This is a genomic window from Microbulbifer mixtoriginis (SeqCode), from assembly GCF_052467235.1.
This window is the reverse complement of sequence record NZ_CP174305.1, coordinates 4350747-4408417: the sequence shown is the minus strand read 5'-3', so window position 1 is coordinate 4408417 and position 57671 is coordinate 4350747. Positions and strand designations below refer to the sequence as shown.

Below are 57671 nucleotides of genomic sequence, written 5' to 3'. Positions count from 1 at the left end.
TGCCTGAAGACCAGCGCCAACTTCTCAACCACTATGTTCAAGGGGTAAATTTTGGCCTGCAGTATCTGAACGCTAAACCCTGGGAGTATTTGCTTCTGGGGCAAGAGCCCAGGCCATGGAACGCAGCAGACAGCCTGCTGACAACCTTTAGCATGTACTTAACATTGCAAAGTGAAGAGGGCAAGTTTGAGCGGCGCGATACCGCCTTAGCGGATCTGTTACCCCAAGATCTCTATGCTTTCTTCTTTCCCGCCGGGGGCATTTGGGATGCCCCTCTAATTGGCGAAGCGGAATCTCTCGATAGTATTCCAGAAACGCCTATTTCCTCATTACTGGATAAAAACGATCCCATTGCCTATCAAGCCATGCAGAGTGATGACAAAGTTTACGGCAGTAACAATTGGGTTGTTGGGGGAGCTTTAACAGAACATGGTAGTGCCATACTCGCGAATGACATGCACCTGGGACTTACTGTACCCAATATCTGGTTTCGTGCGGGCTGGAATATTCCTGGAACTGAAAGAAGTATCCGCGGTGTGACCTTGCCAGGAGGCCCAATTGTGGTAGCAGGTAGCAACGGCGCAGTTGCCTGGGGCTTTACCAATACCGGAGCAGATTGGGGTGACCTTATTCCACTGGAATTAAACTCTGATGCCACCCAGTATCTGACTCCAGACGGCTGGCGAGATCTCGCTATCGAACAGGAAACCATAAAAGTAAAAGGTGCCGAAGATGAAACGGTAATGATACAAAAAACCATCTGGGGACCTGTTATCGGTAAAGACCACCGGGGAACCCCCCTCGCCTATCGCTGGGTTGCCCACGATATTTCCGGTGGCAATATGAACTTGCTACGGATGGAATTTATTACCTCCGCCAGCGAGGCATTAGAGCTGGGCCCGGACATCGGCATCCCCCACCAAAATTTTGTTGTAGGCGATAAAGAAGGCAATATTGGCTGGACAATCGCTGGGCCCATTCCCAAGCGTATAGGCTTTGATGGCAGCCGTTCAGTAAGTTGGGCTGAGGGCACAACATATTGGGACGGCTACCTTACTGTGGTGGAACAGCCACGAATTTACAACCCAGACAACCACCGCCTTTGGAGCGCAAATGCCCGCACCCTGAGCGGCGACTGGCTTAAGATCATGGGCGACCATGGCTATGCTCTCGGTGCCCGCCAGCAGCAGATTCGCGACAGCCTACTTGCCCACCAACAATTTGATGAACAAGCACTATTAGATATACAGCTGGATGATCGCGCTATTTTTCTTCAGCGATGGCAGCAACACCTCTCAGAACTTCTACATGACCGGGAAGGCTATGACGAAGCCTACAAACTCGTTCGAGATTGGGGCGGACGCGCCAGCGCTGACTCGGCTGGATACCGAATTGTGCGCAACTATCGCTTAAAGTTTATGGAGCTTAGTACCGCCCCTATTCTTACATTTATGCGAAAAACCCAACCGAACTTTTCCTTCGGTCAATTAAAACGCCAATTTGAGTATCCGATCTGGACTCTTGCTCAAGAAGAACCTCAACATTTACTTAACCCCGACTTTGAATCCTGGACAGCCCTGAAGCTATCTGCACTTAACCAAGTACTAGATAAGATGTCGACGGGCGGGCTCCCGCTATTAGAGCAAACCTGGGGTGAACAAAACACGGCTTCCATTCGACACCCATTGGCAAGAGCAGTCTCGGCCATAGATTGGTTTACCGCCATGCCCAAGGACCAATTGTCAGGAGACACCCACATGCCCCGCTTCCAATCACCAACCCATGGTGCCTCCGAGCGAATGGTTATCTCCCCTGGGCGCGAAGAGCAGAGTATTTTTCATATGGCTACAGGGCAAAGTAGTCACCCGTTATCCCCGTTTTTTGACAAAGGCCATGAAGATTGGGTCGAGGGAAACCCCTCCTCTTTTATTGAGGGAGAGAGCCGCTATCAGCTCAGGCTGCAATAACTACCGTAACTTTACTGAAAATACTGATAAAAAATTTATTCAGGCCTATCCCCACCCACACTCGCTGCGGCACAAGCCTGTGCCGCTAATGCTCATGACAGGATTTTTAGATTAACCATTGGAAACAGATATCAGGCAGTCTCATCCAGAATAGCGAATGACAGGAAGGTGGTAAAAAAAGCTAGGCCAACCACTAAAGGTAAAAGTGGAAAGCACAGCATAACCAGAGAAACGCCTATCCATAGCCAGCGTACCAACGCCTTCTTTTGGCGATATTGGTATTTATAGCGGCGGGAGTCGTGACTTAATAGGCCAATTTGTGGAAACTCGGGCTGTTGCGGAAGAAAGAATCGCACAAAATTAGTGCAATAAAAGCAAATTATCGTCAGCAGCATGACACAAATACCTGACGGAAAGACCTTCTCAGTATAGGTCTTACCTAGGTAGTTTCAGGCCTGCACAATAATAATTAGCCTGCCAAAGCCCATTTAGTGCTCGCTGGATTGGTACCAGCTGAGTTTTTTATGCAACCCCACCACACCACCAATAATGGTGAGCGTAGGCGCCCGTACAGCCTTTTCTTGGGCAAGAGCGGGAAGCGTATTGAGATCACCGATGATCACCCTTTGTGCCTTGGTAGTGCCTTTTTCAATCAGCGCCGCCGGCGTGGCTGTCGGTAGGCCATGCTGAACCAGCTCTGTACATATTGTTTGCAGGCCCGTTAATCCCATATAAAAAACCAGGGTTTGGCTACCGGAAGCCAGCTCATTCCATGGCAGATCGAGACTACCTTCTTTTAGATGGCCCGTAATAAAACGTACCGACTGCGCATGATCGCGATGAGTCAGCGGAATCCCCGCATAGCTGGCACACCCCGCTGCAGCGGTTATTCCCGGTACCACCTGAAAAGGAATTGAGGCGTCGGCCAGTTTGTCGATCTCCTCTCCACCACGCCCAAAAATAAAGGGATCACCACCTTTCAGGCGCAGAACTTTCTTTCCCTGCTTGGCCAGATCAACCAGTAACTGGTTGATATCATCCTGGGGTACGGCATGAAATGCCTTTTTTTTGCCGACATAAATACGCTCGGCATCTCTTCGGACTAAGTCCATAACTTCTGGAGAAACCAGGCGGTCGTACAGCACCACATCCGCTTGCTGCATTAGTCGCAACGCGCGGAAAGTTAATAAATCGGGATCTCCGGGGCCACCCCCAACCAAATAAACTTCTCCAAGCGGGTTGGGGCTCCCCTGCCAATCTTGCAACGCGTCCAAGAATTCCCTCTCTGCATCTGCCAGCTGACCCGCTTCCACCCGACGGGCAACAGGCCCAGCAAAGACCCATTCCCAAAAATTCTTACGCCGCGCCTCCGGCAACGCCTGCTTCACCTGTGAGCGCATACGCGAAGCGAAATCAACCAGTGATGCGAGCCCAGGGGAAAGCAATGCCTCAAGCTGGGCGCGAATGCGGCGGGCGAGAGCTGGGGCCACACCACCACTACTGATCCCGATGGATAGATCGCCACGTTCGACAATTGCAGGGAAAGTAAAAGTGCACAATTCCGGAGCATCCACTGCATTTACCGGCAAGCGGCGCCTCTGCGCATCCCTGGATACACAGCCATTGACCTCAGAGCTGCTCGTTGCCGCAATCACCAAATCGGCTAGATCCAAATGCTCAACAGAATATGTTACCCGATGCCACTCTCCATCAGAGTCAACCACAATCCGGTGTAATTCTTCCGTGATATCCGGGGATACCACCAGAATCCGAGCCCCTGCCTTTTGCAGCAAGCGGGCCTTTCGTGTGGCAATGGAGCCTCCGCCAACGATTAAGCTGGGGCGATTTTTTACATCGAATGCAAGAGGGAGATAACGCACTGATTAATCCATCAAACAAGCAGTCGGGTAGTATTTTACCCAGAAAAGAAAAAAGGCGAACATAACGTTCGCCCTTTTAAGTCACTGCGCTCAGGCAGCGGAGATTACTTCCTGACCACGCATATAGGGGCGCAGCGCTTCAGGGACCTCGATACTGCCATCCTCGCGTTGGTAGTTTTCCAGCACTGCAATCAAGGTGCGCCCTACTGCCAAGCCGGAGCCATTCAGTGTGTGTAACAATTCCGGCTTGCCGGTTTCCGGGTTGCGCCAACGCGCCTTCATACGGCGAGCCTGGAAGTCACCCACCAGGGAGCAGGAAGAGATTTCGCGGTACTTGTCCTGAGAGGGAATCCAGACTTCGATATCGTAAGTCTTGCGCGCAGCGAAACCAATATCACCACCACACAACACTACAGTGCGGTAAGGCAGGTTCAGCTTTTGCAGGATCGCCTCAGCATTTTTGGTAAGGGTCTCCAGCGCTTCCTCGGACTGGTCCGGGCGCGCCGCCCACACCAATTCCACTTTTTCAAATTGGTGCTGGCGAATCATGCCGCGAGTGTCGCGGCCGTGTGAACCGGCCTCAGAACGGAAGCAGGTTGTATGCGCGACCAGCTTGTGCGGCAAAGAATCGCTGTCCTCGACAATATGATCACGATACATATTAGTGAGAGGCACTTCTGCTGTCGGAATCAGATAGAAGCCACGCTCATCGGTCAGCTTAAACAAATCCTCCTCGAACTTTGGCAGCTGCGAGGTTCCATACAGGGAGTCACCATTGACGATCACCGGCACGTTAGTTTCTTTATAACCATGCTCCTCAATGTGCGTATCGAGCATGAATTGGGCGAGAGCACGGTGTAAACGCGCTACTTCACCGGACATCACAGCAAAGCGCGATCCAGTAAGTTTTACCGCCATCTCAAAATCGAGACCGCCGAGCTGGGAGCCGAGATCTACATGATCTTTGATCTCAAAATCGAAGCTACGGGGTTGGCCCCAGCGACGTACTTCCACATTGTCATCTTCGCTCTCGCCTTCGGGCACCGAAGCATCCGGCAGGTTGGGAATTGCGGACAGAATCGAATCCAACTCTTCCTGCAACTCAGACAGCGCCTGCTTGGCATTTTGTAACTCGCCCCCGAGGGACTCGACTTCTTTGAGCAGCGGAGCAATATCTTCTCCGGCGGCCTTAGCTCGCCCGATATTTTTCGACTTGCTATTGCGCTCGTTTTGCAAACTCTCGGTGCGCACCTGCAGCTCTTTACGGCGCTCCTCGAGGGCTTCCAGTTTGGCAGTATCCAGTTCCACACCGCGTTTTTTCAGGGCCGCGGCCACTTGGTCCATATCCGTGCGAATCAGTTTGGGATCGAGCATCGTTTCCAGTTCGCCTGTAATCAGGCTCCTACAACAGAATTAAAATAAATATTGGTTAAAAATAACGCGTCGCTAAGGCGACTGCGGCTCCCGTGGCCGCCAGACAGCAAATGAGACTGCCGACAATATAGCCAAGGGCCATCAAAGGTTGGCCATTGTGCCACAGTATCAAGCTCTCTAGGGAGAAAGTGGAAAAGGTGGTCAGTGCACCGAACATTCCTGTCATGATTAGCAGGCGCCACTCCTCTCCGAGCATTGCTCTATGGGTGATCAAAATGTAGGCGATGCCAATCAAAAATGATCCAAGCACATTCACGATCAATGTACCCAGCGGGAACTTCCCACTGAATACCGGATAGCTCCAGACGCTTATCTGGTGACGAAGTATTGCCCCCAAGGCACCACCTATGGCGATGGCCAGCCACTGCATGGTCTTTTACCTTAAATCCTTATGGTTTCTTCTTATAACGTTGCTGCTCACTCTCACTGTTAAGCCTGCGCAACACTTGCAACTTTTCGGAAATTTTTAACTCCAGCCCACGGGGAACCGGCTGGTAATACTCTCTGTCCGCAATTTCTTCTGGGAAGTAGTTTTCCCCCGCGGCGAAAGCATCTGGCTCATCGTGGGCATAGCGGTACTCGGCCCCATGCGACAAACTTTTCGCCAACTTCGTGGGGGCATTGCGCAAATGCACCGGCACCTCGTAGCTGGGATCACGGCGCACATCCGCCACTGCACGCTTATAAGCGCTATAAACTGCGTTACTTTTCGCCGCGACAGCAAGATAGGTAATTGCCTGCGCAATGGCCAGCTCTCCTTCGGGACTACCGAGACGCTCCTGTACATCCCAGGCATTAAGAGCCAATTGCAATGCTCGCGGGTCGGCATTGCCAATATCTTCACTGGCCATTCGCACTACCCGGCGGGCAACATATAAGGGATCACAACCACCATCGAGCATGCGCACAAACCAATAAAGCGCGGCATCGGGGTCTGAACCCCGTACCGATTTATGCATGGCGGAAATTTGGTCATAAAAATAATCACCGCCCTTGTCAAATCGACGCACGTCGGCGCTGAGCACTTCACTGAGCACATCCTCATCGACCAGCAACCTACCGCCCTCTTCCCTGGCCAAATCGCAGGCGACTTCCAGCAGGTTCAGGGCACTGCGCGCATCCCCATCGGCCGCGCGGGCAATCTTAGCCAAAACCTCTTCCGGGATATGAACATTGCGCTCGCGCAGTTGATCATCCGCCTGCTGCGCATACCCAAGCAGCCCGATAAGATCTTCTTCGGGAATACTGCGCAGTAGATACACACGGCAGCGGGATAAGAGGGCGTTGTTCAGCTCAAAAGCCGGGTTTTCGGTTGTAGCACCAACAAAAGTCACCGTGCCCTCTTCTACATAGGGCAAGAAGGCATCCTGCTGCGCCTTATTAAAACGATGTACTTCGTCGACAAAAAGAATGGTATTGCGGCCTGACTGCATGCGCTGTTGCTCGGCCTCTGCTACTGCCTGCCGAATATCCTTCACCCCCGCCAACACCGCTGAGAGAGTAGCAAAGCGCGCATCACACTCCTCGGCTAACAGCCGGGCAAATGTGGTTTTACCGACGCCCGGTGGTCCCCACAGAATCATTGAGTGTAACTGGCCGCGCTCAACCGCTTCCCGCAACGGCTTTCCCTTCCCCAATAAATGCGATTGGCCCACATAGTGGGCCAGAGAATTAGGCCGCATTCTTGCGGCCAGCGGCTGATGCCGTTGCGGGATTTGAAACAGGTCACTCATCTTTGATTATGTCTGTACCAGCGGGCGGCTTGAAATTAAAGATGGACTCGGAAAGTTTCGGGTTTGCTTTCAAACTGTTGAAAACAATCTCCGTGCTCTGCCCCATGCTGTCGCGCACTTTCATAGCAGATGGCAGACCATTTTTAGCAAAGCGGATTTCCATAGACTTGAACGGCGCCTTTGGATTTTTTGGCGTCAGCTGATAAATACCGTCCTTTAAAGCCACATCGAATGATTTACGAATATCCTCAACCTTACCGCCGAGTAGTAAAGCTGGGGTCTCTTTCATACGCTCATCCACCGGACGTATAGTGACCTGCTCAAGATCCGGATCATAGAGCCAAAGGGTTTTATTATTCGTTACCAATAACTGGGCGTATGGCTCGCCGGTTTTCCAGCGCAACTTGCCTGGCCGCTGTACTGAAAAACTACCATTGCTTTTTTGAGATACCTTACCGCGCTCATCAATCAGCGTTTGCTTAAAGTTTCCGGAAAGGGAAGACAACGGTTGCAGGAGTTTGCCGAGCTCTTCTGTAGCATCGGCCCAGACTGCACTGCTCGCAACGGTCAATACCAGCAGGAAGTTGCGCAGAATATTCTTCATCATCGATTTCCAGTATGTTGATTTCCCTAAAGATTAGTCAGCGGGAAGTGAACCGCAGCTTAACTTTGGATGGCGCCGCCCCTCTTTATTTAGGCTGGAGGCGGAGCCAGTACCTCACGGTTGCCATTATGCCCCGCCGGTGAAACGACTCCGGCAGCCTCCATGGCATCGATAATTCGCGCGGCGCGATTGTAGCCGATGCGAAGCTGGCGCTGAACTGAAGAGATGGACGCTTTGCGTGATTTCGTGACAAAGGCAACCGCTTCATCGTAAAGAGCATCAGCCTCAGGGTCATCTTCATCACCGCCCTCAGACTGCAGGCCAGGCACTGGAATGCTGTTGTTGCTGTCATCAACAATGCCGTCGATATATTCGGGTTCTCCGCGCCGTGTCCAGTCCGCGACAACTTTATGCACTTCATGATCGTCCACAAAGGCGCCATGAACCCGCACTGGTACCCCACTGCCCGGAGGGAGGTAGAGCATATCGCCGTGACCGAGCAGCTGCTCGGCACCGCCCTGGTCTAGGATTGTGCGGGAGTCCACCTTGGAAGAAACCTGGAAGCCAATACGGGTAGGCACATTGGCCTTGATCAATCCGGTAATCACATCCACTGAGGGTCGTTGAGTAGCTAACAGCAAATGAATCCCCGCAGCACGGGCTTTCTGTGCGATACGGGCAATCAGCTGCTCCACCTTCTTGCCAACGATCATCATCATGTCGGCAAATTCATCAATAACAACCACGATTGCGGGCAGTGCCTTAAGTGCAGGAGCGGTTTGCTCTTCAGCCGGAACGCTGGAAGCAGGATCCGGTTCCCACAGTGGATCTAAAATCGGCTCACCAGCTTCCTCTGCCTCTTTTATCTTGCGATTAAAGCCCGCTAGATTGCGCACTCCCATCGCCGCCATCAATTTATAACGACGCTCCATCTCGCCCACACACCAACGCAAACCGTTGGCCGCATCATTCATATCGGTGATCACCGGAGTGAGCAAGTGGGGAATACCCTCGTACACCGATAGCTCCAACATCTTTGGATCCACCAAGATCAGGCGAACCTCATCCGGAGTAGACTTGTACAAAAGACTGAGCAACATCACATTGATGCCCACAGACTTACCAGATCCAGTGGTACCGGCAACCAGGAGGTGGGGCATCTTGGCGAGATCGGCCACTACCGGTTGGCCGGAAATATCGTGCCCAAGTGCCAATGTCAGGGGGGATTTGGCATTCTCATAGACATCGGCGGACAGCACTTCACTAAGACGTACCATCTGTCGATTTTCATTGGGAATCTCAATACCCACCACCGATTTCCCCGGGATCACCTCCACTACGCGGACACTGATAACCGCCAAAGATCGGGCCAGGTCTTTGGCCAAGTTTGAAATCTTACTCACCTTTACACCCGGCGCCGGTTGGATCTCAAAGCGGGTTACCACAGGACCGGGCAATACCGATACAACTTCGGCTACCACACCAAAATCTTTAAGCTTCAGCTCCAATAAGCGCGACAGGGCTTCGAGGGATTCCCGGGAAAAGCCCGGTTTCTTATTTTGATCGGAAGGATCAAGCAAGCCTAAAGGTGGCAATGTTCCTGTAACAGGCCCGCCCTTGAATAATTCGCCTTGCTTTTCTTTAGACGCACGGGGGCTCTGCTTGGGCTTTACTGGAGCCGCTTCAATCTTGGGGGGAATTCGCTTGGCGGTGCGCTGTTTCTCTTCTTCCACTGCAGCTTTGCGCACGACTATGGCTTCCCGCGCCACGCGCTGTTCTGTGCGCTTCAGGCGCCATTGCTTGTAGTAACTGCTCAACCAGGCGATAAGCCCTAACACATTACGACCAATGGACTCGGCCAACTTGAGCCAGGAAAGGCCAGTGAATATCGTCACACCAATGGCAAAAATCGCCAACAATAAAATGGTCCCACCAACATAACCAAGACTTCCCTGAAGAGAACTTGATAGCGCGTCTCCAATGATTCCGCCGTTGGTGAAAGGCAGAGGATCGTCAGCGGGAGAAAAACATAGTGTGGCCAAAGCGGCACCACTAATTAACAGAAGGAACAGACCAAAGACTCTCAGCGCAAACAGGGGAGCATGGAAACGTGCATTGCGGTCGCGTAAGATTTTATAAGCACGCAAGCCAATCAACAGGGGAAACAGATAGGCCATCCAACCCAATAGAGAAAGGCAGACATCGGCGAGCCAGGCGCCTGCAGGACCAATGGCATTGTGAATTTTGCCTAGCTGCCCGGTATGGGACCAACCTGGATCTTGGGAATCGTAACTGAGCAGGCTGATAGCCATTAATAGTGCCCCTGCCAGCAGGCAGATTAACGCCCCCTCTCGGACCAAACGGGCGACGAGTGAATCCGGCAATGCACCGCTCTTTTCAGAATTTTCTCCGGTTGCGCTTTCGGCCTTCAATGGCTTACCTCAATATTCTTTGCTGTTGCTTTCTGGTACTTGTAACAAACGGAAATCGCTACTTGAGCGATTTCCTCTGTGGCCTAATTATCTTTGATTTATGCTGGTTTGTATGTGCGATATATACAAGCCGGGATCTTAAGGGAGATATCCTCTCCAGTATCCCGCCAACACAGCGAATCTCTTATCTCTTGGGGCACTCTGTCGCGGGCAAAGTTGTTCAGTATTTCTAGTTTGCTGGAGTCTCCACCCAGCTCGGCCCCCAGGCTTGCTCGGGTGCTGTAAGTGAATTCAGCCTGAAATATTTCCTCACACCCTCTGAACCCAGCACTTTTAAACAGCCAGGATATCTGGTCCTGCCTGGGGAAGTAGCGGTTGAATGCTTGAGATTCGCAACCAGCCAACATGCTGGTTTTTCGTACGATATCTGTAAACACATCCTGTATCACACCGGAGGCCGGCAGCAATTGCCAAATAATAAAACGCCCCCCTCGCTTCAGGACCCGAAAGACATTCCTCATTACCAGCGGTTGGTCCAACTGGGGCACTTCGTGCAGCCCCATTTTGAGTACCACCGCATCAAAAGATTCCTTTTCATAAGGCAATGCCCTGGCATCACCCACAGTAACATCGACAACCCTTTCACGCACTTTTGAGTTGATACGCTTGAGCTGGGAGTGGTGGGTATCGCACATACTGAGGGCGAGCCCCATTGACTTTTTATCACCATACTCCAACAGCAACTGGCTGACCGCGCCACTACCGCTCATTAAATCCAGTACTTTATTTCCCTCTCTGAGATCCAGCGCTTCGAGTAGCTTTGCTTTCGACTCGGGTGAAGCCACGAAGGCATCTAAAGCATCATGGGAAAGGACATTGTACCCATCCGCCACAATATCGCATCTGACCTGCAGCTTCAGGGATGCGAACAACTCCACTAAATCTGGAGGGCCATGCAAACTGGCAATATGGCTACCATCAGGCCCTAAATCGACAGAAAGCCTCAAGGAGAAAGTGTCATCCAGGATTTCCGACACAAATACCTGTGCTTCATTACTGAGACTGAAGGTAAATGTGGGGTGGCCAATCAAATTGCTGCCCAGATTCAACGGTACTATTTTTCTGCCCTGCCTCATGGCTTCGCCCTTTGGCCGTTGTTATGCATCCCAAATTTGGCTAACTACCAAAAGGATGAAAACACCTCCTCCGAGCCCTCTTGTGACCAAATACAAATACTTTATAAGTCGTACCGAGCGGACTTCACATCAAATAAATCGCAATTTATTCAATAAAAACAATGAATTATTCTCAATTATTGATGTCGTTTCTGGATAGTGAGAGCGGGGTCGACTCGCTGCAGCGATCTAAATAGCACTTTCCAATGGCATAAATTGAGGCAAACTATTTCGTCGAATTGTCACTATCGCCTATTATATCGGCCAATCTAATAGCTTTGGCTGATCAAAATATGGCCGGCTAGGTGGACTCCCAGTTCTCTGGGTAAACTTTGCACACAGACAGGTTTAAAGAGAGTTTCATGAGCAACAACCATCATCGACTGATTATTCTCGGTTCTGGCCCCGCAGGCTACACAGCAGCCATCTACGCAGCCCGCGCAAACTTGAATCCCGTTGTTATTACCGGTATGCAACAGGGTGGGCAGTTGACCACCACTACAGAAGTTGAAAACTGGCCCGGTGGCATCCCCGAGCTGCAGGGCCCCGACCTGATGGTGCAAATGCAACAACACGCCGAGCGCTTCGACACCCAGATTATTTTTGATCACATCGAGTCTGTAGATCTGAACAATCGCCCATTCACTTTGAAGGGCAATGAAACCTATACCTGCGACGCCCTAGTCATCGCCACTGGTGCCTCAGCTCAATACCTGGGCCTACCGTCTGAAGAAGCCTTCCAGGGTCGTGGTGTCAGTGCCTGTGCGACCTGTGACGGTTTCTTCTATCGCGATCAAAAAGTAGCCGTTGTGGGCGGTGGTAATACCGCAGTAGAAGAGGCCCTATACCTGTCCAATATCGCCAGTGAAGTTACCCTGATCCACCGCCGTGACGAGCTTCGCGCCGAGAAAATCCTTCAGGATCGCCTGATGGAGAAGGTGGAAAACGGCAATATCAAACTTTGCTTTCACCACACCCTCGACGAGGTTCTTGGTGATGACAACGGAGTAACCGGCCTGCGCGTTCGCAGCACCCAGGACGACTCCACCAAGGAATTGGAGGCCGCCGGTGTATTTATCGCGATTGGCCACAAGCCCAATACCGGCATCTTTAAAGATCAGCTTGAAATGAATAACGGCTATATCATCGTGCAAAGTGGCCTGGAGGGTAACGCCACTCAGACATCTGTGCCCGGCGTGTTTGCAGCTGGCGATGTATCTGATCACATCTACCGCCAGGCGGTCACCTCCGCTGGCACCGGCTGTATGGCAGCCCTGGACGCCGAGCGTTTCCTCGACGCCTAACAACTGCTTCTCACCCGGGTAGCCTCAAGGCTACCCGGGCCTCCTCAGACCCAGGACAGGAAACAGTTTGTGGCAAGGAATACCCAAAGCCGCCTAATGTGGCTCGACCACAATCATATAGATTTCCCTTCTACCCAGACTGCTCTAGACGATCCCAATGGACTCCTCGCAGCTGGTGGAGATCTCTCCCCGGAATGGTTGTTGGCCGCCTATCGCCGAGGTATCTTCCCATGGTTTTCCGAAGACCAGCCTATCCTCTGGTGGAGCCCCTCACCGCGCTGTGTAGTAATACCCAGCGACTTCCATATTGGCCGCAGTCTGCGTAAAACCCTGCGCAGAGGTATATTCTCAGTCACATTTGACCAAGCCTTCGAACAAGTAATCGAGGGTTGCCGCCTCCCCAGGAGTTCTGAAGATGGCACCTGGATTACCGATGAGATGACCGAGGCCTATATCGACATGCACCATCTGGGCCATGCCCACTCCGTTGAGGTATGGCGTGAGGGTCGGCTGGTCGGTGGACTTTACGGTCTTTCAATCGGCCGTATTTTTTTTGGGGAATCCATGTTTCACAGGGAGACAGATGCTTCCAAAGTCGCTTTTGTCCACCTCGTTCGCCAATTAGAATTGTGGGGCTGCCCACTGATCGACTGCCAGGTAAGCAACCCCCACCTGAGTAGTCTTGGGGCCGTTGAAATGTGTCGTAGGGACTTCGAACACCTGCTGGAGGACGGCCTTATACAGCCCGCCTTTCCGCAGCCTTGGAAACTTTCGTGGACTTATGGGTAAATATTCTCAACTCGACTCGGTCCGACTTTTGGCAACCCTGCCCCACCCATGTGGCTATCTGCCAGATAGGGAGGCTACAACGGTATTTGTGGACCCGCAGACAGAGGTAGACCAACGCCTTTACAATCGCCTCTCAGAGCTGGGCTTTCGCCGCAGCGGGGCCTATCTCTACCGACCTCAATGCGCAACATGCAGGGCCTGTGTGCCCGCCCGTGTACCAGTGGGCCTTTTTGTACCGGATCGCAACCAGCGCCGCTGCTGGAAACGCAATAAGGACCTGGATATCTTTCATATCGAATCCATCGACACCGATGAGCATTACGAGCTGTACGCACGCTACATTGAGCAGCGTCATGCCGATGGGGAAATGTACCCTCCGAGCCGCGAACAGTATCGCAGCTTCCTAAGCCCGGCCTGGGGAGCTACTCGCTATATTGAGCTGCGTGCACGTGGGCGCCTAGTCGCAGTGGCGGTCACCGACCTGCTTACTGCAGGCCTGTCGGCCATCTATACTTTCTTCGACCCGGATGAGGACAAGCGCAGTCTGGGCAGTTACTGCATTCTCTACCAAATTGAATGGGCCAGAAGGTTAGGGCTTCCCAATCTGTATTTGGGCTATTGGATAGAGAAATGCCATAAGATGGCCTACAAAAGCCAGTTCCAACCCATTGAAATGCTCACAGAGAACCGCTGGAGCCTGAAATCTCTATAATTCCTACGCACGCGCCCTTTGCTCTATTCTGCCTTTTCGTGCAAAATGCTCGCCCGTCAAGCCGCGGCTAGGCAAGATTGCCTCCGGGGTAAAGGTCTGATCAAGTTATTTGAAGGTTGCTGCCGCATGGCAAAAGACGATTATATTGAAATGGAAGGCGAGGTGATCGACACCCTGCCAAATACCACTTTCCGCGTAAAGCTGGAAAACGGACACGTGGTCATTGCGCACATCTCTGGAAAGATGCGTAAAAACTACATTCGCATCCTCACCGGCGATAAGGTCAAAGTGGAACTCACCCCCTACGACCTGAGCAAAGGTCGCATCACCTACCGCGCCCGCTAATTCGCTCGTCAGGCAAAGAGCTTAAAGTGACTTGCCCTGGACACAAAAAAGCCACCTTGCGGTGGCTTTTTTGATGTATTTTTTTGTAGAGCTAGGCAGGAACCGCCGTTTTTATGGAGAGTTCATCATTCTCTATGACGACCACCACACGGCCCCCTTCCTCTGCCAACTCGCCAAACAAGACTGACTCAGCCAATGGCTTGCGCAGCTTGTCTCTTATCAAACGCGACATCGGACGAGCCCCCATTTTTTCATCGTAACCGCGAATAGCCAGCCACTCGCGAGCCTCATCATCTACGATCAGAGTCACACGGGAGTCATCTAGCTGCGCTTGCAACTCGACAATAAACTTATCCACTACAGTTTTAACCACATCCAATGGCAGAGAGCCAAACTGGATAATACTGTCGAGGCGGTTGCGGAATTCTGGGGTAAACATCTTTTTGATTTCCTCCATACCATCGGAGGAGTGATCCTGGCTGGAGAAGCCGATAGACCGACGACTCATCAGCTCAGCGCCCGCATTAGTGGTCATAATTAATATGACATTGCGGAAGTCCGCTTTGCGGCCGTTATTATCTGTCAGAGTTCCGTGATCCATCACCTGGAGAAGCAGGTTGAAGACTTCTGGGTGAGCTTTCTCAATCTCATCGAGCAGTACCACACTATGTGGATGCTTAGTCACAGAATCAGTCAGCAAGCCGCCCTGATCAAAACCCACATATCCCGGTGGCGCACCGATCAAACGGGAAACCGTATGTCGCTCCATATACTCAGACATATCGAAGCGGATTAGCTCAATCCCCATCACCTTGGCCAGCTGACGACAGAGCTCAGTCTTACCAACGCCTGTGGGGCCAGAGAATAGGAAGGATCCTATGGGCTTCTCCTCAGCACCCAACCCAGCACGGCTGAGCTTGATCGCCGTACTGAGCGCCTCAATTGCACGATCCTGGCCAAATACCACCATCTTGAGGTTGTCATCAAGCTTGGACAACTGCTCTTTATCAGAAGCGGAGACACTCTTGGCCGGGATACGGGCCATCTTGGCAATTACCGACTCGATTTCACTGATACCAATCACCTCAGTGCGCTCTTCAACCGGCAACAGCGACTGGAAAGCTCCGGCCTCATCAATTACATCTATCGCCTTGTCAGGCAGGAAGCGCTCGGTGATATGGCGGCTGGAAAGCTGAGCCGCGGCATCGAGGGCGGCGTCAGTGAAACGAACTTTATGATGGTCTTCGAAACAACTCCGAAGCCCCTGTAATATTTGCACAGTCTCCTCTACCGATGGCTCACTGACATCGATCTTTTGAAAACGACGGGAAAGCGCACGATCTTTCTCGAAAATGCCGCGATATTCGGTAAAGGTGGTGGAGCCAATGCAGCGGAGCTGACCGCTGGACAGCAGCGGTTTCAACAGGTTGGAGGCGTCCATAACGCCGCCGGATGCTGCGCCGGCTCCAATAATGGTGTGAATTTCATCAATAAACAGGACTGCATGCTCGCGCTTCTTCAGCTCTGCCAGCAGCGCTTTAAAACGTTTCTCAAAATCCCCACGGTACTTGGTACCAGCGAGCAGAGAACCGAGGTCGAGGGAGTAAATAGTGCTCTCTTTTAGTGGCTCAGGGATATCCTCATCCACTATTCGTCGGGCCAACCCCTCCGCGATTGCGGTTTTACCGACTCCGGACTCTCCAACCAACAAGGGGTTGTTTTTGCGACGCCGCGCAAGAACCTGGGTGACTCTCTCTACTTCGGGGCCTCGCCCTACCAAGGGATCAATTCGCCCCAGGATAGCCTCTTGGTTCAGGTTGGTCGCGTAACTCTCCAGGGGGTCAGAACCTCCAGGCTCAGAGCCTGTACTGATCTCCTCTTCCACCTGCTCTTGGGTGGTATCTGAACCGTGGTGGTGATTGTGATTGTTGCCGCTGGAACCGACCCTGGAAATTCCGTGGGTGATGTAATTGACGACATCGATACGCGCAACACTCTGCTGCTTCAGATAATAAACGGCTTGGCTTTCCTGCTCACAGAAAATAGCCACAAGCACATTAGCACCGGTAACCTCTTTTTTCCCCGATGACTGAACATGGAAAACAGCCCTCTGCAACACCCTCTGGAAACCCAATGTGGGTTGAGTTTCGCGATCGGTGTCCGCCTCTGGGATTAACGGCGTGGTAGAGTCCACAAACTCCAATAGTTCGCGGCGCAGTGCGCTCAGGTCGGCCCCGCAGGCATGCAACACGTCAGCAGCCGACTCATTATCCAGAAGCGCCAGTAACAGGTGCTCCACAGTCATGAATTCGTGCCGCTTCGCTCGTGCACCCTTGAACGCCAGATTGAGCGTTACCTCTAAGTCCTTGCTGAGCATTTAAACCTCAAACCCTAATCGCCAATGTTCCCCGCCGACTCCGCTGGTAGGCGTGCACCCTTTGCCGGCGTCTAACTCCTGGCTGATTCCCTTCAGGTGACGGGACCCTTGTGCTAAAGCAGCTTTAATTTCAATCAATCGTCTTTACTCTCGTCCGCCTCAATCTCACACAATAGTGGATGCTCATTCTCCTGGGCGAACTGATTAACCTGAGCGGCCTTTGTCTCCGCTATATCCCGAGTATAGACACCGCACACTGCTTTTCCCCGCGTGTGTACTTGCAACATCAACTGTGTGGCGCGCTCACGGTTAACCCCAAAAAACAACTCCAGAGTCTCTACGACAAAGTCCATGGGGGTGTAGTCATCGTTCAACATGATGACCTTGTACATAGGCGGGCGCTTGAGCCGTGGCGGCGCCTCCTCCAATGCGAGCCCACCCTCGGAACCCTCACCGTCGAAATAGTCTTCTCCAGAATCACTGGAGCCTAGTTTAATGACCTGCAAAATACTCATAACAATTATCAATGTGTTCTATCGAGCCTTGATAGTGCAGCATGCTCAACCATCAATGACCTGCCATTGTAACCTTATTTGACCAACGACACAGGGAGATCACAGCCTCAAGCGCGGTTTCTTGACATTCCTATAGCAGTTGACTACAAGAGGTAGTGCCTGCTCATTCACAGCCGTTAGTCGCAGATAGGATCGCAGCCGATTAATCCGCAGGTCAAATAAATATAAAAACTCTGTAAGGTGGCCGGCTGGCCACTCAGGCAATTAGAGGGAGTTCGATATGCCTACTGGTACCGTGAAGTGGTTCAACAACGCTAAGGGATATGGGTTTATTCTTGCAGATGAAGGAGGGGAGGATCTGTTTGCGCACTATTCCGCTATTCAGATGGAAGGCTACCGAACCCTAAAGGCCGGCCAACAGGTCACCTTTGATATCGTCAGAGGTGACAAAGGCTATCACGCCGCCAATATTTCCACCGCAGTGGCGGCAGAGACCGCACCTAGCCCCCAAAGCCCCAAAGTGGCCGCTATTGCAGATCCCAACCACTCTGAAACAGAGCGGGAAAAAGAGGCAGAGATGCTCGACTAACCCTGCAAGCCCGCACAAGCTGCCCCCACCAACAAAAAAGCCCCTTGCTGCAAAGCAAAGGGCTTTTTCCAGCTAGGGCCAGGTTGATTAAAAAAACCTAGCCCCAAATCAGCCAATTAGGCCATGTGCTTGATCACTTCGTCACCAAACGCAGAACAGGACTTCAGCTCAGCACCGTCCATCAGACGCTCGAAATCGTAGGTTACGGTTTTGGCTTCGATAGCACCTTCCATACCCTTGATTACCAGGTCAGCAGCTTCGTTCCAGCCCAGGTGACGCAGCATCATCTCAGCGGAAAGAATCAGAGAGCCCGGGTTAACCTTGTCCTGGCCAGCGTACTTAGGTGCAGTACCGTGGGTTGCTTCGAACAGGGCAACGTCGTCGGACAGGTTTGCGCCCGGAGCGATACCGATACCACCAACCTGTGCAGCCAGTGCGTCAGACAGGTAGTCACCGTTTAGGTTCAAGGTAGCAATTACGTCGTACTCAGCCGGACGCAGCAGGATCTGCTGCAGCATAGCGTCAGCAATTACGTCCTTAACAACGATTTCCTTGCCAGTCTTCGGGTTCTTGAAGCTGTGCCAGGGGCCGCCGTCCAGCGGCTGAGCGCCAAACTCGTCGCGAGCCAGCTCGTAACCCCAATCGGCGAAGGCACCTTCGGTGAACTTCATGATGTTGCCTTTGTGTACCAGGGTTACGGAATCGCGATCCTGGTCCACAGCGTACTGAATAGCCTTGCGCACGAGACGCTTGGTACCCTCTGCAGAAACCGGCTTAACACCGATACCACAGTTCTCAGGGAAACGGATTTTCTTAACACCCATCTCGTCCTGCAGGAACTTGATAACTTTCTTGGCTTCGTCGGTATCAGCTTTCCACTCGATACCAGCGTAGATATCTTCAGAGTTTTCACGGAAGATAACCATGTCTACCTTGTTCGGCTCTTTAACCGGAGAAGGTACACCGCTGAACCAGCGAACGGGACGCTGACATACATACAGGTCAAGCTCCTGACGCAGGGCAACGTTCAGGGAACGGAAACCGCCGCCCACTGGTGTGGTCAGAGGGCCTTTAATGCTGACAACGTAATCTTTGATCGCTTCCAGAGTTTCAGCTGGGAACCAGTCGCCAGCGTAAGTCTCTGCGGCTTTCTCACCACAGTAGATTTCCATCCACTCGATTTTCTTATCGCCGCTGAAAGCTTTCTCTACCGCAGCGTCGATTACTTTGCGCATTACCGGAGTGATGTCCACACCGATGCCGTCACCCTCGATGAACGGAATTACCGGGCGATTCGGAACATTCAGCGAACCGTCGGAATTGACTGTAACTTTTTCGCCGTCTGCCGGCACTTGGATGTGACCCATATTGCGTAAACTCCCAAAATTCTATGACTTTTTAGGTCCAGCGTTGCTTGCACCGCTCCCCCGGGACCATTGGGCGGGGATAAAAATCGGCGGGATTATAGCAGCATCGGCTAATTTTTGTAGTTGGATTACAATACTCAATTTTTCTTATGCCCAAGATTATTCTCCTAAACAAACCTTTTGGCGTGTTAAGCCAATTCACGGACCCCCAGGGTCGCGCCACGCTGGCAGACTATATCCCGCACAAGGGCTTCTATGCCGCGGGTCGGCTCGACTATGACTCAGAGGGACTTCTACTACTCACAGATGATGGAGCGCTACAACATCAAATCAGCCACCCGAAGAGAAAGATGGCGAAGACTTACTGGGCTCAGGTAGAGGGGGACATTTCAGATGACGCCCTGATGTTTCTGCGCAAAGGCGTAGATTTGAAGGATGGACGCACAGCGCCCGCTAAGGCCCGCAGACTCTCCGAAGTCGACCTGTGGCCGCGCAATCCCCCAATCCGAGAGCGCAAGTCCATTCCCACCAGCTGGGTAGAACTTATCATTCACGAGGGTAGAAACCGTCAGGTGCGACGTATGACCGCAGCGGTTGGCTTCCCTACCCTGCGCTTGGTTCGAATGGCTATCGGCAATTGGAATCTCGGCACTCTGCAGCCGGGGCAGCACCGCTCGGAGGAGGTTTTCTCTGCGCCTAAGCCAAGGCCCAAAGGCAAGTCGAAGCCACCTCAGAAGCGCAATCGTCCTCGCCGGAGACAATAAGTAATAACCCAAGATAAAAGCGGCCTTGGTCAGAAGCCCGATTCACAGGTAAAATTCGCCCCCTTTCCATCCCAGTGAAGTAGTGACTGTCCTTCTTATGCCTGATTCCACGCACAACAAACAGCCCAAACGCGTCATCGTCGGTATGTCCGGCGGTGTGGATTCCTCTGTAGCCGCACTTCTGCTCATGCAGCAGGGCTACCAGGTGGAGGGCTTGTTTATGAAGAATTGGGACGAAGATGACGGCACTGAGTACTGCACCGCGAAAGCAGACTTGGCCGATGCCCAGGCGATATGTGAAAAACTGGGCATCAAGCTGCATACCGCCAATTTTGCTGCCGAGTATTGGGACCATGTCTTCGAATACTTCCTGGCAGAATACAAGGCCGGACGCACGCCTAACCCGGACATTCTGTGCAATCGGGAGATCAAGTTTAAAGTTTTCCTGGAATATGCCGAAGTTCTGGGAGCTGATGCCATTGCCACCGGACATTACACCCGCCGACGCGATATAGAAGGTCGCACCTATTTGCTCAAGGGCTTGGATGGCAACAAGGATCAAAGCTACTTCCTCCACGCTGTCGGCGAGGGTGAGTTTGCTCGCTCTCTATTTCCACTGGGCGAGTTGGAAAAACCTGAGGTACGGCGTATCGCTGAGGAAAACGGCTTTATCACCCACAATAAAAAAGACAGTACGGGGATCTGCTTTATTGGCGAACGCCGCTTCAAGGACTTTCTGGAGCAGTATCTGCCCGCCCAGCCGGGCGACATGGAAACTCCAGAAGGTGAAATTATGGGGCGCCACGCCGGCCTGATGTACCACACCATAGGACAGAGGCAGGGTCTTGGTATCGGAGGGGTAAAAGGCGCGGGCGAAGAACCCTGGTACGTAGTCGGAAAGAACCTAGAGCGCAACGTATTGATTGTTGCCCAGGGGGCACATCACCCCCTGCTTTACGCCACGGGTCTGGTGGCAGCCCAAACACATTGGATCAATGGCGCCGCACCGGGTGAGTCTTTCCGCTGTCAAGCGAAGACCCGCTACCGACAGCCAGACCAGGACTGCACAATACGGGTGCAAAAGGGTGGTAACCTGACTGTGGAATTTGACGAGCCACAGCGGGCAATTACCCCTGGACAATCCCTGGTCCTGTACGATGGCGAAATATGCCTCGGCGGCGCAGTTATCGAACAGGCTACAGGTATCGGCACTGCCGTACCGGAAAAATACAAGAAACACTAAGGAGTAACCTTGAATAACTGGCGGGATCAGGCTCTGGCATTGGCCGGAATATTTCAATCCGCAACTTTAGTGGAGCGCTTGGCCAAAACAGGCACCGCTCCCCAGGCCCAACTGGAAACCGGGGTATACAGCCTTTTCCAGCTCAACCCAGATCGCACCGAAGATGTGTTCGCCGGCGCAGAGAAGCTGCTGCCCGGCTTGCAGGTCTCACGGCAGTTACTGCAATCGCGGCAACACCCTGAATACACAGACTGCCTGCGCTATGCACTGTCTGTGCTTTATCTGCAGAGGCAATTGAGTAAGAAAGGAGAGTTGCTCTCCATCATTGGCAGCCGCCTCGAAAAAGCCAAGACTCAGGCGGAACACTTCGCCCCCACCCACGAGAATGTATTTTCCAATCTCGCCAGTATTTATAGCGATACCCTCGGCACTTTCCGCTTTCGTATCCAGGTGCTGGGAGATTTTAATTTCCTGCAGCAACAGCGCGTCGCTAACCAAATCCGCTCAATGCTGTTTGCCGGTATCCGTTCAGCCACGCTGTGGCGACAATTGGGCGGAAGGCGCCTGCATCTGCTATTTCAACGCAAAAAACTATTGCGTGCGACCGACGAGCTAATCGCACAGATCGAATCTATAAAAAACTAATCCCGGAGATTTACTATGACAGTTGAGCTTTCCGCACTCACAGCGGTATCCCCTATTGATGGTCGCTACGAGAGCAAGACTGCCCCCCTACGCGAAATTTTTAGTGAATACGGCCTGATTCGCGCCCGTGTTGAAGTGGAAGTGCGCTGGCTTCAGAAACTCTCCGCGCACTCAGAAATCACTGAGGTAGAGCAGTTCGATGAAGCTGCTAACCAGTTGCTCGATAGCATTGTGGCCAACTTTTCCCTGGAAGATGCCGGGCGTATCAAAGAAATTGAGCGCACCACCAACCACGACGTGAAAGCGGTTGAATACTTCCTCAAAGAAAAAATCAGCGGCAATGCCCAGCTGGAAAAAGTAAGCGAGTTCGTGCACTTCGCTTGCACATCTGAAGACATCAACAACCTGTCCCACGCTCTGATGCTACGCGCTGGTCGCGACAACGTTATGTTGCCCGCAATGAATAGCCTGGTAGAAAAGATCGCCCAGCTAGCCCAGGATTTCGCCGACGTGCCCATGCTGTCTCGCACCCACGGCCAAACTGCCAGTCCTACGACCGTGGGCAAGGAACTCGCCAACGTGGTTGCGCGCCTTCGCCGCCAGGTAGCCCAGGTAGGGGCTGTCCCCTTGCTAGGTAAAATCAACGGTGCTGTAGGCAACTACAATGCCCACCTGTCCGCCTACCCAAATATCGACTGGGAAAAGAATGCGGAAGAATTTATTTCCTCGCTCGGCCTGACCTGGAACCCCTACACCACCCAGATCGAACCACACGACTATATTGCCGAACTGTTCGATGCTATTGCGCGCTTTAACACCATCCTGATCGACTTTGACCGCGACATCTGGGGCTATATTTCCCTCGGTTACTTCAAACAGAAAGTCGTTGCCGGAGAAGTGGGCTCCTCCACTATGCCGCACAAGGTCAATCCTATCGATTTCGAAAACTCCGAAGGAAACCTGGGCCTGGCCAACGCTGTATTCCAGCACCTGGCCGCGAAGTTACCAGTCTCCCGCTGGCAGCGCGATCTGACCGATTCCACCGTACTGCGCAACATGGGTGTGGGCGCCGGTTACTCTGCCATCGCTTATGCCGCCACCATGAAGGGGCTGGGCAAGCTGGAAATCAACCGTGAACGCCTGGCAGAAGACCTGGACAGCTCCTGGGAAGTTCTGGCAGAGCCGATCCAGACTGTGATGCGCCGCTACAACATCGAAGAGCCTTACGAGAAACTGAAGGCCCTTACCCGCGGCCAGGGCATCACCCGCGAAACCTTGAAAGTGTTTATCGAGAATCTGGAAATTCCTGCGGAAGCCAAAAGCGCACTGCTGGAAATGACTCCTGCATCCTACATCGGTAACGCCGTCGAGCAAGCTCGCAAAATCTAAGTGAGCACCGCTTCCGGCCACACCGCAGTGGCCGGAAATTTATTCAAACTTCTTTACTGCCGCTCTACTCTGCAGAGCTTTAACCTCGAGCTGAGTTACACCTATTAGTGGCAGACTAGAGAACATTTCCCCAGCCCAACAAACAGTGAGAGTTACCGTGGCAAGCCCCCTTACCCATCTCGGCGATATGCCAATTGAAGTGTTTATGCGCGATTATTGGCAGCAAAAACCCTTGCTGATCCGCAATGCTTTCCCCAACTTCGAATCGCCCATATCAGGAGAAGAGCTTGCCGGAATGGCTCTGGAGGAGACGATTGAATCTCGCCTGGTGCTTGAAAATGGCGAGAGCGGTCCCTGGGAGCTACGCAACGGCCCTTTCACTGAGGAAGACTTTCTATCCCTACCCCGCACGCACTGGACTCTACTTGTACAAGCCGTAGATCAATGGCTTTCCGAAGTGGCTGAATTAAAAGAGTATTTTCGCTTTATCCCAGACTGGCGCCTGGATGATGTGATGATTAGTTACGCGGCGGATCAGGGGAGTGTCGGACCGCACTATGACCACTACGATGTCTTTCTGCTCCAGGCCGAGGGCAAACGCCTGTGGCAGCAGGGAGCGAAAGTGGATGAGACCAATCCCCGCCTAGAAGGCACGCCCCTCAATATCCTGAAAGAATTTAATGCTGAGAATAGCTGGGTACTGGAGCCTGGCGACATGCTTTACCTCCCGCCACAATACAGTCACTGGGGTATCGCCGAGGGCGGCTGCACCACGATCTCCATTGGCTTCCGAGCACCTTCTGCCTCAGCCATATTGGAAGATCTCGCGGCCGAAGTGGCAATGGGACTGAAGGATAGCCTGCGTTATACCGATGCCGGCATGGAACCGACAAAATCCCCAGCGGAAGTTGACCCCGAGTCCGTAGCTCGCTTACAACAACAACTGGCCGAATGGCTTAGGCAGCCAGAGAAGGTCACTCAGTGGTTTGGCGCAGTGATGACTGAAGCAAAATACCCTGATACCGTCGCACTAGACGCGGATGAGGCCGCTGACTGGCGTGAGCAAATGACAAAGGGGATGCCATTAGTGCTAAACCCCGCATCTCGAGTCGCCTTTTCCAGGGCGCCGGCTACGTTATTTGTCGACGGTGAAGCCCTGACCGCACCACTCACCTTTGCTCAACAATTTGCCGAGTCCCACGAAATTTCCTGGAGCGACATTGAAACCTTTCCAGAAATTGCCAACCCTGATGGTTTAATTGACCAATTGGTAGCCCAAGGCACACTAATTTATCCCCCTGAGGATTTCTGATATGGCCGCTCTGGTGCGCCCCGCTGACTGGCAAAAAGAACAAGAAAGCATTCGCACTATCCGCGAAGCTGTGTTCGTCCAGGAACAGAAAGTTCCTGCCGACTTGGAGTGGGATAACCAGGAAGAATCTTCACAACACTTCCTAGTTTTTAATGGTGATATTGCCGTTGGAACCGGGCGGCTCAGCAAAAGTGGTAAAGTTGGGCGGATGGCGATCATGCCATCCGCCCGAGGCAAAGGTCTGGGGGCCCAGTTACTCAAGGCGATTTGTGACTTTGCCAAACTACAGGGCTTTCGCAGTGTATATCTACATGCACAACAGCATGCTGAAGGCTTCTACATTCGGAGTGGCTTTATCCCAGAGGGAGAAACCTTTTACGAGGCTAATATCCCTCATATTAAAATGATTCGTCAGCTGCACTAGGCTGTAATGAAGGCGCTGGTATGTTTACGCATACCGACGCCTTCATTTCCGTCTGCTCGTTAAAGATGAAATGTCCGCGACTAATTTTCAGGTCTCCCGAGACTACTCCCCCTCCTCTTTCTGACTAACATTTTCGTCGATGTAGCTAGCGGAAAAATAAAAACAAATGATAACGGCTTTGTAAGTGCATTCTTTTAGTGCTCTGAACTGGATTCCGTATCGCAACTTGAAGTAACCGCAGGAGTACCAGCTACTTATTACTCGGGTCAAAACTCTCGCCCTGCGAAAGACTGCCCAGGCTAATATCAGAATGCCAGGAAACCCTATAAGTGAGTGCTCAGATCATATGCCCAAGACACTACTGCTTAAGAGCGCTGAAGTACTGGTAACCATGGACTCAGAAAGACGTGAGATTCCCAATGGCGGTATTTTTGCCGAAGAAGGCATTATCACGGCTGTAGGCCCCACAGATAAACTGCCCATGAGCGCTGACACCATTATTGACGCTAGCGGGCAGATAGTCCTACCAGGACTGGTGAACACTCATCACCATCTAAACCAGACACTCACCCGCAACCTGCCAGCGACCCAGAACAAAAATTTATTCGCTTGGCTTCAGCTTCACTACCCTATCTGGAGTCGGATAAATCCAGAAGCCTCCCGCACAAGTGCTTTGATTGGTTTGGCTGAGCTTATTCTCTCTGGTTGCACCACGGTTTTTGACCATTCTTATTTATTTAAAAGTGGCAACAAAGTGGACTTTCATATTGAAGCAGCAAAGGACTTAGGGGTGAGGTTCCATGCAAGCCGCGGTTCCATGTCTTTGGGCAGATCACAAGGGGGCTTACCCCCAGATGAAAGTGTCGAAGATGAAGATTTTATTCTCCAAGACAGTATCCGGGTCATTGATCGCTATCACGATGCAAGCTATGGAGCCCTGACTCGAATTGTTCTGGCCCCCTGCTCTCCATTTACTGTTTCAGAAAATCTGCTCAAAGAAACTGCCCTGCTGGCCCGTGATAAAGGCGTTATGCTACACACGCATATTTGCGAAACATTTGATGAAGAGCGCCACACTTTAGAACGATTTGGCAAGCGCCCTCTGGAGTGGATGGGAGAAAGCGAGTGGTTGGGGCCCGATGTTTGGTTTGCTCACGCAATACACATCGATACACAAGAAATAAATACTTTTGCTCGTACCGGGTGTGGCATCGCTCACTGTCCAAGCTCTAATATGCGCCTTGCATCAGGGATAGCTCCCGTTAAAGACTATATTGCAGCTGGAATTAAAGTGGGACTTGGTGTGGATGGGTCAGCCAGCAATGACGCCTCCAATATGCTCTTGGAAACCCGCCAGGCAATGTTGCTCTCAAGGTTGCGCATGGGCCTTCGCCCACCGGAGGGGCCACATCGCTACGCCCAACTTCCTCAGTCCCACCCTCTACGCTCGCCGGAATGGATGACAGCCAGGGAAGCTTTAGAGCTTGCCACTATCGGTGGTGCCAGCGTTCTTAATCGTACTGATATCGGAGCATTGGAAGTTGGACGTTGTGCTGATTTCTTTTCTCTAGAACTCAACACTATTCAATATGCCGGGGCTCTTTCAGATCCAGTTGCCGCGATAGTCTTCTGCGCCCCCCAATCAGCAAAAACTGTAGTAATTCACGGTCGACAAATTGTGAGCAATGGAGAGATTACTTCAATAAATATGGAACCCGTTATTCGAGATCACAATCAATGGAGCCAGAGGTTATTGGCTAATGGCTAATGGCTGATGGCTGATGGCTGATGGCTGATGGCTGATGGCTGATGGCCGATGGCTGATGGCTGATGGCTGATGGCTGATGGGCACAGAATAGTAGTAAGTGTGGAAGGAAAGAAAAGGTATCTACCTAGGGCGTAGCTGTACGGTTTTTCAACCAGCGCTGCACTCTCAGTTTTGCTTACCCTTCTCTAGCCCAATACCGAAATAGGACTCCATACCGACAGCAAGCCAAAAATTTCAAATGAGTCAAAGGAGTATCTGTTACCACTTGCAAGCAAGTTTAGAATTTGCAGGAATTCTACACAGTATTGGGCGGCTCTGATTTTTTATATTTATCTCTAAGACTGTATTCTTACACACTTCGATTTTTAGAATATACAAATTCAAGTAGATTTTTTGGTAAAAAATATATGGGAAGGGGCTATCAACAATACAATGATCTTGTTCTGAATAATCACTGGACGTCTCATTATTGGTCTTTGCGACCACTTTAGCCATGCCTACATATTACCAACAAGGAGTTATAGTTTAATCACTGAGGCGTTGGACTCAGCAACTCCGTCCTGACTCTTTTAATCATTCAAGTCCATATATCAAAATCAGCGCACAAGTTAGCTACAGAAGTGGTGCTTACTTCAGGGCTTATATTAGGTCGTATTATGCAAATAGTCCCTGGGCCTAAGCTAGAATCCCTTCAACAATTTGATTTAACAGAAATAAAAACTAAAAACCTTAATCCCTTGCCCACGAGCTGTGAAAATTCCTAAGTTACCGATCAGCCTTCCAGTTGATAGATCTAGTTATCTGTCTCGGCCTCATTAGCAGATTTTTCTTTTAAAGATAACGCAAAATAGCCTCAGCCCTTTCAATTAAAGAACATCGAGGCTATTCCTCTGGGGCTACGCCACTTTCCCTAAAGTTGTATCAAAATTTATTTGTTGGATATTAGATACTGCCGCAAGGACTAAAGCGCTTTAATAGACGCCCTATTCGCTCCCCCAAATATAAAGCCGTAAGTCGATCAAGCTCATGCACAGCCCCTTCAGTATTAACAACGGCCACAAGACCGGACTGACAACCACTTCTATTTCGCCCCTGTACATCCAGATTTGGTAAAATGTCATTAGGCACCCACAACATCCCCATCTGCGCGGCAAATATTTGCAAAGTAGTTAGAGTATTAAGCTGATCCCCACTGAAATTACTGCCGATAGTAAAACCTGCAGATAGCTTATCAACCCAGCCGCGACTACTGTAACGTTCACTGGCCGCATCCATAAAAGCCTTAAACTGGGCTGAAACCGACCCCATAAAAGTTGGCGAGCCCAGCACAATTCCATCACACTGATCCAGACGATGCATCAAGTCAGGATTCTCATAGCGCCCGTGCTGAATATGCTTGGCTTCAACAGCAAATGTAACTCCTTCACATCCAGGGATACTATTAATTCCATCCGCAGTGGCTTCTGCCAATGTCCTTGTACTGCCGCAAACGGAGTGATAAACAACTCCTGCTTTAATCATGATGCGACCCGATCAGTGTTCACAGCAGCATGCTCTGCAACCTTTTGAGATGAGCCGTTCTCAAAGAGGCCAGCTAACCTCTCAAAGGAAGATATATCCTCGGGCACCTCGATCCCAAAAATGCTTAATAGCGTTTTGCGTAACTCTTCAACATTCGCCAGCATGATGACTGTCTTTGCTCCAGTTATCGGCTGATAACTCAATTGGCGATCCAGTAAAGCATGACGCCCTTCGGGGAAAGCACGAGTAGCAATCAGGTGCTCTACAAAACGGGACTCAGGGTGAGTACTACAAAACCAATTGGCGATTTTATAGTCGCCCGCTGTACGTGGCCGTAAATCAAAGCTGTACATTGAATGCCAGGCATCATGGACCTTCACTTCTAATAGATAGTCCTCACCCGATTGAGTTAGGCGATAAGTACCGTGGGGCGTACTCTGAGGACCTGAAACATCTAAGCGCAGAGGTGCAGTCAGTGTATTGCTGCCAAAGCCCGCATCCACCAAATACGGTACCTGCCCTACTTTTACAAGTAAGATCATATGAGACTGAGCCGGCTGATGGCCCGGTGGTGTTTGCCAAAGAACCCGAGCGGCAAGTCCTGTAACTGCAAAGCCTATCTGCTGTAACCCAGCCCGTAACAAAGCATTTTGCTCAAAGCAATAACCACCACGCTTTTGGTTCACAAGCTTTTGTTCAATAGCGGCCATCTCAATATTCACGGGACTCCCAAGAAAGGACGTTACATTCTCAAATGGCAGAGTACGAATATGTTGCGTAAGAATATCCCTTAAGGTTTTCAAATCCAGGGCTAGCTTATTGCGGTAACCAATACGTGCTAAGTATTTTGATAAATTGATGTTATGGGTGCTTGGTGTCATTTGATTTCAATCCTCATGGCCAATCAACAATAGCAGCAGTCTAATACCTGAACCTTGGTTTAGGTCAATATCGATTGCTAATTCTCTTTACTCTTTTTGCGCCAAATGTCTCTAAACGGCTGATGGTAGGCTGATCATCCTGAAGATACTGGTTAATGGATTGGTGCGGGCCAGGCAAGTGCAAAGAGACCTTATTCCAAGATCTTATCCCAATAGTGAGTCCTGCGAAGCATATCCTCTATTGTCTCTTCGGGTAATAACTCCAATGGTGTCAGCCCATCTTGAATCTGCCAGCCGCCCCCAAGAGAAAGATAAACCTGAACTAGATTCGCTGCTACTGCACCTTGGGCAATCACCAAGAGATCCTGCTGGGTAAAATTTGAAACCATCGTGGTGATAACAGTGTTGAACTGTATCGCTCCGTCGACATATTGCGTCATGGAGAGATTGACGGCCTCTTCAGAAGCCATAGCTGCGATATTATAAAAGTACTGTTGTTCCTGGGATTTGAGATATGCAACTATTGCATTCTCAACATCAACCTGCGCCTGTAAGACCACTTGCTGGTAGTCTGATACCAGCTGCTGGAAGGTCGCATCCTGCAAGCGCACATTGTTGCGCAACCGGCCATAATTAAACACATTCCAATCAAACTCAACGAATAAATCCCAAGCATCACTTCTGCCATTTAACTGCCCCCCTCTGATATCAATTGCTCCTATTAGCCCACCTATTGAAAAGTTTGGGTATAGCTCCGCTCGAGCAACACCAATCAGCTCCCCCTGTGCTGCGAGAAGCCGCTCAGCCTGGCGAATATCAGGGCGCTGACGCAAAAGATCCTGCGGCATGCCTATCGTTATAATCGAGGGTACATGGGGCACCGTTGGAGGTACAGAAAGGAGGTCATTAAGGCTATGAGGGGGCATACCCAGTAATATCGAAAGGGTATTTTTGAACTGCTGAAGCATTGCTTCCAATGCAGGGACAGCTGCCTGAGTGTTACTTAATAAGGTTTGGGCCTGTTCGGCATCCAACGCACTGACCTCTCCTGCATGGAATTTTACTTCAGCGATTCTCAGTCCCTCAGTCTGAATACGAATATTTTCCTGTGCCACCTGAATACGGCGTTTTACAGTGCGAATATTGATATATGTTTGCGCTACCTGTGCAATGATTGAGACAAGCAGTCCATCATATTCAGCCATACTGGCCTCAAAGTCAGCTGCGGCGGAATTAACCAATCGCCTCAACTGCCCCCACATATCCAACTCCCAGGTTAAATTGAAATTAAGGTAGTACTCACTCTGATAGTTTCCGGTTATACCGGAGCGAACATATTTGGAGCGATCTACGAGCCCCTCAATTTGCTGTATTTGGGGATATTGATTCCCTATTGCAATAGCGAGGAGCTGCTGCGCTTGCAGTGCTCTTAATGCGGCTGATCGCAATTCCAGGTTATTTTCTATTGCCTGCTCTACCAAATCATCCAGAACAGGATCGGCGAAGGCAGACTGCCACCAGTAAGGATTCACTGTTTCAAGGATATCTACGCGCTTACTGTTTTGATAAATCCAGGTGTCTTCAACTGTAACAGGGGGCGGTATATAATCTGGGCCCAGCATGCAACCGTTACCAACAAATACAGAAAAAGCACCAAGAGCTAAGGACTTGCGTAGATATTCAAACCTAAACAGGTTAAGGATTTTGCGCCGTATCATCTTGGTCGGCGCTCGCAGTATTGCTCAATATGAGCACTGAACTGGTAAAACCAACACGAAGCTCGACAGACTCAGGCCTTTCCGTCAAATGAACTCTCACCGGAATTCTCTGAGCGAGACGAATCCACTCAAAAGTTGGATCAACTCTTGGTAAAAGGTCGTTACCCGCAGTTCCATCAGTTTGTGCAATACCCCAGCCAATACTTTCAACATACCCTTTGAGTGGCCTATGTGGGTATGCCATTAATGTCACTATTGCCTTATCCCCTGGAGCAATTCTGCGTATAAAGGTTTCACGAAAATAACCTTCTACTCGATAAGTACTAATATCCACTATTGATAGTGCGGGCTGATTTGCTACAGCTTGATCACCGAAGCGAAAATCCAGATTTGTAACATATCCGGATACAGGCGCCGTCACCGTTGTATATTCCAGATTAAGTTCAGCCTGACGCACTAAAGCCAGAGCTGCGCGCACACCAGGATTATCTGCCCCAAGTGCACCGAGTTGCGCACGGACCTGTGCTAATTCAGCCTGAGATTGCTCTAAAGCAGCTAAGGATTTAACGAGTGTTGCCTCTGCACCAGCCCGATACTCCACTGACGACTCAAACTCAGCTTGTGCTGCCTGAAGAGATCTCACTGAAGTGGCGCGCTGAGGAAGTAGTTCTTGCTGACGCCTATACTCCGCTCTAGCCTTGGTGATCTCTGCATCTAGTGCATTGATGTTGCTTTGCGCTAAATCTATAGCCGCGGAGGACTCCCTTATCCTAGCTTCATAAGCCAGAATATTCTCCCTCTGAGCATTATAAATATCGACTGCCTCCTCGTATTGAGCCTTGGCTTCCGCCAAAGCGGCTTCATAGGTTCTTGGATCTATTTGAAATAGAAGTTCACCCGCATTGACAAATTGGTTATCTCTAATAGGCAACGAAACCACTTGACCTGAAACTCTAGGAGTAACCTGGATAATATCCGCCTGCACTTTCCCATCTCTAGTCCAGGGGTTGTTGAGATACTTCCAAAACTGAAGAACCAATGCAAACATTGCCAGGAATACCATACTCGCCGTAAGTATGTACTTTCTAAACTTCTCCACCCTTAAATACCCACAAATACTGACCCAATAAAGACTGAGTAGATAATGCTCAACGATATAATTACTACTGGCGGGTTTGCAAAGTATCTAGAAAGGCGGTAACGATCCAGGAGTCTTGCGGTAAGTAATGCCGCGAGCACCCCAAGTACCCCCGCAACTAGAACTGGAGAAATAAAAAAACCTCCTACTGATACATCATGAGGTATCTTTTCCATACATTAACCCATTTGAATCATAAACATCTTTCTTCACAAAAATATTTCCAATCTACGGACTCTGATAATTTATAAAATTCATCGAGGTAATTGCTAATACAGTGGGTAACACCCAAAAAGTACAAAAAGTTGGAAACCCCCTTTGCAGTCTCCTCATCATTTTCCCAGAGCTCCATCAGCCCTCCAACATCCACATTTACTCTATCAAATATACGTCTATAACCTCTTCGTAAAGACTTGATGTTTATATTTCGCTGTTCCCCTGACAAGTAAAACAATATTTTTCCTGCGAGAGATCTCCAGATAAACACCTCGCGCAGCATACTTTTGGTTGCAACAAGTTTCATTTTTGAGTGATCAATTCCATACAAAATCTTAACCTGATTAGCAATCAGCATTAGTAAATCAATTACCCTTCGCATTTGATCCCCCGACATACCTTTAACATTATTGACATCAATACCTTCTTTCCAGTAAAGGATCTTCTCATGCGAAATCACAACGATATTTAAATGATATAAAACATAAAGGCGATGAAATATTGAGCGTCTTGTTAAGGCCGGCAAATCGCCTTCAACCACCAAACGCGCAGCACTATCAAGTAGTCGATTCACATTTTTTTTAAAATTTCTTTCAGGATGAGAAGAAATCGGGATATTTCTAGACACCGCCAGTATGCAAAAAATAATAGCCAACACAAATATATAATTTGTATAAACGACAAAACTATAAGTCTGATAATTATTGAAATTAAAAATAATTTGCGGAAAGAGGAGAGCTAAAGTTCTTATCATTGACTGCGCACCAAACATTCGATTCGCAAAATAGGAAATAGTAAAAGTCCAGAAAAACACCATTAAACCCAACGAATAAAAGCCTTGCAATTTTGGCATAACTAAAAAGTAAAGAGGTGCGGACATCAAGCATACGAGAATTGTATATATGCAAGATTTAAACAAGTTAATTTGTGGACTTACAGATGCTATGATTGCTATAATTGTAATTAAAAGTACAACAAGCAGCCCGCCTATCATATCTGGAACAAATAAATACGCTAAATAAGATATCCAGATCCCCACTAGTACGCGAACCACATTAGCCAGCCTATCAGGATCAGGCATTAACAATCCAAACCAGTATTCTTCACGTTCACTTGAAGTACTCGAACTGGAAAATTCCAGGCTTTTTAGATCATTTACAGCATTAATTAGTGCCCGGGTTTCCACCTCCAAATCATTCAAAGAACGCCTGGTTACAGCTATTGCGGCAGTCTCTGGAGTTGACAGCTCCTTTTTTACTTTTTCAACGTCCCCCCTAACCACCCTCTCCCGAGCATCTCCAGCCACCTCATCTTCAGCAATGGCAAATCTAACTCTCTTAAATCGCCCTCTCATAACTTCCAAATAGTCATTCATATTCAAAAGAAACTTCATAATTCCCAAATCACTGGATAGGGCCAAACTCTCTTCTAATTTAAGTAGTGACTGTGTTACCGCTGTTGTACGATGACCAAATGCCTTCCACTGCCTACGGCACTCCCAGATTTCATAACTATCAGAACTGGCATCATTAATAGCTGTACGCAAGCGTGTATCTGCCCTTAACAGTTCAACTCGCTTATCTCTAAGGACTTTAACTTTCTTTCGATCTTGAATTCTTAAAAAACATCTATTTGCAAAAGCACGATGCATATCTAGCAGGGAAACCGCTGCTTCATGCAGTTCTTCGCGGCTACAATTTGGCCAGATCAAAACAGCTACAAGCCCATATACAATAATACCCAGTAAAGATTCTTGAATACGGAATATCCCTTCCTCATAAGAAAGGGATAAATCACCACCGGTCGCATCCCATAACATCAAAATAACGTAGCCACAGGTCATCCAAAAATACTGACGCTTTGACCTTTGCAGGATATAAACGCAGCCCGCAACCCATACCGATAGCGCAATCATAAAAAGCCATCGATCTTGAGGGAATGATGCGACGATTATCCAGCCGCCTAGAAGTGCAAACAGAGTGCCCAGCATCCACAAAATGGCACGATTTAACGACTGCCCCAAGTTTGCCTGACTACACACAATAACGGCAAATGCACCCCAAAAAGGTTTTTCCCAATTGATACCCATTGCAATGGCATAAACAATTACCAAAGCCAGCGCAATTTTTATTGACTCTTTCGCATTGCGAGACAGGTACAATGTTATCTCCGAGTATTTTCACGATAAAGCGACAAGCTTTTGACATCCTAATGATTACAAGGCATGTAATTTTTAGGTTGGCAGGAGGAAGTATGGCATATAAGAAAGCAACTAAATCAGGGATACACTTATAGATACAGCACGCACAAAGCGTATTTTAAAGTGCCAATAAAGTATGAACGTCAGCGAGGATCACTGAAAACTTATATCCCAACATACGACATAAGTTATAAACGAAAAAATGAAGTTAGTATTTAAAAGCTCGTCTCACAGTCTATGATTTTCCGTCAGTCTCTTTTTATAGCCTGTAGTTTGGGCATAGGCAAAGAGATAATTTGTATAGGCTTTTTATCCCCTAAGGAAAATTGTATTATCAAATTTATTGAGCGGTATACCTTTCTTTAAGCGCTTAATAAAATCAGGATTGGTTAGAGAGGTACCCTAAAGCAATCAGCCCAGCATTTGCCTACTTAACATTTACTTCACTTGATTGCGCGCCATCGTGTCATAACCATACACTTTGAAAATTGAATACCTGCTAAGTCAAAGAATGGGGAGATGGGCCATACTTTACTCCCTCTGTAAGCGGCCGAAATTAAATGATACAAACAGCTTGGACGACTGCCTCAGTGGCGCCAACAATCTATCAATTCGAGTATTTGCGGTGGCTAGTAAGGCGGCACTTTGTACAGCCAGAGTGACTAAATAGGAGGAGGTCACTATGACAACACTCCCCATCCTTTACTGTTCAACAGCAAAGCCATATCACTTATCAGCTTCAGGCGCGGAATTCTATCGGAATATTAATTACTATCTACTGTTGGGCATGCTAAATGATACTCCACAGACCCAATAAAAAAGGCCCCTTGAGGGGCCTTTAAGAAACAATCCAGCTCAGAAATCAACCATTCAAAGCCTTAAACTCACGCCTGCGACGATGTAGAACCGGCTCAGTGTAGCCGTTTGGTTGTACACAACCTTCAAATACGAGCTCACAAGCGGCCTGGAAGGCAACACTTCTATCGAAATTTGGAGCCATATTGTTGTAATTGGCATCACCGGCATTTTGGCGGTCCACAACTGCAGCCATACGCTCCATGGTTTCGCGCACTTGCTTCTCGCTAACAATGTTATGCTTGAGCCAGTTGGCAATATGCTGTGAAGAAATTCGCAAGGTGGCGCGATCTTCCATCAGACCGACATCATTAATATCCGGCACCTTGGAGCAACCTACCCCCTGCTCAACCCAGCGCACCACATAGCCGAGAATGCCCTGAGCATTGTTATCCAACTCCAATTGAATCTCTTTAGTATTCCAATTAGTGTCTTTGGCCACCGGTACGGTGAGAATATCTTCCAGCTTGGCGTGATGGCGGTGCTGAATCTCTTCCTGTCGACGGTTCACATCGACCTTGTGGTAGTGCAGTGCATGTAAAGTTGCCGCCGTGGGCGATGGTACCCAAGCAGTATTCGCACCAGCCATTGGATGTGCGAGCTTGGCGTGCATCATCGCTGACATCTGATCTGGAATCGGCCACATACCTTTACCAATCTGCGCCCTACCCTTGAGACCGCTATTGAGACCCACATCCACATTCCACTCTTCGTAGGCGTTGATCCAAGTGGACTGCTTCATATCTCCCTTGCGAATCATGGGGCCGGCAAGCATAGAGGTATGAATTTCATCTCCTGTGCGATCCAGGAAGCCGGTGTTGATAAAGACCACGCGCTCTTTGGCTTCGGCAATGCAGGCTTTGAGGTTTACCGTGGTACGCCGCTCCTCATCCATAATACCCATTTTCACCGTGTGGCGCGGTAGGCCGAGGGCATCCTCAATACGATTAAACAACGTGTTGGCAAAAGCCACCTCTTCCGGGCCATGCATCTTCGGCTTTACGATGTAGATGCTTCCTTCACGAGAGTTCTTGATCTCGTTATTGCCGCGTAGATCATGTAGAGCGATCAGGCTGGTAATCATTCCGTCGAGAATACCTTCCGGAATTTCCTGGCCGTCACCATATAAAACAGCATCGTTGGTCATCAGGTGGCCAACATTGCGCACAAACATCAAACTGCGACCCGGCAGGGTTAGCTGATTACCATTCGGTGTAATATATTCACGGTCGACATTTAATTTGCGCTCAAAAGTCTTGCCGCCTTTATTGATGGTTTCCTTGAGGTCACCTCTCATCAGGCCGAGCCAGTTGCGGTAAACCACAACCTTGTCTTCCGCATCGACTGCCGCTACGGAGTCCTCACAGTCCATAATGGTGGTCAATGCAGATTCCATAAGGACGTCTTTAATACCCGCGTCATCGGTTTTACCGATAGGGCTTTCACGATCCACCTGAATTTCAAAGTGCAGGCCGTGCTGCTTGAGCAAAATACTCGAGGGTTCTTCGCTGTCACCGCGGTAACCGGCAAACTGAGTGCCGTCTTTCAAGGTGGCAATATCGCCATTGGCTTGGACAACTTCCAGCAGAGAGCCGTTAATACGATATTGCACGGCTTCTTTATGACTGCCGCAGGTTAATGGAGCAGACTGATCTAGGAAGCTGCGCGCATATTCAATCACTTTGGCTCCGCGCACCGGATTGTACTCACTGCCCTTTTCCGCTCCACCTTCTTCGCTGATCACATCAGTGCCGTAGAGGGCATCGTAAAGGCTGCCCCAGCGGGCATTTGCGGCATTCAGTGCATAGCGGGCGTTCATCACCGGGACCACTAGCTGAGGACCGGCGAGAGTGGCGATCTCCTCATCCACATTCTCAGTGGAAGCACTGAACTCAGCGGGCTCATCCACCAAGTAGCCAATTTCTTTCAGAAAGGTCTGGTAGCCTTCCAGATCGAGGAAGCCCTGCGGATTTTCGGTGTACCAGCGATCCAGGGTTTCCTGTAATTCGTCGCGTTTTTCCAGCAGGGAGCGATTGACTGGCGCCAGGTCGCGGACAATCGCATCGAGTCCAGCCCAGAACTTATCGGCATCGACCCCGGTTCCTGGAATCACCTCCTCGCAGACCAGGTTGTAAAGCTCTGGTGCGATTTGTAGATCACCGATTTGGACTCGTTCCGTCATACCCTGGGCCTCTCACTGATTGTTGGAATTACGGCATTCTAAACAGCCATTTCAGCATACCGCTAATTTATAGACACAATTTCCACTATTCATAGATCAAATTTTTATGAAAATGGGTGACGCATGATTCACTGCCAAGAGAACTGTATATTCACCCGCAGGGCGCATGATTCCTTACTAAGGGGTCACTCATAGAGCCCGACCAATATCCAGGATCAGGCGCCGTAACCAGCGGTGCGGTGCGCTCTGCTGTAAAAGTGGGCTCCAAGCCATTTTTAGCTCAAGAGGAGGGATATCCAACGGCGGATCCCTGCGCACGACTCTGGGATTGTCGCTGGCAAGCTGTGCCAGACGGGTGGGCACAGTGACAATCAGGTCACTCTGCTCGGCCAACAGCATAGCCACTTGGTAGTGGCGTGTGAAAACCGAGATATCCCGCTTTTCCCCCAATTTGCCAATAGCCTCATCTACCCAGCCCAAGCGTTGCACATCCTCTGGGTTTACTCCTACCCCCACACCCATGCCGGTCTTGCTCACCCATATATGCTGAGCCTTTAAGTAACTCTGCAGATTGTAGTCTTCGAGAATTGGGTTATCCGCTCGCATCATGCAAGAGAAACTGTCGCGCCATACGGTAGCTTGGTGGAAGCTCTGGGGCATACTATCGAAACGGTTAATTACCATATCCACCTTACCCTGCTCCACATCGACAAAGCTCACATCGCTGGGCGTCATGATATCCAGGCTGATTCCTGGAGCACCATCCCTCAGCTGCTTAAGCAGGGGCGGGATCAACGTGGATTCGGCATAGTCACTGGCCATAATGCGAAAGGTACGCCGGGTGTTGGCGGGATCAAAATCCCGATTGGGCTGAATCACACGGTCGATGCTGGATAGCGCTTCACGAACCATAGGCTGTAGTTCTAGGGCACGCTCCGTGGGCATCATGCCCTCTCGAGTGCGTACCAGCAGAGGGTCGTCAAAGAGTTCGCGCAGGCGTTTCAGGCCATTGCTCATTGCGGGTTGGGACAGCCCTAGGTAGTTGGCCGCTCGTGTCACATTGCGCTCGCGCAGCAGCACATCCAGGTATACCAGCAGGTTCAGGTCAGCTCTTTCCAGTTGCATACAACATTTGCCAGATCGATAGTGAAAATAAAATCAATAAATTAGGCAAATTATGCCACTCCTCCTAAGATACTCAACACCTAATCGCAGTCACCGTTTTAAGGAAACACTGTCATGTCCACTTACACTCAAGACATCGAAGCGGTAGCTAAGCTCCGTGACAGCAAAAGCGGCACTTGGGATGCTATCAATCCCGAATCTGTTGCCCGTATGCGCGCCCAGAACAAATTCAAGAACGGCCTGGATATTGCCAAATACACTGCCAATATCATGCGCGCTGACATGGAGAACTACGACAAAGACAGCTCCAAGTACACCCAATCCCTGGGCTGCTGGCACGGTTTCATCGGCCAACAGAAGATGATTTCTATTAAGAAGCACTTCGAAGGCAATACCGACCGTCGCTACCTGTACCTGTCCGGCTGGATGGTCGCCGCTCTGCGCAGTGAATTCGGTCCTCTGCCCGACCAGTCCATGCACGAAAAAACCTCTGTTGCGCACCTGATCAACGAACTGTATACCTTCCTGCGCCAGGCCGATGCCCGCGAGCTGAACGACCTGTTCCGCGAGCTGGACGCCGCCCGCGAAGCCGGCAACAAAGAAGCCGAGAAAGCAGTTCAAGACAAGATCGACAACCACAAGACTCACGTTGTGCCGATCATTGCCGACATCGACGCCGGTTTCGGTAACGCAGAAGCCACTTACCTAATGGCTAAGCAGATGATCGAGGCGGGTGCTTGCTGTATCCAGATCGAGAACCAGGTTTCCGACGAGAAGCAGTGTGGTCACCAGGACGGTAAAGTCACCGTTCCTCACGAAGACTTCCTGGCCAAGATCCGCGCAGTTCGCTACGCATTCCTGGAGCTGGGCGTAGACAACGGTGTTATCGTTGCCCGTACCGACTCCCTGGGTGCCGGCCTGACCAAGCAGATCGCCGTGACCAAAGAGCCGGGTGATCTGGGCGACCAGTACAACGCTTTCCTGGACTGTGAAGAAATCGCAGCTTCTGATTTGGCCAATGGTGACGTTGTAATCAACCGCGAAGGTAAGCTGCTGCGTCCTAAGCGCCTGGCTTCCAACCTGTTCCAGTTCCGCAAAGGCACCGGTGAAGCCCGCTGCATCCTGGACAGCATCACCTCTCTGCAGAACGGCGCCGATCTGATTTGGATCGAAACCGAGAAGCCCCACGTTCGCCAGATCGGCGGCATGATGGACGAAATCCGTAAAGTGGTTCCCGATGCGAAGCTGGTTTACAACAACAGCCCATCCTTCAACTGGACCCTGAACTTCCGCCAGCAGGTATTCGATGCATGGTCTGAAGAAGGCAAAGACGTATCCGCTTACGACCGCGCCAACCTGATGAGCGCCGAGTACGACGATACTGAGCTGTCCGCAACTGCTGACGAGAAGATCCGTACCTTCCAGGCCGATGCAGCTCGCGAAGCCGGTATCTTCCACCACCTGATCACCCTGCCGACTTACCACACTGCGGCCCTGTCTACCGACAACCTGGCCAAAGAGTACTTCGGTGAGCAAGGCATGCTGGGCTACGTGAAAGGCGTTCAGCGTAAAGAGATCCGTCAAGGTATCGCCTGCGTTAAGCACCAGAACATGGCTGGTTCCGACATCGGCGACGACCACAAAGAGTACTTTGCTGGTGAAGCGGCACTGAAGGCTGCTGGTAAAGACAACACCATGAACCAGTTCGGTTAAATCGCTCTTATACCTTTCAGGTAGATTCAAGGCGGCGCAAGCCGCCTTTTTCTTCAGGGATTCTCTCCTGTTCAAATTGACCAGGACAATGATTCCGCCGAAGAAGAACAGTTATGCAAACTGCGCTTTTATCTCTGCATTTTGAACTTGGGCCGCAATCGCGGCCCTTTTTTTGCTCCCAATCTTATTGCCTTTTCTCAAAGACTTTTGCGCCATATTAGCTAGCCTTAGGGTATACACGCTAAGGTGCGCACCGCCTATGTCTGGCCCAAGACTTGTACTGACCATCAACTGCGGCAGCTCTTCTTTAAAGTTCACCATCATTAACCCAGAAACTGGTGAGGAACGCTTAAAAGGCCAAGCCGATGCCCTGGGATCATCCTCAGCAGCACTCTCTTGGCAGCGCGATGAAAAAGAAGGAACACAGAAGCTCTCCCCTGGGGATGACTACGAAGGTGTTATCGGAGCGTTGGTAAAGCGATTCGACGGCCCCTGGTCAGCGTTGCGCGAGCAGCTTCGGGCTATCGGGCATCGGGTGGTCCATGGTGGCGAACAGTTCGCAGACTCCACGCTGATCAATGACAGCGTGGTATCAGCTATCAGAGCCTGCTGTGAACTGGCGCCACTACACAACCCTGCAGCCCTGCAAGGTATACAGGCCTCACTGCTCGCCTTCCCAGAGTTGCCGCAGGTGGCGGTCTTCGATACCGCCTTCCACCAGAGTTTGCCGGATTACGCCTACCTCTATGCACTGCCCTACAGTTTGTATCGGGATCACCAACTGCGCCGCTACGGTATGCATGGCAGCAGTCATCGCTATATCGGTGAGCGCAGCGCCGAAATATTGAAAACACCCACAGACAACATCAATGTGATCTCCGCTCACCTCGGCAATGGCGCTTCCCTGTGCGCCATTAAAAACGGAAAGAGCGTGGATACCAGTATGGGGCTGACTCCTCTTGAAGGGCTGGTAATGGGCAGTCGCTGTGGGGACCTAGACCCTGGTTTATTACTTCATTTGGGGGAGGCACTGGACTATTCCCTAGCGGAACTCGAACAGTTACTGAATCGCAACAGCGGCCTGCTGGGAATATCCGAGCTAAGCAATGACTGTCGTGAACTGGAAGAAGCTATGGGCAAAGGCCATGCCGGTGCTAGCTTGGCATTGAAGCTATTTTGTTATCGACTGGCCAAATATATCGCAGCCTACACAGTGCCACTAAAGCGCGTTGATTCGCTGATATTCACCGGGGGTATTGGCGAAAACTCATCTTGGGTGCGGCGAGAAACGATAGGTTGGCTCAGCCAGCTCGGCTACCAGCTGGACAATAAGCGCAATGAAGACATTCGCTTCGGTTCTGAAGGGCAAATATCCAGAGACGGAACACCGGATATCCTTGTGATACCCACCCGTGAAGATTGGGTTATTGCTCGAGATACCATCCGCTTAGCGAACAGGGCGCTATAAACATGCCCCACAACGCGCGCGCCCTAATGCTGATTCCACTGGATGTGGGTGTGGGTATTACATCGGTAAGCCTGGGCTTAATACGGGCACTTGAACGCAACCGCGTAGAAACCCAGTTTTTCAAACCTGTCAGCGAAGCGCCTTCCCGCGACGGCGCCATCGAGAGAACCACAGAGATATTGCGGCAGACTACCAAGCTAGACATTCCCCGTTCAATCAGCGCACAAGAAGCTGAAACTATGATCTCCGCAGGTGGTACCACGGAGCTACTGGAGAAAATTTTGGCCCGCTACCGCAGCAGCGTTCAAACTGCGGATGTAATAGTCGTAGAGGGACTTTTACCTGGAAGGCAGAATCAATTTTCTGACCAATTGAACTGCCAGATGGCAAAAACCCTGGATGCGGAAGTGGTGTTGGTTGCCAGCCTGCACACAGGTGATATTCGCCAGCTTACAGAGCGTCTGCAGTATGCGATGCAACCGTTTGGTGAGGGCCCATCCAACCCAGTGGTAGGCTGCATTATCAATAAGCTGGATGCCCCTCCCCGCATAACCGACCCACCTGGCGGCCACTTTATCTCGGTGGGCGCTCAACAGGAGCCCTGTACCAAAGCTGTCAACCGAAAGGATCTGTATCGTAAAATTCCTCTACGCATCGTTGGCGCCATCCCCTGGAATGCGCAGCTGCTGGCCCCCCGGGCGCTGGATCTGGCCCGGCATTTCAATGCACAACTGATCAATCGCGGAGAACTAGAGAGCCGCCGTTTGCGCAGCGTAACCTTCTGCTCGCGATCCCTAGCCAATATGCTGCATCGCTTTAATTCAGGTGCCCTACTGGTCACTTCAGCTGACAGGCCCGATGTCATGGTAGGAGCCAGCCTGGCAGCAATGAACGGTGTAAAAATTGGCTGCTTGCTGCTGACCGGGGGCTACCGACTGGATCGCGGGGTACACAAACTTTGCACACCGGCCATGGAGACTGGGCTGCCGGTAATGTTAGTCAGCTCCAACACCTGGCATACCGTGATGGAGTTACAAACCTTTAACCTGCGCACCCCCGCAGATGACCGCGAGCGAGTAAACCGGGTACAGGATTTTTTTGCCAGCCACTTGGATAGAAACTGGGTGCAATCCCTAAGCCAGGTTTCCCAGCGACCGCGGCGGATGTCACCCCCAGCATTTCGCTACCACCTAACAGAAATGGCCCGCCGGGTGCTAAAACGCATTGTGCTTCCAGAGGGGGAAGAACCCCGCACTATACGCGCAGCTCTGGCCTGTGCAGAACGGGGAATTGCACAACCGATACTGCTGGGGAGACCGGGATCTATCCAGCGAATCGCCGAGCAACAGGGCCTCAGGCTCAGTAAAAAAGTAGAAATCATCAAGCCCGAAGATGTCAGGGAAGAGTATGTAGAGCCCATGGTAGCTCTTCGTAAAAATAAAGGCCTCACTCAGGTGGTCGCGAAAGAACAGCTGCAAGACAATGTCGTTTTGGGCACTATGATGCTGGCCCTAGACCGAGTGGACGGCCTGGTTTCAGGCGCTATTCACACTACCGCCAATACCATCCGCCCCGCCCTGCAATTGATCAAGAGCGCTCCAGGTGAAGAGCTTGTCTCCTCAATTTTCTTTATGCTTCTACCCGAGCAGGTACTGGTATACGGAGACTGCGCCATCAACCCAGACCCCAACGCCAACCAATTGGCTGCGATCGCCATCCAGTCGGCAGACTCCGCAGCGGCTTTTGGGATAGAACCCCGAGTAGCAATGATCAGTTACTCCACCGGCACCTCAGGAACCGGCTTAGACGTAGACAAAGTGCGTGAAGCTACACAAATCGCCAAGCAGAGAAGGCCCAAGCTGATTATTGATGGACCACTGCAATACGATGCGGCGCTGATAAAAAATGTGGCTGAGCAGAAAGCGCCACAGAGCCCAGTCGCGGGCCGCGCCACCGTATTTATTTTCCCTGATTTAAACACCGGCAACACCACATATAAAGCAGTACAACGCAGTGCGGACTTAGTCAGTATTGGGCCTATGTTGCAGGGGCTGCGCAAACCGGTGAATGATCTTTCCCGCGGTGCCCTGGTGGACGATATTGTCTACACCATTGCACTTACCGCTATTCAGGCCCAGCAACATCAACCACATAAAACTAAAAAATAACTGGCCTCTATCCACAGAGGGGACGGCGAAGGTCAATATATTCATGCAGCGCGGCGGCAATAACATAGGCCTCCAGGCGGTGCTCATAGGTATCCGAATGGTCACAACCCATCCGCTCCAGACAGCGATGGATAAACGCGAACTGATCAGAATTGTCCCGCCACACTCTACGCCCCTTGATCACCGTTATCAGCATTCGCCACCAGCTGCGGTCAGCCGCTCTCAACTGCTGAAGTGCGACAGCCAGCCATCCCTCTTCATCGGTAAAGTCCGTACCCAGCGGATAGTAAGGCAACATGGCGAGGGACTTTTCATCGGAAAAGACCTCGGCAATATGCTCCGGGGTATTTCGATTAAACTCTGCCGGAATAGTGAAGTCCTTTTCAATTTTGCCTGCATATTTGGCCTGTTCCAGCAACACTGCCTGAAATCGTGTATCGCAAATACTGAGCATGGAAACCATCACGTCCCGGTCTGTTTTACCCCGCAGGTCCACCGCGCCGTATTCAGTTACCACAATATCCCGCAAGTGCCGAGGTATAGTGGTGTGGGGGTATTCCCAGACAATATTACTTTCACATATTCCGTCGCGAACGCGTGTGCTCGGCAGGGCAATAATGGAGCGGGCCCCAGGCAGTGCAAACGCCTGGGCAACAAAATTGTATTGCCCTCCAACACCACTAACCACCTGATTATCCATTAAAGCATCGGAAATAACGGCCCCGCCCAATGTCACCATCATGGCTGAGTTTACAAAACGTGCGTGTTTGCGCTGGACTTGCTTCAGTATTTGTTGGCCGCGCAGATCGTTGGTGAAATCGATAGAAGTCATATCGATACCGGCCCGCTCAATGGGGGCTAGATCCCGTAACTCTCGATACATCACCTCAGGACCAAGGTAAAAACCACCGTGCAACCAGATACCGCCTTTAAGTTTGTTGTTCAAACAACTGCCTATCAATCGTCGACGGCCGTGCTCACTGTGCAGGTCACACTCCTCCTCTTCGCCATCGGGTGTTAACAACTTGTGGCCGCGCCAACTGTAACTTGGATCCACAATACCAAAACGCTGCAAAAACGCCGTGTCATCAGGGGTTAATGGACAGTGGATACGCCCTCTCTTTTTCAGAGCAAGCAGAGTCTCTTCGTTCACTGTATGGGTGATCGCATCCGAGTCCAGCAACTCTTGCAGTGCCGCATCAGCAAACACTTCACGGATTAAAACCCCCGCCTTACGCAGATGTAAAAAGCCATGGGGAACCATTTCACTGGCACCATATAGTCCCTGTTGAAAGGGCGTCTTTTGTAGGCGGAGGTTTTTTCGGTATGCGGATGACTCCGAATCGGCTAACTCATCCAGCAGGCGAGTGAAGAGCGGATTCTCTTTGTGACGCAAGCGCAAGGCATGACACACCGCATCGCCGAGCGCCCCGATACCCACTTGTAAAGTACCACCATCAGCGATCAGGCTGGCAATATGAAAACCGATAGCGTATTCGGTAAAACTCACCGGCATTGCAGGAGCGGCAAACAATGGAGTATTGAACTGGTTACCTTCTAACAAAAAATCGAAAGCGCCTTCCGCAAGCTCACTACTGCCCGGCATATAAGGTAATTGATGATTTACCTCTCCCAGTAAAAAAAGCGATTGCCCTTTGCGATCGGAGGCCAGCTTTAAAAGTGGCAGGGTCAGATCCGGATTACAGCTCAAACTGTATTTGCCACCCGCCGGTGAAGGGGAGACCATTTGCGCGATCACATTGATCCCATTGCGCAAGAGATCTTCGGGCACCTCGGTATAATTAGTACTGACATAATGTTGCTGAGCATAGCGATTACCCAGCAAAGCACCGGGCTCCATAAAAAACTCTATCACCTCAATATTATTGGGAAGCTGCCCTTGCCTCCTTGCCGTCACATAACCAAGATCCTGATAGTGACTGTAAAGGCGATCCAGTAAAGGCTGTACAAAACGGCGCGTGATATCACTGTCCCCCCTGGGTCGCTCAAGGGTCAGGGCGGTATAAATGGTCAGAGAAATAGAAGGATCTGCAGCGGCACGCGCGTAGAGGGCATTGGCAAAGTGATTGGCTTTTCCCAATCCAAGGGGTAACCCCAGCACAATCTTCTTACCGACCCTGCGTAACAGAGCATCGATACACTCCTCGGCGCCGGTAAACCGCTGGGGAACATTATCAGGAGAAACTTCCATGGAAATCAGGCTTTTCTCACAAGGCTATTGGATTTTTCCCACCACCCTGGCCAAATGATCAAAGTGGTCGACCTGGATAGCCTTATCCACTGCATCAGCTGCGTCACGAAGAGCATCCGCTTCTTCATCACTAATGAGATTACGTTGCAACCCCTCTTCCACCGACTCGCGACTTAGGGTGCGAATCCCCCCCTTTTTTAACTTCTCTCGTGCACGCTCAGAGGCACATACCTTGTTGAAGGCTTGCTCGACAATTTCAACTCCATCGCCAGGATTGCCAAGGAAAACACCACGGGTCAAACGGTCTCGGGTTTTGGAGGGACTCAACAGCAACTCGGCACATGCTCGCGCCTGTCGATCTGAAGCAGTATGGATACTATGCCCCCAGGGCATAGTCAGAAAATGCATCAACTGCCCAAAAAATGGGCGCGGGAAATTCTGAAAAACTTCCAGCAACTGAACTTCGATTTTATGCAAACCATCACGCATGGCGAATTCCAGGAGCGGTAAATCATCTTTGGGATTGCCATCATCATAGAAACGCTTGAGAGTACAGCTCAACAGATAAAGCTGGCTGAGCACATCGCCGAGCCGGGAGGATATCAGCTCTTTTCTTTTTAACTCACCGCCCAAGGTGATCAGCGAGACCTCTGTCACCAGTGTCAGCACAGCTGAGTAGCGATTGATCTGACGAAAATACTTGGCCGCGCCTCCAACATTGCGAGGGCTGCTGGCAAAGAGCCCCACGGTCCAACCGTGAAATACTCCTCGTAATAGTGTCTTGAACTGGAACCACATATGCTTGGGGAGTAAATGATCCAGTTGCTCCAGCCCCTCCTCTTCATCGGGATTTTCAGCAGCGAGCATTTCATCAAGAATGTAGGGGTGGCAGCGAATAGCGCCCTGGCCAAAGATCATTAAGCTGCGGGTCAATAAATTGGCCCCTTCTACCGTTATCGCCACGGGTACCGCACGATAGGCATTACCCAGGTAATTTAGTGGGCCATCCATGATGGCTTTACCAGCATGAATATCCATGGCGTCATCAATAGCCTGGCGCAGCCCCCCTGTTGCACTGGCTTTCATAATTGCGGTGATTACCGCCGGCTTAAGTCCATCATCCAATGCCCTGGTGGTTGTCTTATGGGCGCTATCTAGCACGAAAGCGATAGCGGCGATCTCCGCCAGCCGACTTTGCACCCCTTCAAAACGCCCTACAGGAATATTGAATTGCTCGCGGATACGCGCATAGGCACCAGTGGTCCTCGCCGCCATTTTGGCACCGCCCGTAGAGAGCGATGGAAGCGAGATGCCACGACCAGCAGCCAAGGCGCTCATCAACATTTCCCAGCCTTTGCCGACATTCTCCTGACCTCCAATAATCCACTCCATAGGGATAAAGACATCTTTTCCCCAGTTGGGACCATTTTGGAAGGCCTGCATCGCCGGGAGATGGCGTTGACCAATAGTCACGCCTTCTGTATCAGTAGGAACCAGTGCCACGGTAATTCCCAGCTCCTCTTTATCGCCGAGAATATGCTCCGGGTCGTACAACTTAAAGGCGAGCCCCAAGACCGTGGCAATAGGCCCCAGGGTGATATACCGCTTGTGCCAGTTGACACGCATCCCCAAGACCTTTTCCCCCTGATGATCACCGTAACAAACCTCTCCGCGGTCAATCATGGATGCCGCATCAGAGCCCGCCTGGGGGCTGGTGAGGCCAAAACAAGGAATATCCGTGCCATCGGCAAGCCGGGGCAAATAATAGTCTTTTTGCTCCTGGGTGCCATGAGCGAGCAGCAATTCTCCCGGCCCAAGGGAGTTGGGCACCATCACAGTGACGCCGACGGTGTTACTCCGCGTAGAAATTTTGGTGACTATTTCTGCATGCGCAGTAGGGGAAAAGCCGAGACCACCATATTTTTTGGGAATGATGATGCCGAAGAAACGATTTTTGCGCAGAAACTCCCAAACATGCTCTGGGATATCGTGATCGACAAAACTGATCTGCCAATCATTGATCATTTTACAGAGCTCTTCGGCAGGCCCATCGAGAAAAGCCTGTTCCTCCTCATTCAGCTCCGGCGGTCCCATATCGAGTAGTTGCTTCCAGTCCGGTTTTCCGGAGAGTAGCTGAGCATCCCACCAAACTTCTCCGGCCTCCATTGCCTCCCGTTCCGTTTGAGATATTGGCGGTAAAATCCTCTTTATGATGTTCAATAGGGGTTTGGTAAAGAATTTCTTGCGCAACTCGCTCATTTTTACCTTCCGCAGTATCCCTAGCGGTGCACTACCCCGCCAATTACCACTAGCCATGGTGCTATTTCAAAAAATAATGATAGGCAACGAATGCGGTTGAAGAGTTTCAGTAAGATCCCTTCCCAAATTGAAAACTCACAAGCAGTCACTCAGTACTCCTGACACAACATTTTGTGCGGGGAGAGCCCCCTGGTAACTAGACGCCCAAGAGAACCTGAAATTTATACATCAATAAGATGTATGAAGCGCCAGTTGTCGCGATATCCCTGGGAAATACTACCTATATTTAGAGAGATGGAATGGACGCCGCAAATGAAGCTCTGGATCAGTTGATAGAAAGCATTGAATTAGGATGCTCGTATGAAGCAGACTCTTGTGAACTCGCTTGCCGGTGTCGGACTTTTAACCCCCAGCCTGCTCTTCGCCAATCTGGTGGGAGAAGGCCCCCGGCTGGCCCCGGAAGACAGAATTACCCAGGGACAAATTGTTGAAGGTGAACTGAGCCTGGATGAAATTCGCCAGGCCGGGATGCTCATTTTCAGCACCCCCTTTAATCGCTACGATGGCTACGGGGATGGTGCACACGATGAATCCCAGCCTGATAACCACTCCGCAGATGGCGGTAACCGACCGACATTACAAGGCAATGGTACCTTCCTGCGAGTCAATGGACTCGACTCCCAGAACTGCCTGGAATGTCACAGTATCGTCAGCAATAGAACTGTGCCGGCCACCATGGGTATTGGCGGCGGTGGCGGTTTTAGCACCAGCGCAATGCTGCGTCCGGTAAATATCGATGTCATTGACGAAAGCTTCGATGGGACTGCGGAATACGATGGCCGCCTAATCAACCCCCTATTCTTATTTGGCTCTGGAGGGATTGAACTAGTCGCCAGAGAAATGACCGCTGACCTTCAGCGCCTCAAACAATACGCCTTAGACAACCCTGGAACTGTTGTCAGTCTGGATACTAAATCCGTTAATTTTGGCAGTATTTTTGTCGATGAAGATGGCAACCTGGACACCAGCAATGTGGAAGGCGTCGATGCAGACCTTGTGGTACGCCCGTTTGGCAGGAAAGGCGATAATGCCTCAGCCCGCGAATTCTCCTTGAACGCCCTTTCTTTTCACATGGGGATGCAGGCAACAGAAAAGTTTGGCGGGGCAGAAGCCGACGAAGACAATGACGGCGTGACCAACGAAATTTCTGTCGGTGATCTATCCGCGATCAGTATTTTCATTGCCACCCTGGACCGCCCCTTCCAAATAGAATCCGGCAAAAATAACCGGGGTCGCAAATTGTTCCACGAGGTAGGCTGTGCCGACTGCCATCGTCCCGTAATGACCACTGAGCGAAGGACCTTGCCCTTTAAGCTAACGGGCTCCCCGGAGGCACCATTTGAAGATACTTTCTATCACGTGGATCTAAGCAAGCCCCCCACAGTTTTTAAATCCATTTTTGGAGCGGGAATTGAGGTCGAAATGTTCTCTGATCTCAAGCGCTATGACATGGGCATAGCCTTAGCTGAAACCGCCTTTTTCCAGGATGAGGTGCAAAACAGGGAATTTATCACCGCACGCCTTTGGGGAGTTGCTGACACAGCGCCCTATATGCACGATGGGCGCGCACTCACCTTGGTAGAAGCCATCTTGTTACACGATAATCCTGGAAGTGATGCCGGCTACGCCGCAGAAAACTTCCAAAATCTGAGTGACGAAGACAAGAACAAGATCCTTTATTTTCTGATGTCTCTGCGCATGCCCAAGGATCCAGTTTCAGATTTACACAATCGATAGGCAGCTCTTCATGAACGATGCCCGCGGCAACAAAGTTGCCAGCGGGCATTTTTATCTGCAAGCTTTTGTGAAAGCTGTGTAATTGAAAAGTGGGGTTCACACTAGTGCTTCTTGCGCAATAATGATTCCGTTGTTATCCCCATACAGATATTCTCCAGGTCGAAAAGTCACCCCTCCAAAAGTCACTGCCAGATCCCGCTCACCAATACCTTTTTTCTCCGTTTTCATTGGGTGTGTACCCAGGGCCTGAACGCCTAAATCTAGCGTCCCAATCTGGTCAACATCGCGGATGCAGCCATACATCACTATGCCTTCCCAGCCATTGGCTACCGCTTTATCGGCGAGCATATCGCCAAGACAAGCGCGACGCATTGAACCACCCGCATCGACTACCAGAACTTTTCCTTGTCCCGGTTCCGCCACTAACTCCCGCACCAGCGAGTTATCCTCAAAACACTTAATAGTTACGATTTGACCGCCAAAGCTCTCACGGCCTCCGTAATTAATAAACATCGGCTCAACCACTTGCACTGCATCACCGTGGTCATCACACAAATCGGGGGTAGAAATTGACATAAGTTCTCTCGCAATCATTCCGTAAAAAATGATGATAGCGATAGTGTCACTCTGGTGGCAGGCTGACAAATAAATACCGGGTATCATCCCTATAGATAATACCCGGCCAAGGCTTCGCTGCTACAAAATCGTTTTCATGTTTTAGTGCGTAACACGCACCGGAGTACCTACACGTACATGGCGATAAAACTTTCTAGCCATGTGCGGAGGCATACGCACACAACCATGCGAGGCAGGGTGTCTGGGCACATGGCCAGAAGCATGCAGACCGATCCCGCCGTTGAAGCGAATATAGTTATTCATTTTTGCACCACGATACACAGTACCGGCGGGGCGACGATGTTTACGAGTATTTACATTGGACCTCACCACCCGTCCTGTGCGCCTATCTACATAACTACCGTAGATCGAAGAGCGATGATGCGGGTGCTTGGACAATACACGGAAGTGTCCTGGCCGCGTACTATAACCCCGCTTACCGGAGGAAATTCTGGATACCCCGACCAACTTACCGCCTTTGTAGAGGTAAGCGCGCTGTTCACTCAAGTCAATCCTGATTGAGGCGCCTCCTCCCCTAGCCGCAGCGCGATCATCAAACCAGTTACCACCGCGGGGCTTTGCCATTGCAGGGGGAACGGCGATTAGTGCCAAGAGACACAACATCAGAAAAATATGCAATATTGGGATCTGTAACTGTCTGCTCGTATGCATAGCTCACCTCAACAACTTTCTCTGCTCTGCCAAAGTGGGCGGAAAGGAAAACAGCCCAACCGATACCACTCAAACTTCTACACCGGAGGATTTACCCCTGCAGGTGAATCAGCACCAAAGCAAATTGCGCTCTGTTTTCTATCTACGCGCTGCCTCAGGACTCTTCCGATTTTATTGAGGCTGGTGGTAAGCCTTAGAATGAATTCTTATCTCTGAAAGCAAGCCATAGAGTTTTGAATTTTTTCGGTAGCGTGTGATCTGTAAATCTCACACAGAAATAGCAGGATAAATTCCGAAGTTATCGAGAGAAGCGGCAACAGAAGTCTAATTTTTGGGCAAACACGCAATGAATTAGGAAAAAAAAACCACAGTCGCTGGAGGGGCGCTTAGATAGGAAAAGCGGCCCAAAAGGGCCGCTTAGAAAGGAAATTAGGCTTCTTCGTTAGCTAGGAATAGCCAGGTATCTACAGCGGTATCCGGGTTCAGGGAAACACTGTCGATTCCCTCATCCATCAACCAGCGGGCGAAGTCTTTGTGGTCAGAAGGTCCCTGACCGCAGATGCCTACATATTTACCAGCTTTTTTGCAGGCCTGGATGGCGCGGGACAGCAGAGCCTTCACTGCCGGGTTACGCTCGTCGAACAGGTCGGCCACCAGACCGGAATCCCGATCAAGACCCAGGGTAAGCTGGGTCAAGTCATTAGAACCGATTGAGAAGCCATCAAAATGCTGCAGGAACTCTTCTGCCAGCAGGGCATTGGATGGCAGTTCGCACATCATAATGACCTTGAGACCAGCCTCGCCGCGGCGCAGACCGTTCTCGGCGAGCAGACCGACAACCTCTTCTGCCTCTTCCGGAGTTCGCACGAAGGGTACCATGATCTCCACATTGGTCAGCCCCATCTCGTCACGTACTTTCTTCAGTGCACGACATTCCAGGGCGAAACACTGGCGGAAATCTTCAGAGCGGTAGCGAGCCGCACCACGGAAGCCGAGCATCGGGTTCTCTTCGCTGGGTTCGTATAGTTGGCCACCAACCAGGTGTGCGTATTCGTTGGACTTAAAGTCTGATAGACGCACGATTACACGATTAGGTGCAAAGGCCGCGGCCAGGGTAGCGATACCTTCTACCAGTTTCTCAACAATAAAGTCTTCCGGGGAGGCGTAACCGCCTATGCGCTCGCGGATATTCTGTTGCAAGTCATCCGGGAGGCTATCCAGCTCAAGCAGGGCTTTCGGGTGAATCCCAATCATGCGATTCAGGATAAATTCCAAGCGCGCCAGGCCAACCCCCTGATTGGGCAAGTGGCTAAAGGCAAAAGCGCGATCTGGATTGCCCACATTGAGCATGATTTTGAAAGGCAGATCCGGCATTTCGGAAACTTCAGTTTCTTCACGCTGGAAGTCCAACTCGCCGGACATTACGAAGCCGGTATCGCCTTCGGCACAAGAGACGGTGACGGGAGTACCGTCTTCCAATAACTCGGTGGCGTTTCCACAGCCAACCACTGCGGGAATCCCCAATTCACGGGCAATAATCGCCGCGTGACAAGTACGGCCGCCGCGGTTGGTAACAATTGCGCTCGCCTTTTTCAACACCGGTTCCCAATCCGGGTCGGTCATATCGGTCACCAGGACCTCACCGTCATGCATAGCCGCCATATCTTCGACGGACTTCAGCTTGCGAACGCGGCCGGCACCGATACGCTGACCAATCGCGCGCCCCTCACACAGTACTTCACCGCGCTCCTGCAGGCTGTAACGCTCAATGCTGGTACCTTGATCGCGGGAGCGCACGGTCTCCGGACGCGCTTGTACGATAAATAGCTTGCCAGTATCACCGTCTTTGGCCCACTCGATATCCATCGGACGACCGTAGTGCTCCTCAATTTTACGGGCCTGAATTGCCAGGCTGGTCAGCTCTTCATCATTGAGAGCAAAACGCTGGCGATCTTCTTCTGCAACCTCAACGGTTTTTACTGAGCGCCCGCAATCGCCGCTTTCGTCGTAAACCATTTTGATGGCTTTACTACCGCGATTGCGACGCAGGATAGCTGGGCGCCCGGCATCCAAAGCCGGCTTGTAGAGATAGAACTCGTCAGGATTCACAGCACCCTGTACAACAGTCTCACCCAGACCGAAGGCCGCAGTGATAAAGATCACATCACGGAATCCACTCTCAGTATCCAAGGTGAACATTACACCGGCAGCGCCAGTCTCACTGCGCACCATGTGCTGAATACCAGCCGACAGAGCAACACCTACATCCGCATAACCTGTATGTACGCGGTAGGCGATGGCGCGGTCGTTATAGAGAGAGGCAAATACTTCTTTAACTGCAATCAGAACCGCATCAATACCGCGGATATTCAGGAAGGTCTCCTGCTGGCCTGCGAAAGAAGCATCCGGTAAATCTTCAGCAGTCGCGGAGGAACGCACAGCAACAGCTGTTTCACCACCACCCAAAGCTTCATAACCATCGCGGATCTCTTTTTCCAGCTGTGCAGGAAATGGGGTCTGTATGATCCAATTGCGAATTTCATCGCCGGCTTTGGCTAACTCAGTAACATCACCGACATCGAGCCCTTTCAGCCGCTCAGCGATACGCTGCTCTAACTGTTCATGGGCTAGGAAAGCCCGAAAAGCCTCCGCTGTGGTCGCAAAGCCGCCCGGTACACTCACACCAGCGCCGGCCAGAGATGAAATCATCTCGCCGAGTGATGCGTTTTTACCGCCGACTTTGTCGACATCATCCATTCCCAGTTTTGCAAAGTCGATGGTGAAATTCGTCAAGTGAAGGCCCTCTGAAATCAGGTTTGTTGGGCGCTGATTATAAGGATGAGTCTTGTAAAAAATAGCCCAGGAAAAACGGCCAATATGTTGTAAATTTTCTACAAGCTTACTTAGCTCTCAGAAGATAAGACCTTTAACCCCACCACCCCTATACTAGCGGCCACTAAAAAGTCCCGCCAACAGACAGAGACGCAGCATGGCAAAAGACAAACGCACCGCTTTTTTTATTTCCGACGGAACCGGCCTCACTGTAGAGGGCATTGGCCACAGCCTATTGGCACAGTTTCAAGACCAGCATGTCGAACAGGTGACTCTGCCTTATATTGACTCCACCGAAAAGGTCCAGCAGGCTCTCCAGCGTATAGAGAGCGCTGCCCAGGAATCCGGTCTGCAGCCCATCATTATTACCAGCATCGTTTCTGACCAGATTCGCGATCAATTGCACCAAAGCCCCGCTTTAATGCTGGATATCTTCGAAAATTACCTGACACCTCTGGCCAATTTATTTGGGCGCGATCCTGCACAGACCGTTAATGTCTCCCACGGCATTGCCGATAATCGCCGCTATAGCGAACGCATTGATGCGGTGCACTTTGCTATCGATAACGACGACGGGCGCCGCATCAGTGAATTTGAGCAAGCGGATGTCATATTGCTCGGCGTCTCCCGCTCCGGCAAAACCCCCACCTGCCTATATTTGGCCTTGCAATTTGGACTGCGCGCGGCCAACTACCCCATCACCGAAGAGGATATGGACTCCACCACCCTGCCCAAGATTCTGCGCCCCTTCCAGCGCAAACTCTTCGGCCTCACCATAGATCCCAAACGCTTGATGCAGATTCGACAGGAAAGGCGCGCCAATAGCCGCTACGCTTCTATAGGACAGTGCGAATTTGAGGTGCGCCAAGTCGAACAGATGCTAAGGCGGGCGCAAGTGCCCTTCCTCAATGCCACCCAGCTATCCGTGGAGGAGCTCGCTACGCGCCTGATGTCCCAGGCCGGCATCGAGCGAAGAATTGACTAAGGGATGACCAAAAAGCCAGGCGCCCTTTTCACGCCGCGACAAAGTGTGTAGTGTGCGCCGTCTTCCAGACTGCCGTGTTTTGATATGCAAATAGTCTCCCTGCCCTATTCACTCAATTCTGCCGCGGCCTTCCAGGCAATTGCGGATCTACCTGTGCCGGTATGGCTCGATAGCGGCCGACCTCTCAGCAGCGGAGGTCGCTACGATATTATCAGTGCCGACCCTCTTAACGCACTGGAACTGGCAGCAGATAGCAGCGAGCCTTTCACCCGGGTAGATGACCTAAGTCGTGAGCTGTGCCCACAGGAACGGGACTCACAACTGCCATTTTGCGGTGGAATCATCGGTTTTGCCGGTTATGAACTGGGCACCGGCGGTAACTTTTTGCCGGCGGATACCCGACCTACGGACCTACCGGCAGGTTTTTTTGGGCTCTATAGCTGGGCTTTTATTGCGGATCACCAGCTGGGCTCCAGCCATCTGGTTTTTCACCCTGCCTGCCCAGCCCGACAGGTACAAGAGCTAATCGATCGTTTTAAATCGGTGCACTGGGAGCGAGAGCAGGATCCCGAGGAGTTTCGCCTTTTAGCACCATTTGCCCACGAACTCAGTGTTGCTGACTATGAGGAGCGCATTGCGCGAATCCTCGAATATATCGCAGCGGGAGATGTCTACCAGGCAAACTTTACCCAACGCTTCAGCGCCCCCTACGAGGGCGATCTCTTTGGTGCCTACCTGGCATTGCGTCGACGCGTGGCAGGGCCATTTTCAGCATTTATGGAAATGCCCCAGGGCAGTTTGCTGAGCCTATCGCCAGAGCGCTTTATTCGTGCCGATGGCAGTAGCTTGCGCACCGAGCCCATCAAGGGCACCGCCGCCAGAGTAGCTGATCCGGTAGAGGACCAGCGTGCGGCATTTACCCTGCAGAGAAGCCCTAAAGATCGCGCAGAAAACCTAATGATCGTGGATTTGCTGCGCAACGATTTCAGCAAGTTGTGCCGCAGTGGCAGCGTGAGGGTGCCGGAGCTATTCCAGTTGGCTAGCTTTGCCAATGTTCACCACTTGGTCAGCGTAGTGACAGGAGAAATGCATGAGGACTCAGCTTACAGCGACCTGTTAGCGGCCTGCTTTCCCGGTGGCTCCATCACCGGTGCGCCCAAACGCCGCTCTATGGAGGTCATTCGCGAGCTGGAAGGCAGTCCCAGGGGCATCTATTGCGGTAGCATCGGCTATATCAGTAGCTGCGGCCGCGCTGATACCAACATCGCCATTCGTACCTTTAGCGCCAGCAATGGGCGCATTACCTGTGCTGCCGGTGGAGGCATAGTCGCCGACTCTGACCCGACTGCAGAGTACCAGGAGTGCCTGGCCAAAGTGCGCTTACTTCTTGAAACCGCAGAGCAATTCCTGAATTGATCACCCAGCCCGTCAAAAATCGCTGCCTACTGGGCTTTCTGTAGTCTTACTACAGCATTTTGGTTATAGAACTATCTAGGATTGATATTTCAAAGTTATTAGGCCATCTGATAGATTCAATGCCAGTAGTGCCAATTTCAGCGCTTAACTGGATCAAGGAATTTATTGTGAAGATCACACTAGTCAAAAAAGTACTCGCCGATGGCTCACCCTGCGCCAAATGCCGGGATGTGCAGGAAAAACTGGAAGTGAACGAGCAACTCAAATTTATCGATCAAACCTTGGTAGCTGACGTGCGCGACCCGCAAAGTGCCGGGATGCTAATTGCACAGCAATTTAATGTGGATCGAGCGCCATTCTTTGTGGTCGAGCGTGAAGGGCAAGAAGCAGAGATCTATACCGTCTACTTCAAATTTGCCAAGGAAGTTTTACAACCCCTGATCCAACAGGCAGAGGCCTCTTAGCCTCTGCCAGCCAGCTACACCGCAATACTAATAAACCGGCAGCTCTGTATCGGCAAATAGTGCATCTACCTCAGCTCTGGAAGTAGCATGCGCAGCTTGATCCACCAATTCCCGGGTGAGATGCGGAGCAAACTGTTGAATGAAATCATACATAAAGCCTCGCAGGAATATTCCCTTGCGAAAGCCGATCTTGGTAATACTGGACTCGAACAAATCACTGGCATCCAGGGCAACTAAATCTTCATCCTCACCATCCACCGCCATATCCGCCACTATGCCAATACCGAGACCCAGGCGCACATAGGTTTTAATAACATCCGCATCCGCGGCGGTAAACACGACCTTAGGCGAAAGCCCTTTCTCCAGGAATGCTTCATCCAATTTTGAGCGGCCGGTAAAGCCAAACACGTAAGTGACGATCGAATACTTTGCAACCTCTTCAAGATTCAGCTTGCTGATATGGCAG

The 57671-nt window shown here is 50.9% G+C and carries 45 protein-coding genes (2 of these 45 cut by a window edge); 20 read left to right on the top strand and 25 right to left on the bottom strand.

Annotated features, from left to right (window positions below; translation table 11 throughout):
* A protein-coding gene (locus ACJJIO_RS19340) for a penicillin acylase family protein (protein WP_444909499.1) crosses the window boundary here: on the top strand, window positions 1-1967 show its 3' portion. 391 nt of this gene lie to the left of the window's left edge; the window shows 1967 of its 2358 coding nt (coding positions 392-2358); its start codon lies off the left edge, out of view; the stop codon is at window positions 1965-1967.
* A 131-nt stretch (window positions 1968-2098) separates the two neighbouring features.
* Here the strand turns inward: ACJJIO_RS19340 and ACJJIO_RS19335 are convergent, their stop codons facing one another.
* The 8 genes from ACJJIO_RS19335 to ACJJIO_RS19300 all read right to left on the bottom strand — a co-directional run bounded on the left by ACJJIO_RS19335 (window position 2099) and on the right by ACJJIO_RS19300 (window position 11186).
* Window positions 2099-2362, bottom strand: coding sequence for a hypothetical protein (locus ACJJIO_RS19335; protein ID WP_444909498.1), 264 nt, complete (start codon window positions 2360-2362; stop codon window positions 2099-2101).
* A gap of 93 nt (window positions 2363-2455) precedes the next feature.
* Window positions 2456-3847, bottom strand: a complete 1392-nt coding sequence (gene cysG, locus ACJJIO_RS19330) for a siroheme synthase CysG (RefSeq protein ID WP_444909497.1) — start codon at window positions 3845-3847, stop codon at window positions 2456-2458.
* Window positions 3848-3937: 90 nt separating this feature from the next.
* Window positions 3938-5221, bottom strand: coding sequence for a serine--tRNA ligase (serS, locus tag ACJJIO_RS19325; protein ID WP_444909496.1), 1284 nt, complete (start codon window positions 5219-5221; stop codon window positions 3938-3940).
* 55 nt (window positions 5222-5276) lie between these two features.
* Window positions 5277-5651: a fluoride efflux transporter CrcB gene (crcB, locus tag ACJJIO_RS19320; protein ID WP_444884728.1), complete on the bottom strand. Its 375-nt coding sequence runs from the start codon at window positions 5649-5651 to the stop codon at window positions 5277-5279.
* Between the two features lie 19 nt (window positions 5652-5670).
* Window positions 5671-7014 (bottom strand): replication-associated recombination protein A, encoded by a 1344-nt coding sequence (locus ACJJIO_RS19315; protein ID WP_444909495.1) that lies wholly within the window; start codon window positions 7012-7014, stop codon window positions 5671-5673.
* Window positions 7007-7621: an outer membrane lipoprotein periplasmic chaperone LolA gene (gene lolA, locus ACJJIO_RS19310; RefSeq protein ID WP_444886324.1), complete on the bottom strand. Its 615-nt coding sequence runs from the start codon at window positions 7619-7621 to the stop codon at window positions 7007-7009. Before lolA ends, ACJJIO_RS19315 begins: the two co-directional genes overlap by 8 nt.
* Window positions 7622-7707: 86 nt before the next feature.
* Window positions 7708-10050: a DNA translocase FtsK gene (locus ACJJIO_RS19305; RefSeq protein ID WP_444909494.1), complete on the bottom strand. Its 2343-nt coding sequence runs from the start codon at window positions 10048-10050 to the stop codon at window positions 7708-7710.
* 98 nt (window positions 10051-10148) lie between these two features.
* Window positions 10149-11186 carry a class I SAM-dependent methyltransferase gene (locus ACJJIO_RS19300; protein ID WP_444884724.1) on the bottom strand — a complete coding sequence of 346 codons (1038 nt, stop codon included), beginning with the start codon at window positions 11184-11186 and terminating at the stop codon, window positions 10149-10151.
* Window positions 11187-11587: 401 nt separating this feature from the next.
* Between ACJJIO_RS19300 and trxB the strand changes: the two genes are divergently transcribed.
* The 4 genes from trxB to infA all read left to right on the top strand — a co-directional run bounded on the left by trxB (window position 11588) and on the right by infA (window position 14375).
* Window positions 11588-12529 (top strand): thioredoxin-disulfide reductase, encoded by a 942-nt coding sequence (gene trxB / locus ACJJIO_RS19295; protein WP_444909493.1) that lies wholly within the window; start codon window positions 11588-11590, stop codon window positions 12527-12529.
* 69 nt (window positions 12530-12598) lie between these two features.
* The gene (gene aat, locus ACJJIO_RS19290; RefSeq protein WP_444904898.1) at window positions 12599-13318 is read left to right on the top strand and encodes a leucyl/phenylalanyl-tRNA--protein transferase; all 720 of its coding nucleotides are present in this window, start codon (window positions 12599-12601) and stop codon (window positions 13316-13318) included.
* Window positions 13311-14030, top strand: a complete 720-nt coding sequence (locus tag ACJJIO_RS19285) for an arginyltransferase (RefSeq protein WP_252081787.1) — start codon at window positions 13311-13313, stop codon at window positions 14028-14030. Before aat ends, ACJJIO_RS19285 begins: the two co-directional genes overlap by 8 nt.
* A 126-nt stretch (window positions 14031-14156) precedes the next feature.
* The gene (gene infA / locus ACJJIO_RS19280) at window positions 14157-14375 is read left to right on the top strand and encodes a translation initiation factor IF-1 (protein ID WP_010130378.1); all 219 of its coding nucleotides are present in this window, start codon (window positions 14157-14159) and stop codon (window positions 14373-14375) included.
* Window positions 14376-14466: 91 nt separating this feature from the next.
* On the opposite strand, the gene clpA is transcribed toward infA, so the two are convergent.
* Both clpA and clpS read right to left on the bottom strand, forming a co-directional pair.
* On the bottom strand, window positions 14467-16752 hold the full coding sequence (gene clpA, locus ACJJIO_RS19275; protein WP_444886328.1) for an ATP-dependent Clp protease ATP-binding subunit ClpA: 2286 nt from the start codon (window positions 16750-16752) through the stop codon (window positions 14467-14469).
* A gap of 134 nt (window positions 16753-16886) precedes the next feature.
* The gene (gene clpS, locus ACJJIO_RS19270; RefSeq protein ID WP_252081789.1) at window positions 16887-17267 is read right to left on the bottom strand and encodes an ATP-dependent Clp protease adapter ClpS; all 381 of its coding nucleotides are present in this window, start codon (window positions 17265-17267) and stop codon (window positions 16887-16889) included.
* 280 nt (window positions 17268-17547) lie between these two features.
* On the opposite strand from clpS, the gene cspD reads away from it, so the two are divergent.
* Window positions 17548-17856: a cold shock domain-containing protein CspD gene (cspD, locus tag ACJJIO_RS19265; protein WP_286036961.1), complete on the top strand. Its 309-nt coding sequence runs from the start codon at window positions 17548-17550 to the stop codon at window positions 17854-17856.
* Between the two features lie 116 nt (window positions 17857-17972).
* Here the strand turns inward: cspD and icd are convergent, their stop codons facing one another.
* Window positions 17973-19223 (bottom strand): NADP-dependent isocitrate dehydrogenase, encoded by a 1251-nt coding sequence (gene icd, locus ACJJIO_RS19260; protein WP_252081790.1) that lies wholly within the window; start codon window positions 19221-19223, stop codon window positions 17973-17975.
* A 149-nt stretch (window positions 19224-19372) separates the two neighbouring features.
* On the opposite strand from icd, the gene ACJJIO_RS19255 reads away from it, so the two are divergent.
* The 7 genes from ACJJIO_RS19255 to ACJJIO_RS19225 all read left to right on the top strand — a co-directional run bounded on the left by ACJJIO_RS19255 (window position 19373) and on the right by ACJJIO_RS19225 (window position 26768).
* Complete coding sequence (locus tag ACJJIO_RS19255) at window positions 19373-19987, top strand: pseudouridine synthase (protein WP_444904899.1); 615 nt, start codon at window positions 19373-19375, stop codon at window positions 19985-19987.
* Window positions 19988-20084: 97 nt separating this feature from the next.
* Complete coding sequence (mnmA, locus tag ACJJIO_RS19250) at window positions 20085-21230, top strand: tRNA 2-thiouridine(34) synthase MnmA (protein WP_444909492.1); 1146 nt, start codon at window positions 20085-20087, stop codon at window positions 21228-21230.
* A 9-nt stretch (window positions 21231-21239) separates the two neighbouring features.
* Entirely contained in the window at window positions 21240-21875 is a 636-nt protein-coding gene (hflD, locus tag ACJJIO_RS19245; protein WP_152453442.1) for a high frequency lysogenization protein HflD, read from the top strand.
* A 15-nt stretch (window positions 21876-21890) separates the two neighbouring features.
* Window positions 21891-23264: an adenylosuccinate lyase gene (gene purB, locus ACJJIO_RS19240; protein ID WP_252081793.1), complete on the top strand. Its 1374-nt coding sequence runs from the start codon at window positions 21891-21893 to the stop codon at window positions 23262-23264.
* A 157-nt stretch (window positions 23265-23421) separates the two neighbouring features.
* Window positions 23422-24576, top strand: a complete 1155-nt coding sequence (locus ACJJIO_RS19235; protein ID WP_444909491.1) for a JmjC domain-containing protein — start codon at window positions 23422-23424, stop codon at window positions 24574-24576.
* Between the two features lies 1 nt (window position 24577).
* Complete coding sequence (locus ACJJIO_RS19230) at window positions 24578-25000, top strand: GNAT family N-acetyltransferase (protein WP_444909490.1); 423 nt, start codon at window positions 24578-24580, stop codon at window positions 24998-25000.
* Between the two features lie 346 nt (window positions 25001-25346).
* Entirely contained in the window at window positions 25347-26768 is a 1422-nt protein-coding gene (locus ACJJIO_RS19225) for an 8-oxoguanine deaminase (RefSeq protein WP_444909489.1), read from the top strand.
* 942 nt (window positions 26769-27710) lie between these two features.
* On the opposite strand, the gene ACJJIO_RS19220 is transcribed toward ACJJIO_RS19225, so the two are convergent.
* From ACJJIO_RS19220 to ACJJIO_RS19185, 8 genes are all read right to left on the bottom strand, one after another.
* Window positions 27711-28289 (bottom strand): flavodoxin family protein, encoded by a 579-nt coding sequence (locus ACJJIO_RS19220; protein ID WP_444909488.1) that lies wholly within the window; start codon window positions 28287-28289, stop codon window positions 27711-27713.
* Complete coding sequence (locus tag ACJJIO_RS19215) at window positions 28286-29170, bottom strand: arylamine N-acetyltransferase family protein (RefSeq protein WP_444909487.1); 885 nt, start codon at window positions 29168-29170, stop codon at window positions 28286-28288. The genes ACJJIO_RS19220 and ACJJIO_RS19215 overlap by 4 nt, the downstream gene beginning before the upstream one ends.
* A 191-nt stretch (window positions 29171-29361) precedes the next feature.
* Window positions 29362-30888 (bottom strand): efflux transporter outer membrane subunit, encoded by a 1527-nt coding sequence (locus ACJJIO_RS19210; protein ID WP_444909486.1) that lies wholly within the window; start codon window positions 30886-30888, stop codon window positions 29362-29364.
* Entirely contained in the window at window positions 30866-31987 is a 1122-nt protein-coding gene (locus ACJJIO_RS19205) for an HlyD family secretion protein (protein ID WP_444886338.1), read from the bottom strand. Before ACJJIO_RS19205 ends, ACJJIO_RS19210 begins: the two co-directional genes overlap by 23 nt.
* Window positions 31988-31989: 2 nt before the next feature.
* Window positions 31990-32202, bottom strand: coding sequence for a DUF1656 domain-containing protein (locus ACJJIO_RS19200; RefSeq protein ID WP_353505426.1), 213 nt, complete (start codon window positions 32200-32202; stop codon window positions 31990-31992).
* Window positions 32203-32219: 17 nt separating this feature from the next.
* Entirely contained in the window at window positions 32220-34403 is a 2184-nt protein-coding gene (locus tag ACJJIO_RS19195) for an FUSC family protein (protein WP_444900627.1), read from the bottom strand.
* Between the two features lie 901 nt (window positions 34404-35304).
* A complete protein-coding gene (locus ACJJIO_RS19190; protein WP_444909485.1) occupies window positions 35305-37479 on the bottom strand; it encodes a malate synthase G in 2175 nt (724 codons plus the stop codon).
* Window positions 37480-37668: 189 nt separating this feature from the next.
* Complete coding sequence (locus ACJJIO_RS19185) at window positions 37669-38604, bottom strand: LysR family transcriptional regulator (RefSeq protein ID WP_252081803.1); 936 nt, start codon at window positions 38602-38604, stop codon at window positions 37669-37671.
* 114 nt (window positions 38605-38718) lie between these two features.
* Between ACJJIO_RS19185 and ACJJIO_RS19180 the strand changes: the two genes are divergently transcribed.
* The 3 genes from ACJJIO_RS19180 (at window position 38719) to pta (ending at window position 43953) form a co-directional block, all read left to right on the top strand.
* Complete coding sequence (locus ACJJIO_RS19180) at window positions 38719-40317, top strand: isocitrate lyase (RefSeq protein WP_444909484.1); 1599 nt, start codon at window positions 38719-38721, stop codon at window positions 40315-40317.
* Between the two features lie 259 nt (window positions 40318-40576).
* On the top strand, window positions 40577-41785 hold the full coding sequence (locus tag ACJJIO_RS19175; protein WP_444909483.1) for an acetate kinase: 1209 nt from the start codon (window positions 40577-40579) through the stop codon (window positions 41783-41785).
* Window positions 41786-41787: 2 nt separating this feature from the next.
* A complete protein-coding gene (gene pta, locus ACJJIO_RS19170; RefSeq protein WP_444909482.1) occupies window positions 41788-43953 on the top strand; it encodes a phosphate acetyltransferase in 2166 nt (721 codons plus the stop codon).
* A gap of 7 nt (window positions 43954-43960) precedes the next feature.
* On the opposite strand, the gene ACJJIO_RS19165 is transcribed toward pta, so the two are convergent.
* On the bottom strand, window positions 43961-46165 hold the full coding sequence (locus tag ACJJIO_RS19165) for an acetyl-CoA hydrolase/transferase C-terminal domain-containing protein (RefSeq protein WP_444909481.1): 2205 nt from the start codon (window positions 46163-46165) through the stop codon (window positions 43961-43963).
* 24 nt (window positions 46166-46189) lie between these two features.
* Window positions 46190-48424, bottom strand: a complete 2235-nt coding sequence (locus ACJJIO_RS19160; protein WP_252081808.1) for an acyl-CoA dehydrogenase — start codon at window positions 48422-48424, stop codon at window positions 46190-46192.
* A gap of 360 nt (window positions 48425-48784) precedes the next feature.
* Here ACJJIO_RS19160 and ACJJIO_RS19155 point away from each other — a divergent pair, with 360 nt between their 5' ends.
* A complete protein-coding gene (locus ACJJIO_RS19155; protein WP_252081809.1) occupies window positions 48785-50221 on the top strand; it encodes a di-heme oxidoredictase family protein in 1437 nt (478 codons plus the stop codon).
* A 96-nt stretch (window positions 50222-50317) separates the two neighbouring features.
* On the opposite strand, the gene rraA is transcribed toward ACJJIO_RS19155, so the two are convergent.
* The 3 genes from rraA to ppsA form a co-directional block, all read right to left on the bottom strand.
* Complete coding sequence (rraA, locus tag ACJJIO_RS19150; RefSeq protein ID WP_444909480.1) at window positions 50318-50797, bottom strand: ribonuclease E activity regulator RraA; 480 nt, start codon at window positions 50795-50797, stop codon at window positions 50318-50320.
* A gap of 141 nt (window positions 50798-50938) precedes the next feature.
* Window positions 50939-51508 (bottom strand): L,D-transpeptidase, encoded by a 570-nt coding sequence (locus ACJJIO_RS19145; protein ID WP_252081811.1) that lies wholly within the window; start codon window positions 51506-51508, stop codon window positions 50939-50941.
* Between the two features lie 429 nt (window positions 51509-51937).
* Window positions 51938-54301, bottom strand: a complete 2364-nt coding sequence (gene ppsA, locus ACJJIO_RS19140) for a phosphoenolpyruvate synthase (protein WP_444909479.1) — start codon at window positions 54299-54301, stop codon at window positions 51938-51940.
* Between the two features lie 196 nt (window positions 54302-54497).
* Here ppsA and ppsR point away from each other — a divergent pair, with 196 nt between their 5' ends.
* The 3 genes from ppsR (at window position 54498) to ACJJIO_RS19125 (ending at window position 57205) form a co-directional block, all read left to right on the top strand.
* The gene (gene ppsR, locus ACJJIO_RS19135; RefSeq protein ID WP_252081813.1) at window positions 54498-55325 is read left to right on the top strand and encodes a phosphoenolpyruvate synthetase regulatory kinase/phosphorylase PpsR; all 828 of its coding nucleotides are present in this window, start codon (window positions 54498-54500) and stop codon (window positions 55323-55325) included.
* 84 nt (window positions 55326-55409) lie between these two features.
* Entirely contained in the window at window positions 55410-56741 is a 1332-nt protein-coding gene (gene pabB, locus ACJJIO_RS19130; protein ID WP_444909478.1) for an aminodeoxychorismate synthase component I, read from the top strand.
* Window positions 56742-56908: 167 nt separating this feature from the next.
* Window positions 56909-57205, top strand: a complete 297-nt coding sequence (locus ACJJIO_RS19125; protein ID WP_444909477.1) for a hypothetical protein — start codon at window positions 56909-56911, stop codon at window positions 57203-57205.
* A gap of 27 nt (window positions 57206-57232) precedes the next feature.
* On the opposite strand, the gene cysB is transcribed toward ACJJIO_RS19125, so the two are convergent.
* On the bottom strand, window positions 57233-57671 hold the 3' portion of the coding sequence (gene cysB, locus ACJJIO_RS19120) for an HTH-type transcriptional regulator CysB (RefSeq protein ID WP_444909476.1). Its footprint extends 533 nt past the window's final position; 439 of the gene's 972 nt are visible here — the last part of the coding sequence; the start codon falls outside the window, past its right edge — the gene reads right to left on this strand; the stop codon is at window positions 57233-57235.

Coding starts and splice junctions, on each gene's coding strand:
- ACJJIO_RS19335 (WP_444909498.1), bottom strand. CDS start 2,362: ATGCTGCTGACGATAATTTGCTTTTATTGCACTAATTTTGTGCGATTC.
- serS (WP_444909496.1), bottom strand. CDS start 5,221: ATGCTCGATCCCAAACTGATTCGCACGGATATGGACCAAGTGGCCGCG.
- crcB (WP_444884728.1), bottom strand. CDS start 5,651: ATGCAGTGGCTGGCCATCGCCATAGGTGGTGCCTTGGGGGCAATACTT.
- ACJJIO_RS19315 (WP_444909495.1), bottom strand. CDS start 7,014: ATGAGTGACCTGTTTCAAATCCCGCAACGGCATCAGCCGCTGGCCGCA.
- lolA (WP_444886324.1), bottom strand. CDS start 7,621: ATGATGAAGAATATTCTGCGCAACTTCCTGCTGGTATTGACCGTTGCG.
- ACJJIO_RS19300 (WP_444884724.1), bottom strand. CDS start 11,186: ATGAGGCAGGGCAGAAAAATAGTACCGTTGAATCTGGGCAGCAATTTG.
- trxB (WP_444909493.1), top strand. CDS start 11,588: ATGAGCAACAACCATCATCGACTGATTATTCTCGGTTCTGGCCCCGCA.
- ACJJIO_RS19285 (WP_252081787.1), top strand. CDS start 13,311: ATGGGTAAATATTCTCAACTCGACTCGGTCCGACTTTTGGCAACCCTG.
- infA (WP_010130378.1), top strand. CDS start 14,157: ATGGCAAAAGACGATTATATTGAAATGGAAGGCGAGGTGATCGACACC.
- clpA (WP_444886328.1), bottom strand. CDS start 16,752: ATGCTCAGCAAGGACTTAGAGGTAACGCTCAATCTGGCGTTCAAGGGT.
- clpS (WP_252081789.1), bottom strand. CDS start 17,267: ATGAGTATTTTGCAGGTCATTAAACTAGGCTCCAGTGATTCTGGAGAA.
- cspD (WP_286036961.1), top strand. CDS start 17,548: ATGCCTACTGGTACCGTGAAGTGGTTCAACAACGCTAAGGGATATGGG.
- icd (WP_252081790.1), bottom strand. CDS start 19,223: ATGGGTCACATCCAAGTGCCGGCAGACGGCGAAAAAGTTACAGTCAAT.
- ACJJIO_RS19255 (WP_444904899.1), top strand. CDS start 19,373: ATGCCCAAGATTATTCTCCTAAACAAACCTTTTGGCGTGTTAAGCCAA.
- mnmA (WP_444909492.1), top strand. CDS start 20,085: ATGCCTGATTCCACGCACAACAAACAGCCCAAACGCGTCATCGTCGGT.
- purB (WP_252081793.1), top strand. CDS start 21,891: ATGACAGTTGAGCTTTCCGCACTCACAGCGGTATCCCCTATTGATGGT.
- ACJJIO_RS19230 (WP_444909490.1), top strand. CDS start 24,578: ATGGCCGCTCTGGTGCGCCCCGCTGACTGGCAAAAAGAACAAGAAAGC.
- ACJJIO_RS19225 (WP_444909489.1), top strand. CDS start 25,347: ATGCCCAAGACACTACTGCTTAAGAGCGCTGAAGTACTGGTAACCATG.
- ACJJIO_RS19220 (WP_444909488.1), bottom strand. CDS start 28,289: ATGATTAAAGCAGGAGTTGTTTATCACTCCGTTTGCGGCAGTACAAGG.
- ACJJIO_RS19215 (WP_444909487.1), bottom strand. CDS start 29,170: ATGACACCAAGCACCCATAACATCAATTTATCAAAATACTTAGCACGT.
- ACJJIO_RS19210 (WP_444909486.1), bottom strand. CDS start 30,888: ATGATACGGCGCAAAATCCTTAACCTGTTTAGGTTTGAATATCTACGC.
- ACJJIO_RS19200 (WP_353505426.1), bottom strand. CDS start 32,202: ATGGAAAAGATACCTCATGATGTATCAGTAGGAGGTTTTTTTATTTCT.
- ACJJIO_RS19190 (WP_444909485.1), bottom strand. CDS start 37,479: ATGACGGAACGAGTCCAAATCGGTGATCTACAAATCGCACCAGAGCTT.
- ACJJIO_RS19185 (WP_252081803.1), bottom strand. CDS start 38,604: ATGCAACTGGAAAGAGCTGACCTGAACCTGCTGGTATACCTGGATGTG.
- ACJJIO_RS19180 (WP_444909484.1), top strand. CDS start 38,719: ATGTCCACTTACACTCAAGACATCGAAGCGGTAGCTAAGCTCCGTGAC.
- ACJJIO_RS19175 (WP_444909483.1), top strand. CDS start 40,577: ATGTCTGGCCCAAGACTTGTACTGACCATCAACTGCGGCAGCTCTTCT.
- pta (WP_444909482.1), top strand. CDS start 41,788: ATGCCCCACAACGCGCGCGCCCTAATGCTGATTCCACTGGATGTGGGT.
- ACJJIO_RS19165 (WP_444909481.1), bottom strand. CDS start 46,165: ATGGAAGTTTCTCCTGATAATGTTCCCCAGCGGTTTACCGGCGCCGAG.
- ACJJIO_RS19160 (WP_252081808.1), bottom strand. CDS start 48,424: ATGAGCGAGTTGCGCAAGAAATTCTTTACCAAACCCCTATTGAACATC.
- ACJJIO_RS19155 (WP_252081809.1), top strand. CDS start 48,785: ATGAAGCAGACTCTTGTGAACTCGCTTGCCGGTGTCGGACTTTTAACC.
- rraA (WP_444909480.1), bottom strand. CDS start 50,797: ATGTCAATTTCTACCCCCGATTTGTGTGATGACCACGGTGATGCAGTG.
- ACJJIO_RS19145 (WP_252081811.1), bottom strand. CDS start 51,508: ATGCATACGAGCAGACAGTTACAGATCCCAATATTGCATATTTTTCTG.
- ppsR (WP_252081813.1), top strand. CDS start 54,498: ATGGCAAAAGACAAACGCACCGCTTTTTTTATTTCCGACGGAACCGGC.
- pabB (WP_444909478.1), top strand. CDS start 55,410: ATGCAAATAGTCTCCCTGCCCTATTCACTCAATTCTGCCGCGGCCTTC.